The organism is Variovorax soli NBRC 106424 (assembly GCF_001591385.1).
In the GTDB taxonomy this organism is placed as follows: Bacteria; Pseudomonadota; Gammaproteobacteria; order Burkholderiales; family Burkholderiaceae_C; genus Variovorax; species Variovorax soli.
In genome coordinates, this window is the sequence record NZ_BCUU01000016.1 from 1 (window position 1) to 55521 (window position 55521).

A 55521-nucleotide genomic window follows, 5' to 3' on the forward strand; every position below is an offset into this window, starting at 1 on the left:
CCGGGCCGCTGCGCCCGGGCGCGCACGCGCAGGCCCGACCACAAGGGCACTTCCAGCGCCACGTCTTCGCGCCGCGCGGCGTCGAAAAGCATCGACAGCGGCAGGGCGAACAGGTCGGTCGCATGCAGCCTGCCGGGGCTGCCGGCCAGCATGGGCTGGTGCAGCATCTGCCGGGCGCAGGCATTGGCGCCGGTGACGAAGCCCTCCTCGTCCAGGCCCAGCAGGCCCATCGCATCGGGGCCGACGCTGTAGCCCGGCCAGGCCAGGTGGAGCAGCAGCGCGCAAGGGTGCTGCAGCATCAGAGCGTTCTCGATGGCGCGTGCCGAGGCGGCCGCCAGGTGCTTGAGCTCGGGCCGCTCCTGCTCGTTCACGCCGGTGAGGTCGAGCATGCCCACGCAGCTGCCCTGGGGGTTGAACAGGGGCGCCCCGGCGCAGCTGTAGATGCTCGTCGCGTCGAAGAAATGCTCGCCCCGGTGCAGCCACACCGGCTCCTGCTCGGCCAGCACGGCGCCGATGGCCGTGGTGCCCACGGCCGCTTCCGAGAGGTCCACGCCGATGCGCGCCAGGTCGAGCGCGCGCTGCGCATCGCGCTCGCCCAGCCGGGGCAGCGCGCCCAGGTCGACCACGATGCCTTCGGCGTCGGTGAGGATCGGGAAGTAGCGCGTGTCGGCCAGGGTGCGCGAGAGCCGCTCGATCACCGGTCGCGCCGCGGCGGCCAGCTGCCTGTTGCGCTCGGCCACTTCGCGCGCCCGGCTGCGCGACACGGCATCGAAGCTCACAGCCTGCTGCGGCCGGTGGCCCGCCCCGAGGCAGCGCTGCCATGAGCGGGTGATCCAGGGCTCGATGCGCGGCTGCGTGCCGGTGTGGGGCACGGCGCCGTCGAACCATTCGCGGCGCGCCTGTGCAATGAGGGTGCCGCGTTCGGGCCGCGGCAGCGAAGAGGATGAGGTGAGCATTTGCTTTGGAGTGGAGCGCGGTGCGCGCGCCGGAGCGGGGCCAGCCTGTTTCATTTTGAGAATTTCATGCGCAGCGCGCAATGCGTCTAGGGTTTTGCCTAGCATGCGCCCGTAGTGCGGCGTCCAATATCCCCAACCGCCCCGTGTGCCGGCCCGCATCTGCGCGCACGGATTGTGGGACAGCACACCAGCCATCACCAAACTTTGGAGACAGCCAAATGCAGGTCAAACTCAAAGTCAACGGACAGGCCGTCACGCTCGACGCGCCGCCCAACACCCTGTTGGTCCAGGCCATCCGCGAACACCTCCGCCTCACCGGCACCCATGTGGGTTGCGACACCGCCCAGTGCGGCGCCTGCACCGTGCACGTGAACGGGCGGGCGCTCAAGTCCTGCAACGTGCTGCTGGCCCAGATGCAGGGGGCCGAGATCACCACCATCGAAGGCATCGCCCAGGCTGACGGCACCCTGCACCCCATGCAGGCGGCCTTCAAGGAATGCCACGGCCTGCAGTGCGGCTTCTGCACGCCGGGCATGGTGATGAGTGCCATCGACCTGTGCAACAACCACCCCAACGCCAGCGAGACCGAGGTGCGCGAGCTGCTCGACGGCAACCTGTGCCGCTGCACGGGCTACCAGAACATCGTCAAGGCGGTGGTCATGGGCGGCAAGGCCATGAGCGCCCCCAACACCTGAGCCCAAGGAGACGACCATGGGTGCCAACGATTTCGCGAACCTCCCGCACATCGGCGAGGCCTACAAGCGCAAGGAAGACGTGCGCTTTCTGACCGGCGCGGGGCAGTACACCTCCGACGTGTTCATGGAGCGCCAGTCGCATGCCGTGTTCGTGCGCTCGCCGCACGCGCACGCGGCCATCAGGAGCATCGACATCTCCGCCGCCAAGGACATGCCCGGCGTGATCGGCATCTTCAGCGGCAAGGACATCGACGGGAAGATGGGCGGGCTGCCCTGCGGCTGGCTCATCAACAACCCGGACGGTACGCCGATGAAGGAGCCACCGCATCCCATCCTGGCCATCGGCAAGGTGCGCTACGTGGGCGACCATGTGGCGCTGGTGGTGGCCGAGACGCTGGAGCAGGCGCGCAACGCAGCCGAAGCGGTGCAGGTCGACTACGACGTGCTGCCCGCGCTGGTGAGCGTGGCCGATGCGGCCAAGAAGAGCAGCGGCGTTTCCATCCACGAGCAGGCGCCCGACAACCAGTGCTACAAGTGGACGCTCGGCGACAAGGCGGCGGTGGATGCCGTGTTCGCCAGTGCGGCGCATGTCACCAAGCTCGACCTGGTCAACAACCGGCTGATCCCCAACGCCATCGAGCCGCGCGTGGCGGTGGCCGCCTACAACCGCGCCAGCGAGGAATACACGCTGTACGTGGCCAACCAGAACCCGCACGTGGAGCGCCTGCTGATGACGGCCTTCGTGCTGGGCCTGCCCGAGCACAAGGTGCGCGTCATCGCGCCCGACGTGGGCGGCGGCTTCGGCTCCAAGATCTTCCTGTATGCGGAAGACGTGGCGCTGACCTGGGCCAGCAAGCAGCTCAACCGCAGCATCAAGTGGGTGGCGGACCGGTCGGAGTCCTTCCTGTCGGATGCGCACGGTCGCGACCATGTGAGCCACGCCGAGATGGCCATGGACAGTCAAGGCAAGTTCCTCGCCATGCGGGTGCACACCGACGCCAACCTGGGTGCCTACCTCTCGACCTTTGCCACGGCGGTGCCCACCATCCTGTACGCGACACTGCTGGCGGGCCAGTACACCACGCCGCAGATCTACGTGGAGGTGGACGCCTGGTTCACCAACACCGCGCCGGTGGATGCCTACCGCGGGGCCGGGCGGCCCGAGGCCACCTACCTGCTCGAGCGCCTGGTCACGCGCTGCGCCTGGGACATGAAGCTGGGCCAGGACGAGATCCGCAAGCGCAACTTCATCACCCAGTTCCCCTATCAGACGCCGGTGGCGCTGCAGTACGACACGGGTGACTTCCACGCATCGATGGACAAGGCAAAGGTGCTGGCGGATGTAGACGGCTATGCGGCGCGCAAGGCGGCCACCGAGGCCAAGGGCAAGCTGCGCGGCATCGGCTACTCCAGCTACATCGAGGCCTGCGGCATCGCGCCGTCCAACATCGCGGGTGCGCTGGGCGCGCGGGCCGGCCTGTTCGAATGCGGCGAGATCCGCGTGCACCCCACCGGCAGCGTGACGGTGTTCACCGGCTCGCACAGCCACGGCCAGGGCCATGAAACCACCTTCGCGCAGGTGGTGGCGGGGCGCCTGGGCATTCCGGTGGAGAACGTGGACGTGGTGCACGGCGACACGGGCCGCGTTCCCTTCGGCATGGGCACCTACGGCTCGCGCTCCATCTCGGTGGGCGGCGCGGCCATCATGAAGGCGCTGGACAAGATCGAGGCCAAGGCCAAGAAGATCGCGGCGCACCTCATGGAAGCCAGCGATGCCGACATCGAATTCAGCAACGGCGAATTCGCGGTCAAGGGCACCGACAAGAAGATCCCCTTCGGCCAGGTGGCGCTCACGGCCTACGTGCCGCACAACTACCCGCTCGACAAGCTGGAGCCGGGCCTGAACGAAACCGCCTTCTACGACCCGACCAACTTCACCTTCCCGGGCGGCACCTACATCTGCGAGGTGGAGGTGGACAAGGGCACCGGCGAAGTCACGGTCGACCGCTTCACCGCGGTGGACGACTTCGGCACCATCATCAACCCGATGATCGTGGAAGGCCAGGTGCAGGGCGGCATCGTGCAGGGCATCGGCCAGGCGCTGCTGGAAAACTGCGTGTACGACAACGAGAGCGGCCAGCTGCTCACCGGCAGCTTCATGGACTACGCCATGCCGCGCGCGCGCAACTTCCCCAACTTCAGGCTGGACACCACCTGCACGCCCTGCACCCACAACCCGCTGGGCACCAAGGGCTGCGGCGAGGCCGGCGCCATCGGCTCGCCGCCGGCGGTGATCAATGCGGTGCTCGACGCGCTGGGTCCGCTGGGCGTGAAGGACCTCGACATGCCCGCCTCGCCCAACCGAGTCTGGGAAGCCATGCACGCTGTCAATGCGGCTTGAACGAGAACGAAGAGAAGGACACACACCATGTACGCATTCACCTTCGAACGTCCCGCCACGCTGGCCGATGCGGTGAAGCTGGCCGGTGCCGGCGGCAAGCCGCTGGCCGGCGGCCAGACCCTGCTGGCCTCGATGAAGCTGCGCCTGTCCGCGCCCGAGCAACTGGTCGACCTGGGCGGCATCGCCGAGCTGGCCGGCATCAAGAAGGACGGCAACCAGCTCGTGATCGGCGCCATGACCAAGCATGCCGACGTGGCCCGCAACGCCGACGTGAAGTCGGCCTTCCCGGCGCTGGCCTGGCTGGCCGACCACATCGGCGACCGCCAGGTGCGGGCCATGGGCACCATCGGCGGCTCGCTCGCCAACAACGACCCGGCCGCCTGCTACCCGAGCGCGGTGCTGGCCACGGGCGCCACGGTGGTCACCACGCAGCGCGAGATCGCTGCCGACGACTTCTTCCAGGGCCTCTTCGCCACGGCGCTGAAGGACGGCGAACTCATCACCGCGGTGCGCTTCCCCATCCCGAAGCGGGCGGTGTACGAGAAGCACCTGCAGCAGGCCTCGCACTTCCCGCTGGTGGGCGTGTTCCTGGCGCAGTTCGACAATGGCGTGCGCGTGGCCGTCACCGGTGCCGGCAACGGCGTGTTCCGCCATGCCGGCCTGGAGGATGCGCTGAACAAGAGCTTCACGCCGCAAGCTGCGGCTGCCGTGAAGATCGATGCCAGCGACCTCAACAGTGACCTGCACGCGTCGGCTGCCTACCGCGCCAACCTGATCAGCGTCCTGGCCCAGCGCGCCGTCGCCAAGGCCCTCGGTTAACCTCGCTCGATGACTGCCACGCCTGACACCACCGCTCCCTGGTCCTCCATCGACGCGGTGGTGCAGGCGCTGCAAGCGGCCGGCTACTACGCCGACCGGCGGCTGGCCACGGCGGTGTTCCTCGCCCTGAAGCTGCAGCGCCCGCTGCTGCTGGAAGGCGAGCCCGGCGTGGGGAAGACCGAGCTGGCCAAGGCGCTGGCGCAGGCCCTCGGCCGCGAGCTGCTGCGCCTGCAGTGCTACGACGGACTGGAGCAGCGCGAGGCGCTGTACGAATGGAACTACGCCGCGCAACTGCTGCACATGCGGGCAGCAGAAGCACAAGGCATCACCCACGACATCGAATCCGAGGTCTACCAGCCGCGCTACCTGGTGCGCCGGCCCTTGCTGCAGGCGCTCGAAACCCTGCCGCCCGGTGCGGTCTTGCTCATCGACGAGGTGGACCGGGCCGACGAGCCCTTCGAGGCCTTCCTGCTGGAGTATCTGGGCGAGTACCAGGTGAGCATTCCGGAACTGGGCACGGTGCGCGCCATCGTGCCGCCGGTGACCATCCTCACCAGCAACCGCACGCGCGACCTGAACGATGCGGTCAAGCGCCGCTGCCTCTACCACTGGCTGGACTACCCCGAGCGCGAACGCGAACTGGCCATCGTGCGCGCCCAAGTGCCGCAAGCCAGCCAGCAGCTCTCCCAGCAGGTGGCCGACTTCGTGGGGCGCCTGCGCGCCATGCCGCAGTCCACTGCGTTCCAGCGCGTGCCCGGCATCGCGGAAAGCGTGGAATGGGCGCGTGCGCTGGTGGCGCTGGACACGCTGGAGCTCGACCCCGAAGTGGTGGTGGACACGGCCGGCATCCTGTTCAAGCAGCGCGACGACGTGGCCGCACTCAACAGTGCGCTGGCCGGCGAGCTGCTCAAGCCGGTCGACGCCTGACGGACGGACACACGGCCCCAGCGGCAGCGAGCGCCCCATGACCCCGATACAGCAGCTCGGCGATTCCCGTCGCGGCAAGCTTGCGGGCAACATCGCCGCCTTCGGCCGCGCGCTGCGGCGCGCCGGCGTGCCCATCGACGCGGCGCGCATCGCCCTGGCTTCGCAGGCCGCCACGCTCGTCGGCGTTGCGGCCAAGGAAGACCTGAGCGCCGCCATGGAGTCGGTCATGGTCAGCCGCGAGCAGGACCGGATGGTGTTCCGCGAACTGTTCGAGGCCTGGTTCCAGGATCCGGAGCTGGCCAACAAGCTGCTCGCGCAGATGCTGCCGAGCGCCGAGGGCAAGGCCGAGCCGCCGCGCCGGCGCCCTCGCGTGCGCGAAGCGCTGGCCGCCCCGGGCGTGGCCAGGCCGGCGGCGCAGAACGACAAGGAAGTGCAGTTCGACGCCGCCATGACCGCCAGCGAGCGCGCCCGCCTGCACCATGCGGACTTCAATGCGCTGGGGGCGGAGGAATACCGCCTGGTCGAGCGCCTGGCCCGCGAGATCGCATTGCCGGTGCCGACGCTGCCCGCGCGGCGCCTGCGCCATGCCGGCGCGGGCCGATCGCATTCGCGCATGCACTGGCCCGGCGTGCTGCACGAGGCCGGCCGCACCGGCGGCGAGCTGGTGTGGCTGCCGCGGCTCGTGCAGCGCGAGCAGCCGTTGCCGCTGTTGGTGCTGGTGGACGTGTCGGGCTCGATGGAGCGCTATGCGCGTCTGCTGCTGGCCTTTTTGCATGCGTCCACGCGGCGGGCCGGGCGGCGCGACGTGTTCGCCTTCGGCACGCACCTCACCGACCTGACGCCGGCCTTCCGCCTGACCGACACCGACGAGATGCTGCTGGCCGCCAGCGCCGCCATCGACGACTTCGCGGGCGGCACGCGGCTGGGCGAATCGCTGGTGCAACTGCGCACCGGGCATGCGCGCCGCCTCACCGGCCGGCGCAGCCTGGTGCTGCTCATCACCGACGGGCTGGATACCGGCGAGCCGGAACTGCTCGAGGAGCAACTTCTGTGGCTCAAGCGCCATGCGCGGCGCGTGCTCTGGCTCAACCCGCTGCTGCGCTTCGAAGGCTACGCACCGCTGGCGCGCGGTGCGGCCATGTTGCACCGCCATGCGGACGCGATGCTCGCGGTCCACAATCTGAGCGCACTCGAACAACTGGCCCGCAGCCTGGCCGCCCTCATGAAGACGGGCGGCGCACGCTGATCGAGCGGGCACACACGGCCAGCACCCATTCCCCGAACGAACGAACACACACACTCACAAGGAAATACCAGCATGGACATGCAAGGCACGCGGCAATTGGCTGTCACGCAGCAGCAGGCCTGGGATGCGCTCAACGATCCCGAGATGCTCAAGAAATGCCTGCCCGGATGCGACAAGTTCGAGAGCACCGGCGACGGGCAGTACGCCGTCACCATGGCGGTGAAGGTCGGCCCGGTGTCGGCCAAGTTCAACGGCAGGGTCACGCTCAGCGATGTGCAGCCGCCGGCGAGCTACAAGCTGGCCTTCGAAGGGCAGGGCGGCGTGGCCGGCTTCGGCAAGGGCGCATCGGAAGTGAGCCTCGTGCCCAACGACGGCGGCTGCGAGCTGGGCTACACGGTGCAGGCGCAGGTGGGCGGCAAGGTGGCGCAGCTGGGCCAGCGGCTCATCGACGGTGCGGCCAAGTCGATGGCCGACGATTTCTTCAAGCGCTTCGACCAGGAGCTGCAGGCGCTGTACGCGCCGGCCCCGGCTGCCGATGCCGCCGAAGCTGCCGCCGGCGAAGAGGACGAGCCGGCCAAGCGCAGCTGGCGCGAGCGCCTGGGCCTGGGCGGCGGCAAAAAGGACTGACGGAGCACCTGCTCTTTCGCTTCGCGGGATATTCGAGCCATGGAAAACCTGGATGTGATGGTGCTGCGCACCCTGCGCGACTGGCGCCTGGCCGGCCGGCGCGCCTTGCTGACCACGGTGGTGCGTACCTGGGGTTCGTCGCCGCGCCCGGTGGGCTCGATCATGGCGCTGGCCGAAGACGGTGCGGTCGTCGGGTCGGTCTCGGGCGGCTGCATCGAGGACGACCTGATCGCCCGCTACAGCCGCGCGCATGGCGCCGACAACGCGATGCCCACTGGTGCGCCGTCGATGGTGAAGTACGGCATCACGGCGGACGAGGCGCATCGCTTCGGCCTGCCGTGCGGCGGCACGCTGGAGCTGCTGCTGGAATACGACCCCGATGCGGAATCGTTGAAGGCGCTGGTGGCCGAGCTGGAGCAGGGCCACATGATGCAGCGCACCGTTTCGCTGAAAGACGGCAGCGTGCGCCTCGCGCCCTCGCTGGCGCCGGCCGAGTTGAAGGTGACCGAGGGCGAACTGGTCAACACCTTCGGCCCCGAGTACCGCATGCTGCTGATCGGCGCCGGCCAGCTGGCCGAGTACCTCGCGACCATGGCGCGCTTCTCCGGCTTTGCCGTGACGCTGTGCGACCCGCGCACCGAGTACCGCGCCGTGTGGGACGTGCCGGGCGTGGCCATCAGCACCGAGATGCCCGACGACGCGGTGCGCGCCTTCAAGCCCGACCGCCGCAGCTGCGTGGTGGCCTTGACGCACGACCCCAAGCTGGACGACCTGGCCTTGCTCGAGGCCTTGGAGACCGATGCGTTCTACGTGGGTGCGATCGGTTCGCGCCGCAATGCGCAGGCCCGGCGCGACCGCATGATCGAGCACTTCGAGCAAACCGAAAGTTCGCTCGCGCGCCTGCGCGGGCCCATCGGCATCTACATCGGCAGCAAGACGCCGCCGGAGATCGCGGTGAGCGTGATGGCGGAAATCCTGGCGGTGAAGAACGGCGTGCCGCTGCCGCGCGAGATGGAGGTGGCGCATGCGAAATCACTACAGGCGTGAGGGCCGCGTAGCCCTTTAGCAGTAGGCGCCGCGTGCGCGCGTCTCCTGCATGCCACGAGGGTGTGTAACGCTGCCCCCTCTTGCGCATGAATCGACACCGAGTCAACGGAAAATGAAGGGCGAGGCTTGACCTCGTGTTCTTTTTCTTGTTGATGAAGCAGTTTTTCTCATTCTTCGGTGACGCGCGGGGGCGCCTGAGCAACGGCTCGGTTCGCTTCGTCACGCATCGCAGCGCAGTGGCCATGGCGGGCACTGCTGCGGTGCTCTTTTCGGTGATCGCGCTGGCGGTGGGCGTGGCCATCGGCATGCATCTGTCCTCCTCCATGCCCGGCACCACCCCCGCCGATGACCGCGGTGCACACCGCGCAACGCGCGACTACGTGGTGGGAGAAATCGGCAAGCTCAATGCGTCCGTCGCGCAGTTCGAGCCGCGCATCGCCTCGCTCGCCAGGCAGATCGGCGAGCTGCGCCATCTGCAGTCGCGGCTGGGCGAGAAGAAGGCCGCACCGCGCAAAGCTGGCGGCGAGATCGACCGCGATGGGGAAGGCGGCCCGCTGCTGCCGCCCCGCAACTGCCCGCCAGCGGCGTCGGCGCAACCTGGGCAGGCCGACGCCACGCGCATGCAGGCGCAGATCGACTGCATCGGCTCGCTGCTGACGGTGCTCGAGCGCGAGGCCGTCGCGCATGCGAATGCCTGGGCATCGATTCCGGGGCGCGCGCCGATCGATGGTGCGCGCTTCACTTCATCGTTCGGCAACCGCATGGATCCGTTCAACAGCCGGCTGGGCTTTCATTCGGGCATCGACCTGGCCGCGCCGACCGGCACGCCGATTCTTGCGACCGCGGGTGGCCGCGTGATCTACGCCGGCGAGAAAAGCGGCTACGGGCATGTGGTGGAAATCGACCACGGCAACGGACTCGTGACGCGCTACGCGCATGCGTCGCGGCTGGCGGTGCGCGAAGGCGACCTGGTGCTGCCGCGCCAGCACATCGCCGACGTCGGATCGACCGGCCGCTCGACGGGGCCGCACCTGCACATGGAGGTGCTGGAGAACGGCTCGCCCATCAATCCGGCGGCCTACATGGCGCTGTTCGCCGAGCCTGTCGATGGCTGATCGCAGCTATGGCCACTTCACGCAGCAGGCCTACACGCTGCAGCCTCGCCGCTCGCGCGTCGCGGGCTTCGGCCAATGGGTGCTGAGCTGCGCCTTGTGTCTGGCGCTGGGCGCCGCGGCGGCCATCGGCTATGCGCGAGCGCCGGTGCTGCCGAGTGCGACCACGGCGTGTGCCGCCTCGCCTGAAGACGACAAGGCCGAGCAGGAATTGACGCGCACCCGCCTGGCGCTGCAGCAGGAAGTGGCGGCGCGAGGCGCCGTGCAGGAGGCGGCGGACGCGTCGGCTGCCGAAGTCCGGCGATTGAATGAAGAACTGCGCTTCTTGCGCAGCCAGGGCCAGCCGCCGCGCCGCTGACCTTTCAGAGAACCACAGAAGAGGCCCCATGTTTGGAAGCAAGAAGAAAATCTCGGCGGATGTGCGCCGGACCCGATTCACCACCCTGATCGCACGGGACGTGGTGATCGCCGGCGACCTCGAGTTTGCCGAGGGCCTGCGCATGGATGGCCATGTCAAGGGCAACGTGACGGGCAAGGCCGACAGCCAGGCACTGCTGGTGGTGAGCGAACACGGCAAGATCACGGGCAACGTGCGCGGCTACGACCTGATCGTGAACGGCACCATCGTCGGCGACGTGATCGCCGAACATTTCGTCGACCTGCAGGCCAATGCTCATGTCACGGGCAACATCGAGTACCTGCAGCTGCGCATGGATTGCGGTGCGACGGTGGACGGCAAGCTGACGAAGCGCGACGCCACTTCGTCGGCGGCTGCTGGCAAGCCTGCCTCGGCGGCGGCTTCCACTGGATCGGCAAGAGATGGTCATCTGGTGCCGAGCCCGAGCGCCTGATTTTTCTCGATTGGCCGGCGCGCTTGCGTGGCGGGGCAGGCGAGGCGCGGCCGGGGCTGCGGGCCGGGGGCTCATCCGTGGCGGCCGGCGCTTTGCGCCGACTTCACTGCGGTGCTCGGCTTCGGGGGCTGCATCGCGGAACTCGCTCTGTTCACTTCGTTCTCGACGCTCAAACAGCCGCGATGAGTCAGAAGTTGAAGCGCGCAAGGTGCCCTTGCGCGCAGCCCCCGAAGCCTGCGCTCCTCGTCGCCCCGGAAATCGCCCCCGGCCCGCAGCCCCGCCCGCGCCTCGCCTGGGGACGTCGGTTGGAAATTCGGGGGGCGCATCAGTGCTTGTTCGCGATGCACACCTCGTGCCACACTGAACGAGCAAGGCTTTAGGTGAGGCATCTCCCGCTTGAAGCAGATGCGAAAGCCTTCGAAGCCCGCACGCCGGTCAAATGGAAAACACCATCATTTCCGAAGCCACTCCCGAAGAAGTGCGGTCCGGCGCGCTTGGCAGCAGGTTGCGCCACTTCAACTACGGCTTCGTCGGTGAGTATCCGGAGCAACAGTACATCCGCCTCAATGCCAAGAGCGCGGACGGCCGGTTGCTCGGCGGGCTGCGAGGCTTCGTGTTTCTCCATTGGCTGACCATCGACGTGCTCTTCGTCGAAGCTGACGTGCGAGGCGCGGGACTGGGTGGCCACCTGCTCGCCGAGGCCGAGCGACGCGCCGTGCAGTTGGGAGCGAGGAACGCGAAGCTTGAGACCTTCGAGTGGCAGGCGCCCAAGTTCTATCTGAAGCATGGCTACGAGGAATACGCCCGCATCGACGACTACGCGCCTGGGTTCTACTTGGCGTGCATGAGGAAGTCACTTGTCCCGTGAGGTTGCCTGCGCGCATACCTGCGCCGTCGGCCAAGAGCGGAGCTTCGTTGAGGACTTGGTATGCGCTGGATCTCTTGAACTTCGCCTTCGACCCGTTGAATCCGCCGCCCCGAAGCCGCTGTTCAGTCCGCAATCCCCACGCCGCATCCAGCCAAGGCCTGAGTGCCACTGCGCGCCGGCGCGCCTCTGGGCCGCCGAGCATCGCAGCCGCGGGCGGATCAGGGCCGCGCGCTGTTTGAGCGCAACGTAGTGGAGCGAGTTCGCGCGGACCCCGCCCGTGGCGAGAAGCGCAGGGGAGTCGGCGCAAAGCGCCGACCGGCACAGTGAAGCGCCGGTGCGCAGTGGCACTCAGGCCTTGGCCCGCGCGACACAAGCACGCAGTCCTGGTTCCGGGAGGCTCCCGATATCACATTCGACCAGGGGCCCATTCTCGAATCGCGACGACCCAAAGCCCCGCGCTCATGCAAACTTCAGCTTATTTGCCCGACGCTCGCCCGCAGGTCTGACGAAGCAGGCCCAGCGTCGTCGTCCGCCCACGCCAGGAGACAACAACCCATGACCCCCACCCGCAGAACACTGCTGCTGTGCGCAGCCGGCGCCGCATTGGCTTCTTCGCTCGCACCGGCAGCAGCCTTTGCCCAAGGCGCGGCCGCCAACTACCCCGCCAAGCCCATCCGCCTGATCGTGCCCTTCCCGCCCGGCGGCGGCACCGACATCCTCTCGCGCCTGGTGGCCACCAAGCTCACCGAATCCGCCAAGTGGACCGTGGTGGCCGACAACCGCGCCGGCGCCGGCGGCACCATCGGCATTGCCGAAGCCGCGCGCGCCGCGCCCACCGGCTATGACATCGTCATGGGCCAGAAGGACAACATGGTCGTCGCGCCCTGGCTCTACAAGAGCCTCAGCTACGACCCGGTCAAGGACTTCGTCGCCGTCGCCCACGTGGCCTACACGCCGGTGGTGATCGTCACGCGCACCGACTCCAAGTTCAAGACCCTGAAGGACGTGGTCGACGCTGCGCGCGCCCAGCCCGATGCCATCACCTTCGGCTCGCCCGGCAACGGCACCACCATCCACCTGGCCGGCGAGATCTTCAAGAGCGCGGCCAACATCAAGATCCGCCACGTGCCCTACAAGGGCTCCAACGCCGCGATGATGGACGTGCTGGCCGGCAACGTGGACCTGATGGTGTCCTCGCTGCCCTCGGCCATGGCGCAGATCAAGTCGGGCAAGCTGCGCCCGCTGGCCGTCACCTCGATCAAGCGCAGCACCACGCTGCCCGACGTGCCCACTGTGGCCGAGCAGGGCTACAAGGACTTCGACGTCAGCACCTGGTATGGCCTGTTCCTGCCGGCCGGCACCTCGCCCGAGATCGTGGCCAAGGTCAATGCGGAGGTGAACAAGCTGCTGGCCCAGCCCGACGTGAAGCAGGCCATCCACGACCAGGGCGCCGAGCCGCAGTCGATGACGCCGGAGCAATTCGGCACGCTGCTCAAGACCGACTACCAGAAGTGGAAGGGCATCGTGCAGGCCTCGGGCGCCACGATCGAATAGTCAGCAAGGAAGGCCGGCTAGGGCTTGCCGGCCTTCTTCGTCGCCGTCTTCTTGATCACGAATGCGGTGATGAAGTCGACAAAGCTCTGCGCCGCCGGCGACAGCGACCTGGCGGCGGCGTTGAAGATGCAGACCTCACGGTAGAACACCGGCTCGGCCAGCGGCCGCATCACCAGGCCATGGCCTTGCACCAGCGGGGCTGCGTACGAGGGGCAGGCCGTCACGCCCAGGCCGGCCGCCACCAGGCCCAGCGCGGTAGTCATGTAGGACACCTGGTGCACCGGCAGCAGCATGGGCGGCGCGGCCAGTCCGGCTGCCGCCAGTTCGGGCTCCAGTCGCCGCATGAAATCGTGCGTGGGCGCGATGAAGGGCAGGCCGGCCAGCTCGCGCCAGCGCACCTGCTTGCGGCGGGCCAACGGGTGGTCGGGTTTGCAGATGAAGTGATGGCGGTCGCGCAGCAGCGGCCGGCGCTCCACCTCGGGCGGCGCCGCCACGTCGGGTCCGACGGCCAGTTCCGACTGGCCCGCCAGCACCCGCTCCAGCATCTGCTCGGGCACCGTGTCCAGCAGCCGCACCTCGATGTGCGGATGGTGTTCGCGGTAGGCGGCAATCACTTGCGGCATCAGCGTGCAGGCCATCATCTGCGGCGCGGCCACGCGCAGCAGGCCCTTCTTCTTGTCCCGCAGTTCGCCCACGCTGTGCACGGCCTCCTCCAGTTCGCTCAGCATTCGCTGCGCAAAGGGGTACAGGTCGCGGCCGGCTTCGGACAGCTCCACGCGCCGCGTGTTGCGGTCGAGCAGGCGCACGCCCAGTTCGGATTCGAGCTCGCGCACCAGCACGCTCATGGCGGCCTGCGTCAGGTGCAGCTGCTTGGCCGCTTCGGTGAAGCTGGCGCAGTCGGCCACGGCGACGAATGCGCGCAGCTGGCGCAGGGTGAGATTCATGCCGCCGGCGGTTGATTGTCGCGCGGCCTGGAAGTCGAGGGCGGCGGCACCTTCTTCTGGCCGACGTCGGTGGTGCGCGCGCGGAACAGCGCGGCGCGCACCAGGAAGATGGTGGTCACCGGTGCCGTGAGCGCCACGAACACCGCGATCAGGATCGCGTGCAGGAACAGGCTGTGGCCCTGCACCGAGAAATACACGATGGTCGCGATGGTCAGGCTCCACACGCCCACCGTCGCGCCCAGCGTGGGCGCATGGATGCGCCGGAAGAAGGTGGGCAGCCGCACCAGGCCGAAGGAGCCGATGGCCGCGAAGGCCGCGCCCACCACGGCGAACACGCCGGTGACGATCTCGGCCCACAGCGGCAGGGGGCCCATGATGAAGTCTTCGGTCATTCGATGACCTCCCCGCGCAGCAGGAACTTGGCCAGCGAGGTGGAGCCCACGAAGCCGAACAGCGCGATGAGCATTGCCGCCTCGAAGTACACGTTGCTCGAATAGTTGATGCCCAGCACCAGCATCATCAGCATGCCGTTGATGTAGAGGCAGTCCAGCGCGGTGATGCGGTCCTGCGCGGCGGGGCCGGCCAGCAGGCGGTACAGGGCGCACAGCATGGCCACCGCCAGCAGCAGCAGCGCGAGCTTGAGTGACCAGAAGAGCACGGGGGTCATGACTCGAAGATCTCCATGAGGGGACGCTCGTAGCGCGTCTTGATGAGCTCGATGAAGGCCGCGTCGTCCTGCAGGTCGAACACGTGGATGATGAGCGTGGCGCGGTCCAGCGACAGTTCGGCCCAGGCGGTGCCGGGCGTCAGGCAGAAGATCATCGCCAGCACCGCCAGGCCGCTGGGGTCGCGCATGTCCAGCGGAATGTGGATGAAGTGCGAGGCAATGCCCTTCGTGCGGCGCGTGAGCAGCAGCCGGGCCACGTCCCATGCCGACTGCAGCAGGTCCTGCATGACGTGCCCCGCCAGCTTCAGCGCCACCAGCGGGCGCCGCACCGAGGCTTCCTTCGGCCGCAGGCTGCGCGTGAGCAGCGGCACGCCCACCGCCAGCACGGCGGCCAGCAGCAAGGTGGCCGGGTGCAGCGACTGGTTGAGCAGCACCCACACGGCGAACAGCGCCAGCGACAGGATGGGCGAGGGCATCCAGCGCTTCATGGCAGCGGAGCCCTCGGTACGTCGGTGGCCGTCGGCGAAGGCTTCTGCCGGGCCCTGAGCACCGCGCGCCGATAGTCCTGCGGCGAACGCAGTTCCTGTGCAGTGGCCTGCGCATGGTGCATGACGGGGCCCGCGCCGACGGTGAGCGCCAGGCTGGCCCCCAGCAGCGCGGCCACCGGCAGCACCTCCAGCGCACGCAGGCTGGGTTGCCCGCCTTCGGGCGTGGTCCAGAAATGGCGGATGCCGGCACGGCTGAAGGCCACCAGCGTGAAGAAGCCCGAGACCAGCAGCAGCGCCAGGAAGGTCCAGCCCGCGGCATTGAGCGAGGGCGCCTCCATCACGCCCGACAGCATGGCGAACTTGCCCACGAAGCCGGACAGCGGCGGCAGCCCCGCCAGCAGCAGCGTGCAGAACACGAAGGACAGCCCCAGGAAGGCGACGCCGGCCGGAATGGCGCGGCCGTACAGCGCCTGCTCGTCGTCGTCCAGGTTCACGTCGCCCAGCGGCTTGAGGTCTTCGGCCAGGAAGGGCGCGGCGCCGGCGGACTCGAAGGCGGCGATGCTGGAGCCGGCATTGCGCCAGCGCTCGATCATGTCGATGAGCAGGAAGAAGCCTGCAGCCGCCAGCGTGGAGCTCAGCATGTAGTAGAGCGCGCCGGCCCACACGCCCGGCTGTGCGAGCCCGACCGCGGCCAGCAGCGTGCCGGCCGACATGAGCACCCCGAAGCTCGCCAGGTTGGCCAGCCGCTGCGTGCCGATGGTGCCCAGCGCCGCCACGAACAGCGTGACCAGCCCGATGGCGATGAGCACGTTCTGGCCGAAGAAGCCGCCGTTGATATAGGGCGCGTCCGCCACGAAGAACAGCGTCCACAGGCGCAGCACGGTGTACACGCCCAGCTTGGTGAGCAGCGTGAACACGGCGCTCACCGGCAGCACGGCCGCGCTGTAGGCCGGCACCAGCCAGAAGTTCAGCGGCCAGGCCCCCGCCTTGGCGAAGAAGGCCACGGCCAGGATCGCGCCGGCCGCATGCACCAGGCCGCGGTCCGCCGCGGGCAGCTGGGCAATGCGCGCGCCCAGGTCCGCCATGTTCAGCGTGCCCGTGGCGCCGTACATCATCGCCGCGCCGATGAGGAAGAGGGCCGACGCGGCCAGGTTGATCGCGATGTAGTGCAGCCCGGCGCGCGCGCGCAGCTTGCCCGAGCCGTGCAGCAGCAATCCGTAGGAGGCCGCCAGCATCACCTCGAAGAACACGAAGAGGTTGAACAGGTCGCCGGTGAGGAAGGCGCCGTTCAGGCCCATCAGCTGCAATTGCAGCAGCGGATGGAAGTGCACGCCCGCCCGGTCCCAGCGCGAGGTGGAATAGATGGACGCGGCGAATGCGATCACGCCGGTGAGCGCCACCATCATGGTCGACAGCCGGTCGGCCACCAGCACGATGCCGAAGGGCGCGCGCCAGTTGCCCGGCAGGTACACGCCGATGGAGCCCGGCCCGCCGCCGGTGCCGGGCGCGTTCACCCAGCGCAGCAGCGCCAGCGCCACGAGCAGGCCCAGCAGCCCGGAGGCGACGGTCAGCACCGACTTGATGCGCCGGTGCCGCTCCTCGAGCGTGAGCATCAGCCCGGCGGTGAGCAGCGGCAGCAGGATCGGCACCGCCACCAGGTGCGGCATGGTGGCTTCGAGCAGGCGGTCGAGCAGGGCGAAGAAGGAGGTCATCGCTCGCCTTCCTCGCCGTCCACGTGGTCGGTCCCGTGCAGGCCGCGCGTGGCCAGCAGCACCACCAGGAACAGGGCGGTCATGGCAAAGCCGATGACGATGGCCGTGAGCACCAGGGCCTGCGGCATCGGGTCGGCCGTGTTGGCCAGGGTGGCGGTAATGCCCGGCACCAGGATGGGCTCGCTGTCCACCTTGAGCCGGCCCATGCTGAAGATGAAGAGGTTGACCGCGTACGACAGCAGCGTCAGGCCCATGATCACCTGGAAGCTGCGCGGACGCAGCAGCAGGTACACGCCCGAGGCAGTGAGAACGCCGATGGCGATGGCGAGCACGGCTTGCATCAGGCGGGCGCTCCGGTGGATGCCGCTTCGCGCGCGGCGGCTGCTTCGGCTTCTTCGGCCTTCTGCGCCTCCTCGGCCGCGCGCTCGCGCTGCTCGTCGGCCCAGCGGTGGCTGCGCACCGACTGGTGGGCCAGTGCCGTGAGGATCAGCATGGTGGAGCCCAGCACCAGGGTGAACACCCCCATGTCGAAGAACAGCGCGCTGGGCACGTGCACCTCGCCCAGCACCGGCAGGTGCAGGTGCGCGGTGTGCGTGGTCAGGAAGGGGTAGTCCAGCACCAGCGCGCCCAGGCCCGTGGCCAGTGCCAGCAGCAGGCCGGTGGCGATCCAGCGGCGCGGGTAGATGCGCAGGTGCTCTTCCACCCACTCGGTGCCCGAGACGATGTACTGCAGAAGCAGCGCCACCGACATCACCAGCCCGGCCACGAAGCCGCCGCCCGGCTGGTTGTGGCCGCGCATGAAGAAGTAGACCGACACCAGCACCGACAGCGGCAGCAGCAGCCGCACCAGCACGGCCGGCACCATCAGGTAGCCGACGGCGGTGTCGTGCGCCAGGCGCGGGTTGACCAGGTCGCTGTCGCCTTCCTGTTGCTTCACCAGCTGCTGCGGCGGCAGCGCCATCGACTCGACGGCCGGACGGAAGCGGCGCAGCAGCGCATACACCGTGAGCGCCACCGCGCCCAGCACCGTGATCTCGCCGAAGGTGTCGAAGCCGCGGAAGTCCACCAGCATCACGTTCACGACGTTGGTGCCGCCGCCTTCGCTCAGGGCATGGTCCAGGAAGAAGCCGGAGATGCTCTGCGGGAAAGGCCGCGTCATCAGCATCCAGGCCAGCGCCGCCATGCCGCAGCCGGCCGCGCCGGCAATGAAGAGGTCGCGCCCGCGGCGGCCCCAGCGGCGAATCCGGGAACCCACGGGCAGTTCGGCCTGCTTGCGCAGCGGCAGCCAGCGCAGGCCCAGCAGCATCAGCACGGTGGTGACCGTCTCGGCAATGAGCTGCGTCAGCGCCAGGTCGGGCGCGGAGAACCAGATGAAGGTGATGCAGCACACCAGGCCCGCGCCGGCGCTGAGCATGAGCGCCGCGAGCCGGTGGTACTTGGCCTGCCAGGCGGCGGTGACGGCGCAGATGCCGCCCAGCAGCCAGGTCATGGCGAACATTGGCGAGAAGGGCAGCAGCCCGGTGGGCTGGTGGCTGGCGGGCTGCAGGTAGAGCGCGGCCGTTGCGCCGCCCACCGCCAGCGCCGCCATGAAGAGCAGCTGCGTCTGCAGGCGGCGCGTGCCCAGGATGCGGCGCCCGCGCCGGCCGGCTTCGCTCAGGCGTGCCAGCGAGTTCTCGAAAACGCGCTGCCCGTCGAAGCGATGCAGCAGCGGCGTGAACGCCAGGCCGCCGCGCGCACGCCGCCAGCGGTGCACCAGGTAGATGAAGACGCCGCCGCCCATGGCCACGAAGCTCATGAGCAGGGGCAGGTTGAAGCCGTGCCACAAGGCCAGCGTGTAGTCGGGCAGCGTGCCGCCCACCACCGGTGCCGCCGCCGCGGCGAGCAGGGGGCCCACCGACCAGGCCGGCGCAATGCCCACCACCAGGCAGATCACCACCAGCACCTCGCCTGGCACCCGCATCCAGCGCGGCGGCTCGTGCGGCACCTTGGGCACGTCGTCGACGGTGCAGGGCGGGCCGAAGAACACGTCGACCACCAGGCGCAGCGAATAGGCCACGCTGAACATGCCCGCCAGCGTGGCGATGAGCGGCAGCACGGTGCTCACCCAGGGGGCGGCCTCGATGTAGACGGTCTCGGCGAAGAACATCTCCTTGGACAGGAAGCCGTTGAGCAGCGGCACGCCGGCCATGGCCGCGCTGGCGATGATGGCCAGCGTGCCCGTGATGGGCATCAGCTTGAGAAGGCCGCTGAGCTTGCGGATGTCGCGCGTGCCGCTCTCGTGGTCGATGATGCCTGCCGCCATGAAGAGCGACGCCTTGAAGGTGGCGTGGTTCATTACGTGGAAGACCGCTGCCACCGCGGCCATGGGGCTGCCCAGCCCCAGCAGCAGCACGATCAACCCGAGGTGCGAGATGGTGGAGTAGGCCAGCAGCGCCTTCAGGTCGCGCTGGAACATGGCCACGTAGCCGCCCAGCAGCAGTGTGATGGCACCGGTGAAGCTCACCAGCCAGAACCAGGTCTCGGTGCCCGAGAGCACCGGCCACAGGCGCGCAAGCAGGAACACGCCCAGCTTCACCATGGTGGCCGAGTGCAGGTAGGCCGACACCGGCGTGGGCGCCGCCATGGCGCGCGGCAACCAGAAATGGAAAGGGAACTGCGCGCTCTTGGTGAAGGCGCCCAGCAGCACCAGCAGCAGCGCCGGCAGGTACAGCGGGCTGGCGCGGACCTGGTCGCCGGCGGCCAGCACGTCGGCGAGCTCGTAGCTGCCCGTGATGCGCCCCAGCACCAGCACGCCGGCCAGCAGGCACAGCCCGCCCGCGCCGGTGATGGTGAGGGCCATGCGCGCGCCGCGCCGTGCGTCGCGCCGATGGTGCCAGTAGCCGATGAGCAGGAAGGAGAAGAGGCTGGTGAGTTCCCAGAACAGCACCAGCTGTATCAGGTTGCCCGAGAGAACCACGCCCAGCATGGCGCCCATGAAGGCGAGGAAGAAGGAGAAGAAGCGCGGCACCGGGTCCGAGGAGGACATGTAGTAGCGCGCATAGAGCACCACCAGCGCCCCGATGCCCAGCACCAGCATGGCGAAGAGCCACGAGAAGCCGTCCAGCCGCAGCACGAAGTCAAGCCCCAGCTCGGGCACCCAGCTGATGCGCTCGGTGATGATCTCGCCCCTGGCGATCCGCGGAAAGAGCCAGGCGATGGAGCCGGCGCATCCGAGCGCGACAAGGCCCGCCAGCGTCGATTCCCGGTTGCGTGCGTCAGAAGGCAACAGGGCCGCGAGGATGCTGGCGATGAAGGGCAGCGCGACAACGAGGACCAGCGACATCGCGGTCGATTCTATCGACCGGTCTTGTCTTTTCCGCGGTGGCTCAGCGCAGTGAAGGGATACCGCGCGGCTCAGGCGCTCTTCATGCGGTGAATGCGCGCACCGTCTTCACCCCGAGCCAGGTCAGCGCGAGCGACCCGCACAGGTGCAAGCAGGCCGTGAACAGGGCGGTGGCCAGCTCGCCTTCCATCAGCATGGTGACCACTTCCATCGAGAAGCTCGAGAAGGTCGTGAGGCCGCCAAGAAAGCCCGTGACCAGCGCCAGGCGCCAGACCGGAGAGATCTCGGGCATGAGGGCCAGCGACGCCACCACGACGCCGATCAGGTAGCCACCGATGAGGTTGGCGGCCAGCGTGCCCAGCGGGACCGTGCCCACGCCCAGCCACAGGGTGAGGCCCCAGCGCGCCAATGCGCCGAGGGCGGCGCCAACGCTGATGGCAACGACAGCGAACAACATGCCGCTATTTTTCCACGCCCATCATCGCGTTCGGCAGCACCGTCACGATGCCTGGAAAGATGGTGATGAGGGCGATGCAGGCCACGAGGCAGAAGAAGAACGGAATGGCCGCCCTGGCGATCACGTTGCTGTCCTTGCCCGTCATGTTCTGCAGCACGAAGAGATTGAAGCCCACAGGCGGCGTGACCTCGGCGATTTCCACCAGCAGCACCACGAAGATGCCGAACCACACCAGGTCGAAGCCGGCCTTCTGCACCATCGGCAGGACCACGGCGCTGGTGAGCACGATCATCGAGATGCCATCGAGCGCCGTGCCCAGCACCAGGTACACCACCACCAGTGCGCTGATGAGCGCGTAGGGCGACAGGTGCATGCTGTCCACCCATTCGGCCAATTCGCGCGGAATACCGGTGAAGGCCATGGTCTTGGTCAGGAACGCGGCGCCGGCCAGGATGAACATGATCATGCAGCTGGTGCGGGTGGCGCCCATCAGGGCATCCTTGAAGTTCTGCCAGGTCAGGCTCTTGCCCCACGCCGCGATGGCCAGCGAGCCCAGTACGCCGAAGGCCGCGCACTCGGTGGCGGTGGCCCAGCCGGCCACCAGCACCCACACGATGAAGACGATCAGCAGCGCGCAGGGAATCAGATTGCCCGAGAGCTTGAGCTTCTGAATGAAGCCGGTGGGCGGATCGGCCGGCGGCACCTGGTCGGGGTGGCGCAGGCTCCACCAGCCGATGTAGCCGGAAAACAGCAGCATCAGCAGCAGGCCCGGCAGGAAGCCGGCCAGGAAGATGCGGATGATGGAAGCATCGGCGGCCACGGCGTACACCACCATGGTGATCGACGGCGGAATGAGGATGCCCAGCGTGCCGGCCGTGGCCAGCGAGCCGATGGCCAGCTTCTCGTTGTAGCCGCGCCGCTTGAGCTCGGGCAGCGCCACCTTGGCAATGGTGGCGCAGGTGGCCGCCGAGGAGCCCGACACCGAGCCGAACACGCCGCAACCCAGGATGGTGGTGTGCATCAGCCGTCCGGGCACCCGGTTGAGCCAGGGGCGCAGGCCTTCGAACATCTCTTCGGACAGGCGCGTGCGAAACAGGATCTCGCCCATCCAGATGAACAGGGGCAGGGCGGCCAGTTCCCAGCTGGCGTTGCTTTCCCAGAAGGCCGAGAAGAGGTTCTTGCCGGGCAGCGTGCTGGTGAAGAAGGCCTGGCCGACCCAGCCGACGATGGCCAGCGTCATCGCGATCCATACGCCGCCGGCCAGCAGCACCAGCATGATGGCGAGCAGCAGCGCGCCCATGAGTAGGGTTTCAAGCACGTCTTGGCTTTCTTGTTGTTCTTAGATGTCGGAAGAGAAATCGCCGGCCGCGTGCCGCTCTTCCACTGCGCGCTGGTAGCTGGGCTTTTCGCCGCGCACCACGCCCACCAGTTCGTCGATCATGGCAATGAGCAGCAGCCAGCAGCCGATGACGAAGCTCGATTGCGGAATCCAGATCGGGATGACCAGCAGGCCCGTGGCCATCTCGGCGAAGGCGTAGCTCTCCCAGGTGAAGCTGGTGGCCCAGTACGTGAGGTAGGCCACCGACACCGCCGCGATCAGCAGGCAGATGGCGTCGAGCGCGCGCCGCACCTTGGACGGGACAGCGTCCAGCAGCAGCGTGACCCGCACGAAGTCGCCATGCCGGAAGGCATGCGCCATGGCGAGGAAGGCGGCGGCCGCGCACAGCCAGGCCACCGCGTCGTTCAGTCCGCTGACGTGCCAGTTCATCTGCCGGCCCACGCCGGCGACGATCATCAGCACGAAGATGAGGAACACGCAGAAGGCGCCCAGGGCGCCTGCACCGTTGTAGAGGCCGTCGAGCAGTCGGCGCACGGGTCAGGCCTTCCGCGTCATCACTTCTTCTTGTACGCGTCGACGATCGCCTGACCGTCCGAACCCGCAGCCTTGAGCCAGTCGGCCTGCATGATGCCGCCCACCTGGCGCATGTCGGCGTCGAGCTTGGGCGAGGGCTTGTGGATCTTCATGCCGCGCTCGGACAAGAGGCGCTTGTATTCGTCGTTCTTTTCCTGCGCCACCTTCCAGCCGCGCGCTTGCGCATCGGCCGCAGCCTTGGTCACCGCGGCCTTGGTGGTGGGGTCGAGCGCGTCGAAGGCCTTGACGTTCACCAGCACTGCGTTCTTCGGGATCCAGGCCTGCGTGTCGTAGAAGTTCTTGATGTGCTCGTAGGTCTTGGTGTCGTAGCCGGTGGAGCCCGAGCTCATGTAGCTCTCGATCACGCCGGTGGCCATGGCCTGGGCCAGTTCGGCCTGCTGGATCTGGACCGGCTGCGCGCCGATGAGTTCGGCGATCTTGGCCGTGGCGGGGCTGTAGGCGCGCCACTTGATGCCGCGCAGGTCGGCCACCGAGCCGATCTCCTTCTTCACGTAGATGCCCTGCGGCGCCCACGGCACCATGAAGAGCACCTTGATGCCCTGGGCGGCCAGCAGCTTGTCCATGGCCGGCTTGGAGACCTCGTAGAGCTTCTTCGCCTCCGCATAGGTGGTGGCCAGGAAGGGCACGCCGTCCAGCGCGTAGATGGGATTCTCGTTGGCGAAGTTGGCCAGCAGGATCTCGCCGGCCTGGGCCTGGCTGCTCTGCACCGCGCGCTTGATCTCGGTGGCCTTGAACAGCGACGCGTTGGCATGCACCGTGATCTTGAGCTTGCCGCCCGTGGCCGCGTCCACGTCCTTGGCGAACTGCGCGATGTTTTCGGTGTGGTAGTTGGTGGCCGGGTAGGCGGTGGGCAGGTCCCACTTGGTCTGTGCCAGGGCGCTGGTGCCGAGGCCGAGGCTCATGCCGATGCCGGCGAGTGCGGCGCGAAGCTTGTAGTTCATGTGTTCTCCAACAGACAAGGCGGAAAAAATGAAGAAGCGAGCTTACGTGCAAGTTGTGGGCCAAGAAGTGGGGCATTCCCGTGGGCGCGGCGCGCGCCCAACGCCAACGGGCCGCATGACGCGGCCCGTTGGCATGTACCGGAGCAAAAGGTTTACGGCTTGGTGCTGCCCTTGGCTGATGCTGCGGCGGGCTGGGCCGGCTTGGCCGGTGCAGCTGGTGCAGCGGCTGCGGCCTTGTACGGCTGGCCATTGACCGTCAGGCCTTCGCCCGAGAGCTTCTCGGCCGTCTTCTCCTTCACGCCCTTCACGCGGGCCATGAAGTCGTCCCAGTTCTTGAACTCACCCTGCTTGCGGGCATCGACGATGCGCTGCGACATGGCCGGGCCCACGCCCTTGAGGCCATCGAGTTCGGCGGGGGTGGCCTTGTTGGCGTCGACGGCGGCGAAGGCCGAGGCGGCAGCCAGCATGGCCAGGCCGGCCAGAAGTTTCTTCAACATTGATTTCTCCCTGATATCTTCTTGAATGGAAGCAACATTGCGTTGTTCCACCGGTCACAGGATGCGACCGGCAGTTTTCAAACGGTATCGCGGGGCGCGGCGTTGACAGCGTGCACCCTGGTCCCCGCCCGGGAATATTCACGAAGGAGAAAGAGGCGCGCGCGCCGCTCAGAGTTCTTCGACCCGGCGCGGCGGATAACTGTCCCAGGCCTGGCAGCCGGGGCAATGCCAGAAGTACTGGTGCGCCTCGAAGCCGCAGGCCGCGCAGCGATAGCGCATCAGGGGACGCACCGCCTGGTCGAGCGCGCGCTGCACGGGTGGGTGCAGGGCTTCGCGCTCGAAGCGTTCGCCGGCCAGCCAGCGGCTTGCCGCCGCCAGCGACGGCTGGTGCTGCAGGTGGGCCACATAGCTGTCGCGCGGAGTGACCGCGGCTTCGCCGTCGCCGGTGCCTGCCCCGGTATCGGTCAGCGTGGTTCCGCCCAGCGCCACGATGGCGTCCACCACGTCGATGGACGGCGCCGCGGCGTAGCGGCGCTGCAGCAGTGCGAGCGCCTCGCCCGAGCGCTGCGCTGCAGCGCCTGCCTGCTGCAGCAGCGAGGCGTAGAGCGGCAGCGCCAGCGGCGCAGTATCGGAAAGTGCGACGAGGGTGTCGAAGGCCTTGCCTGCTTCGCCGTTGCGCAACTGCAGCGCGGCCGTATCAATGGCAGGGCGCGGCGCCGTGGGCGCAATCTCGGTGGCCTGCCGAAGCAGCCGCCCGGCTTCATCGAACTCGCCGCGCGCCACATGCTCGGCCGCCTGCTCGCACAGGTAGTGCGCGCGGCGCGTGCTGTAGCTGGCCTGATCGGACTCGTCGAGCTTGCGGGCCACCTCCGCGGCCTGCGTCCATTCGCGCGAGCGCTCGTAGATGGCCAGCAGCGCCAGCCGCGCCTCGTTCTCGTAATGGGTGCCTTCTAGCTTTTGCAGGGCGGCCTCGGCGCGGTCCAGCAGGCCGGCGCGCAGGAAGTCCTGCGCCAGCGCATGCTGCGCGCGGTCGCGGTCGGCGCGGCTCAGGTCGCCGCGCGACAGCAGGTGCTCATGCACGCGCACGGCGCGCTGGTATTCGCCGCGGCGGCGAAACAGGTTGCCCAGCGCGAAGTGCAGCTCCTGCGTGTCGGGGTCGTTCTGCACCGCCTCGATGAAGGCATCGATGGCCTGGTCCTGCTGCTCGTTGAGCAGGAAGTTCAGGCCGCGGAAATACGCCTTGGGCGCCTGGCGGTTTTCCAGCCGCAGCTGGCGCAGGTCGAAGCGCGAGGCCAGCCAGCCCAGCACGAAAGCCAGGGGCAGCCCCAGCAGGAGCCAGCTGAGATCAAAGTCCATGATGGCGCGCCACCGTCAGGTCGGTGCCGCTGCTGTTGTTGTTGTTGATGAGGTTGTCGGAGGCCACGCTGGCGTTGCCGGCCGGCGCAGCGGACTGGACGATGGCCGGCGGCGCTGCCGGCCTGGCCGCATTGCTGCGATGCCGCCACCAGCCGGGCAGCATGCCCAGGGCGCCCACCACCATGCCGCCCGCGAAGGCGACCAGCACCACCAGCACCAGCGGCGCGCGCCAGTAGGTGCCGAAGAAGAAGTTGACGGTCGCATCGTGCTGGTTGTTCAGCGCGAAAGCGAAGAGGGTAAAAAAAATGGCTGCCTTGAGCAGCCACAGCAGGTATTTCATGGGCGCTTTCCGGTGACCGGAAAGATTCTACGAGCGCGAAGGCTCATTCACCCTTGCGGGCCGGCGGCTCGCCGCCCAGTTGGGCGCTGCGCTCGTCCACCGCTTCGCGCAGGGCCTTGCCCGGCTTGAAGTGGGGAACGCGCTTTTCCGGCACGGCCACGCTTTCGCCCGAGCGGGGATTGCGCCCGATGCGCGGCGGCCTGCGGCTGACCGAAAAGCTGCCGAAGCCACGGATCTCGATGCGATTGCCACGGACCAGCGCGTCGCTCATGGCGTCGAGGATGGTCTTGACGGCCGACTCCGCGTCGCGATGGGTGAGCTGCGCGAAGCGTGCGGCGAGTTCTTCTACGAGATCGGAACGGGTCATGTCGGGCGACTATAAATAAAAAAAGGACAGGGAGCCCTTTCGGGCCGACCCTGTCCCCCTGGCAGCGGCTTACTTGTCGCCGTTGTTGTCCAGCTTGGCGCGCAGCAGGGCGCCCAGGCTGGTGGTGCCGGCGTTTTCGCGAGCCGACTGCTGGGCCAGGCTGGCCATGGCGCCTTGCTCGTCGACCATGTCCTTCTGCTTGACCGACAGCTGGATGTTGCGGGTCTTGCGATCCACGTTGACCACCACGGCCGTCACTTCGTCGCCTTCCTTGAGCACGTTGCGGGCGTCTTCCACGCGGTCGCGGGAGATTTCCGAAGCGCGCAGGTAGCCGACGATGTCGTTGCCCAGGTCGATCTCAGCGCCGCGGGCGTCCACGGTCTTGACCTTGCCGGTCACGACCTGGCCCTTGTCGTTCACCGAGGTGAAGGTGGTGAAGGGGTCGCTGTCCAGCTGCTTGATGCCCAGGCTGATGCGCTCGCGGTCGACGTCGACGGCCAGCACGATCGCTTCGACTTCCTGGCCCTTCTTGTAGTTGCGCACGGCGGTTTCGCCGGGCTCGTTCCACGAGAGGTCGGACAGGTGCACCAGGCCGTCGATGCCGGCAGCCAGGCCCACGAACACGCCGAAGTCGGTGATCGACTTGATCGGGCCCTTGACGCGGTCGCCGCGCTTGGTGTTTTGCGCGAACTCTTGCCACGGGTTGGCCTTGCACTGCTTCATGCCCAGGCTGATGCGGCGCTTGTCTTCGTCGATTTCCAGGACCATGACTTCGACTTCGTCGCCCAGCGAAACGATCTTGTTCGGGGCGATGTTCTTGTTGGTCCAGTCCATTTCGGAGACGTGCACCAGGCCTTCGATGCCCGGCTCGAGCTCGACGAACGCGCCGTAGTCGGCAATGTTCGTGACCTTGCCGAACAGGCGGGTGCCTTGCGGGTAGCGGCGCGAAACGCCCATCCACGGGTCGTCGCCCATCTGCTTGAGACCCAGCGACACGCGGTTCTTCTCGGTGTCGAACTTGAGGATCTTGGCAGTGATTTCCTGACCGGCCTGAACGACTTCGCTCGGGTGGCGGACACGGCGCCAGGCCATGTCGGTGATGTGCAGCAGGCCGTCGATGCCGCCGAGGTCGACGAACGCACCGTATTCGGTGATGTTCTTGACGACGCCGCGAACCACGGCGCCTTCCTTCAGCGTTTCCATCAGCTTGGCGCGCTCTTCGCCCATGCTGGCTTCCACCACGGCACGGCGCGACAGCACGACATTGTTGCGCTTGCGGTCGAGCTTGATGACCTTGAATTCGAGGGTCTTGTTCTCGAAGGGCGTCAGGTCCTTGATCGGACGGGTGTCGATCAGCGAACCCGGCAGGAAGGCGCGGATGCCGTTGACGAGCACCGTGAGGCCGCCCTTGACCTTGCCGGAGGTGGTGCCGGTGACGAACTCGCCGGATTCCAGAGCCTTTTCCAGGCTCATCCACGAAGCGAGGCGCTTGGCGGTGTCGCGCGACAGGATGGTGTCGCCGTAGCCGTTTTCGACCGAGCCGATGGCCACGGAAACGAAATCGCCGGCCTGGACTTCGAGTTCACCCTTGTCGTTCTTGAATTCTTCGATCGGCACGTAGGCTTCGGACTTGAGGCCTGCGTTGACCACGACGTGGTTGTGTTCCACGCGCACGACTTCGGCGGTGATGACTTCGCCGGAGCGCATTTCGGAGCGCTTCAGGGATTCTTCGAATAGGGCGGCAAAAGATTCAGACATTGAGGTTCCTTCCGTCAGGCAGGTTTCCAGTCGCAAGTGCGAAATTGCGGCGACTGTTTTTATGGCTGGAGACGGCGGTTTGGGCGTGAGCCCGGTTGGTTGAACAACCCATCTGGGCCGATGCGCTGGCGCGCGGTGGGGACCCGATGGACGGTAGGCCCTCAGTGGGTGACCGAGGGCCAGCTTCTCAAGATGGCTCGGCGGCCCGGCTGTTCAATGCCTGGGTGCCGATGCCGCCCCGAAAGGCTGCACTTGCTGCCACCAGTCCAGCACCTGATCGACCGATTGAGAAACCGTTTGATCGGAGTTGTCCAGGAGGCGAGCATCCTGCGCCGGCTTGAGAGGGGCGGTGCTGCGGGAGGTGTCCCGGGCATCACGCGCCTCCAGATCCTGGCGAAGACTGTCGAGTGTAACGGAAATTCCCTTTGAAATCAATTGCTTATACCGCCGCTCGGCCCGGTGGCTGGCGCTGGCGGTCAGGAAGACCTTGAGTTGCGCGTCTGGGAAGATGACGGTGCCCATGTCCCGGCCGTCCGCCACCAGCCCCGGCAGGCGGCGCAGGCGCTTTTGCAGGTCGACCAGGGCCTGGCGCACGGCGGGCAGGGCGGACACGCGCGAGGCATCCATGCCGGCGGCTTCGGTGCGGATGGCTTCGGTCACGTCCTCGTCGCCCAGCATCACCCGGCCGGTGGAAAAGTCCAGGGGCAGGCTGCGCGCGATCTCGGCGATGCGCGGCTCGTCGGCCGGCGTGGCCGCCAGGCCGGCACGGCTCATGGCCAGGCCGGTGACGCGGTACAGCGCACCCGAATCCAGGTAGTGGTAGCCCAGTTCGTTGGCCACCTCGAGCGCCAGGGTGCCCTTGCCCGAGGCCGTCGGGCCGTCGATGCAGATCACGGGCACGGTCACCGGCTCGCTCACCGAGAACAGGGTCTCGAAGTAGTCGGGGAAGGTCTTGGCCACGCACTTGGGGTCGAGGATGCGCACCGGCAGGCGGTCGGGGTTGAAGGCCGCCAGCGAGAAGCACATGGCCACGCGGTGGTCGTCGTAGGTGTGAATGCTCGCTGCCCGCCATTGGCCCGCGGCCAGCGGCTGGATGCGGATGAAGTCGGTGCCCGTCTCCACCTGCGCGCCGAGCTTGCGCAGCTCGTTGGCCATGGCGTCGATGCGGTCGGTTTCCTTCACGCGCCAGCTGGCGATGTTGCGCAGGACGCTGGGGCCGTCGGCGTAGAGCGCCATCACGGCCAGCGTCATCGCGGCGTCCGGAATGTGGTTGGCGTCCAGGTCGATGGCCTTCAGTGGCCAGGCGCCGCGCGAGATGCGCAGCCAGTTGGGGCCGCTGTCGACCTGGGCGCCCATGCTCCGCGCGGCCTCGACGAAGCGGATGTCGCCCTGGATGGAGTCGGCCCCCACGCCCTCGATGCGGATGCCGTCCTGCCCGGCGACCGGCGCCGCAACCGGCGCGGCAATGGCACCCAGCGCGATGAAGTAGCTGGCCGAAGAGGCATCCGACTCGATGTGGATGCTGCCCGGCGTGCGGTACTGGCTGCCGGCCGGGATCACGAAGCGGCTCCACCCGTCGCGCCGCACCTGGATGCCGAAGCGCGCCAGCAGGTTGAGCGTGATTTCGATGTAGGGCTTGGAGATCAGCTCCCCGATTACGTCGATGGTGATCGTGCGCCCCGCCGCCGGGCCGCCCCAAGGCGGGGCAGCCCCCTCGGGGGGCGGCGAACCACGCGAAGCGGGGAGCGTGGGGGCCACAGACGCCAGCGGCAGGGCCAGCAGCAGCGCGGTGAGGAACTGGCTGGACACGTCGCCCCGCACCCGGATCGGCTGCGACAGGTTCAGCTCGTCCAGCGGCACGGGGTGGATCTGCAGCGGCGGAAAACCGGGGTTGCCCAGGTAGTCGATGCGGCAGCCCAGGCCGATGAGCGCGTCGACCAGGTCGCCGATGGGCCGCTCGTGCATGCGCGGCACGCCGCTGAGCTTGAATTCGCCGCCCAGCAGGGCGAGGGCCGCGGTGAGCGGACGCATGGCGGTGCCCGCATTGCCGAGGAACAGCTCGGCCTGCCGGGCGCCTTCCTTCAGCTGCCCGCCCAGGCCGGTGATGCGGGTGATGCCCGAACGCTGCTCGACGCCGCAGCCCAGCTGCGCGAGCGCGGCCAGCATCACGCGGGTGTCGTCCGAATCCAGGAGGTCGTGCACCTCGGTCGTGCCTTGCGCCAGGGCCGCCAGCAGCAGCACGCGGTTGGAGATGCTCTTGGAGCCGGGCAACTGCACGGTTCCGCCGGCGGCGCGCAGCGCGGGAAGGTCGAGGAAAGCGATGTCGTACATGGAGGGAGTGCCTCGTGAAGGCGAGGGCTTCGTTCAGCGCCTTCGTGGGGATTCTTCGTTCAAGCGTCGGGCGATTCGGTGCTGCTGCCCAGGCGCCACTCGCCGCGCACCTGGCTGGCCGCGGTGATGGCCTGCTCCAGGTCGGTGACGTTGTCGGTGCGCATCATGGTCTCGAGTTCGTCCAGCGCCTGACGGAAGAACTGCGACTGGCGCAGCACCTGCTCGCGGTTGGCCAGCAGCACGTCGCGCCACAGCGTGGGCTCGCCGGCGGCGATCCGGGTGAAGTCGCGGAACCCGGGGCCAGCCAGTTCGAGGAAGGTGTCGCCCTCCGGCTGGGAGGCAATGCCGTTCATGAAGGCGAAGGCCAGCAGGTGCGGCAGATGGCTCACGGCGGCAAAGGCGCTGTCGTGCGCCTGGTGCGTCATCTGGCTCACGTGGGCGCCGACGCTGGTCCAGACTTGCGCGGCGCGCTGCACGTTGGAGCGCAGGGTGGCCTTGATGGGCGTGAGCACCACTTGGCGGCCAATGAAGAGATCGGCCTCGGCATGCTCGATGCCCGCCACTTCCTTGCCAGCGATGGGATGCGCTGGCACGAAGCATTTCAGCTTGCCTTCCAGGCTTTGCTGCGCGGCCTCGATGACGTCGCTCTTGGTCGATCCCACGTCCATTACCAGCGTCTCGGCGCCGATGCCGTGGCGGATGGCCCTGAAGGTGGCTTCGGTCGCGGCCACCGGCACCGCCAGCAGCACCAGGTCGGCGCCCGACACCGCCATCAGCGCCGAGGGCGCGGCCACGTCGATCACCCCCAGCTGCTTGGCCCGTTCGGTGGTGGAGGGCGACTTGCTGTAGCCCACCACGCGCTTGACCAGCCCGGCGCGCTTGAGCGCCAGGGCGAACGAGCCGCCCATCAGGCCGCAGCCGATCAGTCCCAGTTGCTCGAACATTGCGCTGTCGCCTTCAAGCCTTGACCGGATAGGCGCCCAGGACCTTGTAGAAGGCGCAGAGCTGCTTCAGTTCGGCCAGCGCGGCAGCCACATGGGGCTGCGACGGGTGGCCGTCGAGGTCGATGTAGAAGTAGTACTCCCACTGGCCCGTGCGTGCCGGGCGCGACTCGAAGCGCGTCATGGAGACGTTGTTCGTCTTCAGCGGCACCAGCAGGTCGTGCACCGCGCCGGGCTTGTTGGGCACCGACACCACCAGGCTGGTGCAGTCGTGGCCCGAGGCCGGCGGCATGGCCAGCGTGCTCGGCAGCGTGATGATGGAGAAGCGGGTGCGGTTGTACGCATCGTCCTGGATGGCGTGCGCCACGATGTGCAGGCCGTACTGGGTGGCCGCGCGTTCGCTGGCCAGGCCCGCCCAGGCGGGGTTGGTGGCGGCCAGCCGCGCACCTTCGGCATTGCTGGAGACGGCGCGCCGTTCCGCATGGGGCAGGTGCTTGGCCAGCCAGGCCTGGCACTGCGCCAGGGCCTGGGGGTGCGCCAGCACGGCCTCGATGCCTTCCAGCGAGTTCTCCTTGCGCAGCAGGTTGTGCCGGATCAGCAGGCTGACCTCGCCCACCACGTGGGTCGGCGAGTGCAGGAACATGTCGAGCGAGCGCGTGACCACGCCTTCGTTGGAGTTCTCGACGCCCACCACGCCGTACTGGGCGCTGCCGCTGGTGGTGGCATGGAACACCTCGTCGAAGCTGGCGCAATAGATGAGGTCGGCCGCGCCGCCGAAGTACTCGATGGCCGCCTGTTCGCAGAAGGTGCCTTCGGGGCCGAGCACCGCCACGCGCTGGGGCGATTCGAGGGCCAGGCAGGCCGACATGATCTCGCGCCAGATGGCCGCGACATGGGAGCCCTTGAGCGGGCCCTGGTTGCTCCTGGTCATCTTCTCGATGACCTGCGCCACCCGGTCCGGGCGGAAGTAGGGCGTGCCTTCGCGTTTCTTGACTTCGCCCACCTGTTCGGCGACGTGCGCGCGCTGGTTCAGCAGCGTGAGCAGCTGCTGGTCCAGCGAGTCGATCTGCACGCGCAGATCGGCCAGGCTGGAGGAAGGGTCGGAAGGAGGGGTAGGCGCGGCGGGGGAGGTCATGCGATTCAAGCGTGGAGTCGCTCGAATTCTCGCATGTACCCCACAAGCGCTTGCACGCCGGCCAGCGGCATGGCGTTGTAGATGCTCGCGCGCATGCCGCCCACGGACTTGTGGCCCTTGAGCTGCAGCAGCCCGGCTTCACGTGCGCCCGCCAGGAAAGCCTCGTTGCGGCCGTCATCGGCCAGGAAGAAGGGCACGTTCATGCGCGAACGGCACGCTGTCGCCACCTTGTTCGAATAGAAGGCCGAGCCGTCGATGAAGTCGTACAGCAGCTTCGCCTTGGCGACGTTGCGCGCCTCCATGGCGGCCACGCCGGTGAGCTCGCCTTCCGTCTGCTCGAGCAGCCACTGGAAGGTGAGACCGGCCATGTAGATGCCCCAGGTGGGCGGGGTGTTGTACATGGACTGGTTGTCGGCCACGGTGCGGTAGTTGAACGCGCTCGGGCAGATCTCCAGGGCATGGCCCAGCAGGTCGTCGCGCACCACCACGATCGTGAGGCCCGCGGGGCCGATGTTCTTCTGGGCACCGCCAAAAGCCAGGCCGACACGGCGCCAGTCGACGCTGCGCGAGGCCACGTGCGACGAGAAGTCGATGACCAGCGGTGCCGAACTGCCCAGCGCGGCCAGGTCGGGCAACTGCTGGAATTCGACGCCGTGGATGGTCTCGTTGGAGCAAAGATGCACGTACGAGGCACCGTCGCTCAGCTGCCAGCCGGCCGGATCGGGCAGCTGCGTGTGGCCGTTGTCGGCGTTGCTGGCCGCCACATGCGCGGTGCAGTAGCGCTGCGCTTCCTTGGCCGACTTCTGGCTCCAGGAGCCGGTGACCACGAAGTCGACGGTCTTGCCGCGCGACAGGTTGAGCGGAACGATGGCGTTCTCGCCCAGTCCGCCGCCCTGCATGAACAGCACGTGAAAGTGCTGCGGAATGGCCAGCAGCGTGCGCAGGTCGGCCTCGGCCCGGGCCAGGATGGCGCCGAACTCCTTGCCGCGATGGCTCATTTCCATCACGCCCATGCCGCTGCCCTGCCAGTCGAGCATTTCGGCGGCGGCGCGCTCGAGCACCGCCTCCGGCATGGCCGCCGGCCCTGCCGAGAAGTTGTAGGGGCGCGGGCCCTTGGCCGCGCTCACTTCTTCGCCGGCGCCTTGGCCGGGGCCTTGCCGCCGTCGGTGGGGGCGCCCAGGGCCTTGGCCACGCTGGTGTCCAGCGCGCGGATCTTGGGCTCGATGGTGGCGCGGGTGTCCTCGACCACCTTCTTGGTCAGGGCGGTCTGCATCTGCGGGTTCAGGTCCTGGTACTTCTTGGCCAGGGGCGAGCTGATCCAGGCGACCAGCTGCTTGAGTTCTTCTTCGGAGAAGTTCTGCTCCAGGATCGGGCCCAGCGTGGTGGGCGCAGCCTGCAGGGCCTTGTCGCGCACGATCGGGTAGGACTCGTCGAAGTACTTCTTCAGTTCGGCATCGGCGGCCTTGGCGGCGGCTTCACGCTTCTCGGCGGGAACCTGCGTTTGCAGATAGCCGGAGCCTGCCTGAGCGATCGGGTCGCTTGCCTGCTGCACCAGGGCGCGCGACAGCGCCTCGATGCCGGGCTTTTGCAGGTCGAGGAACTGCTTGATCAGCGCGGCCTTGCCGTCCTGTGCCCAGCTGAAGGAAGAAGCGGTGAGGGCAGCAGCCAGCACGGCAAGTTTGATCTTGTTCACTGAGGGTTCTCCGTAGAAGTTGAAGTGTCGTCGGCACCCGTTTCGGTGTCGCCGTTGGCGTCGTTCTCGACGATGCGTTGCAGACCACTGAGCTTGGAGCCTTCGTCCAGGCCGATCAGCGTCACACCTTGGGTGGCTCGTCCGAGTTCGCGGATTTCCGCGACGCGTGTACGCACGAGCACGCCCTTGTCGGTGATCAGCATGATCTCGTCGTCCGCGTGCACCAGGGTGGCGGCAACGACCTTGCCGTTGCGCTCACTCTGCTGAATCGCAATCATGCCCTTGGTTCCGCGGCCATGACGGGTGTACTCGGTAATATTTGTACGTTTTCCGAATCCGTTTTCGGTGGCCGTGAGCACGCTCTGCTGCTCGTCCTCGGCCACCAGCATGGCGATCACGCGCTGGCTTTCCTCCAGCGTCATGCCCTTCACGCCTCGCGCGTTGCGGCCCATGGGCCGCACGTCGTTCTCGTCGAAGCGCACGGCCTTGCCGCCGTCCGAGAACAGCATCACGTCGTGCTTGCCGTCGGTGAGCGCCGCGCCGATGAGGAAGTCGCCGTCGTCCAGGTCCACGGCAATGATGCCGGCCTTGCGCGGGTTGCTGAATTCGTCCAGCGCCGTCTTCTTCACCGTGCCCATCGAGGTCGCCATGAAGACGAACTGGTCGGCCGGGAAGGTGCGCTTGTCGCCCGTGAGCGGCAGCACCACGTTGATCTTCTCGCCTTCCTGCAGCGGGAACATGTTGACGATGGGGCGCCCGCGCGAGCCGCGCGAGCCGGCCGGCACTTCCCACACCTTGAGCCAGTACAGGCGCCCGCGGTTGGAGAAGCACAGGATGTAGTCGTGCGTGTTGGCGATGAAGAGCTGGTCGATCCAGTCGTCTTCCTTCGTGGCCGTGGCCTGCTTGCCGCGCCCGCCGCGCTTTTGCGCGCGGTATTCGCCCAGCGGCTGGCTCTTGATGTAGCCGCTGTGCGAGAGCGTCACCACCATGTCGGTGGGCGTGATCAGGTCTTCGGTGGACAGGTCGTAGGCGCTGTGCTCGATCTGGCTGCGGCGCGCGCCCAGCTTGGTGTTGCCGAACTCCTGCTTCACCGCGGTGAGTTCCTCGCCGATGATGATGGACACGCGCGCGGGCTTGGCCAGGATGTCGAGCAGGTCCTCGATCTCCGCCATGACTTCCTTGTACTCGGCCACGATCTTGTCCTGCTCCAGGCCCGTGAGGCGCTGCAGGCGCATCTGCAGGATTTCCTGGGCCTGGGTGTCCGAAAGGCGGTACAGGCCGTCGCCGCCCATGCCGAACTCCTTTTCCAGGCCTTCGGGGCGGTAGTCGTCGGCATTGATGGTGCCGCCGTCGGCCCGGCTGCGGGTGAGCATCTCGCGCACCAGCTTGCTGTCCCAGCTGCGGGCCATCAGCTCGGCCTTGGCCACTGGCGGGGTGGGGGCGTTGCGGATGATCGCGATGAAGTCGTCGATGTTGGCCAGCGCCACCGCCAGGCCCTCCAGCACATGGCCGCGGTCGCGCGCCTTGCGCAGGTTGAACACCGTGCGGCGGGTGACCACTTCGCGGCGGTGCTGCAGGAAGACCTCGACCAGGTCCTTCAGGTTGCACAGCTTCGGCTGGCCGTCCACCAGGGCGACCATGTTGATGCCGAAGGTGTCCTGCATCTGCGTCTGCTTGTACAGGTTGTTGAGCACCACCTCGGGCACTTCGCCGCGCTTGAGCTCGATCACCAGGCGCATGCCCGACTTGTCGGATTCGTCCTGGATGTGGCTGATGCCCTCGAGCTTCTTCTCGCGCCACAGCTCGGCCATGCGCTCCTGCAGCGTCTTCTTGTTGACCTGGTAGGGCAGCTCGTCGACCACGATGGCCTGACGCTGGCCGCGGTCGATGTCCTCGAAGTGCACCTTGGCGCGCATGACCACCTTGCCGCGGCCGGTGCGGTAGCCGTCCTTGATGCCGTTGATGCCGTAGATGATGCCGGCGGTGGGGAAATCGGGCGCGGGCACGATTTCCATCAGCTCGTCGATGGTGGCTTGCGGATTGGCCAGCAAATGCAGGCATGCATCCACCACTTCGCCCAGGTTGTGCGGCGGAATATTGGTGGCCATGCCCACCGCAATACCGCCCGAGCCATTGACCAGCAGATTGGGCAGGCGACTCGGCAATACCAGCGGTTCTTTTTCGCTGCCGTCGTAATTCGGCCCGAAATCGACGGTTTCCTTGTCGATATCGGCCAGCATTTCATGCGCAATCTTCGCCAGGCGGATTTCCGTGTAGCGCATTGCCGCGGCGTTGTCGCCGTCGACTGAGCCGAAATTGCCCTGGCCGTCAACCAGCATATGCCGCATGGAGAAATCCTGCGCCATGCGCACGATCGTGTCGTATACGGACTGGTCGCCGTGCGGGTGGTACTTACCGATGACGTCGCCCACGATACGCGCCGACTTCTTATAGGGGCGGTTCCAGTCGTTGTTGAGCTCGTGCATGGCGTACAGCACGCGCCGGTGCACCGGCTTGAGGCCGTCGCGGGCGTCGGGAAGCGCGCGCCCGACGATCACGCTCATCGCGTAATCGAGATAGCTGCGGCGCATCTCCTCTTCGAGGCTGATGGGTAGAGTTTCTTTGGCGAACGAGGTCATGAAGGGGAGGGCCAGCAGGCAAGGACCCGAAATTTTACGCCCTCGCAGGTGTAGCAGCGCAGCAACAGATGGGGCCGTATTCGGCCTTTGAGGGGCGATTGGCCCCCCGTATCCGACCTGTTTGCTAAAGACCCTATGGCACAATCGTTCCAGCGTTTTGGGTGGTGGTCACTTAAAGCGTCCTTGTTTCGCAGCGCGGCTGCGGCTTTTTCCCCAAGAGGAGAACCATGAAGAAACTGAATAAAGTGGCGATGATGTTTGCAGTCGCTGCGCTCGCCACTGCCGCCGGCGCGCAGACCCGTGTCACCGCCGCGAACGGCGGTCCCGCCATCGACAACTGGCAGAACGGTACGGGCGAACTGGTCTGGAAGAACGGCACCAACGAACTGTGCTGGCGCGATGCGAACTGGACGCCCGCAACGGCTGCTGTGGGTTGCGACGGCGCTCTGGTTCCCGCCGCTGCTCCCGCTCCGGCTCCCGCACCCGCTCCGGTTGCACCTCCCGCTCCCGTGGCTTCGAAGGTGACCTTCGCTGCTGACGCCTTCTTCGACTTCGACAAGGCTGTGCTCAAGCCCGAAGGCCGCGCCAAGCTGGACGACCTGGTCAACAAGATCCGTGGCGTGAACCTGGAAGTGATCATCGCCGTGGGCCACACCGACTCGATCGGTACGGACGCCTACAACCAGAAGCTGTCGGTTCGCCGTGCTGAAGCCGTCAAGTCCTACCTGGTCAGCAAGGGCATCGAACGCAACCGCGTCTACACCGAAGGCAAGGGCGAGAAGCAGCCTGTTGCGGACAACCGCACCAAGGAAGGCCGCGCCAAGAACCGTCGCGTGGAAATCGAAGTGGTTGGCACGCAAGCCACCAAGTAATCCGAAAGGATTTACAACTAACCCCGCTCCGGCGGGGTTTTTTGCTTCAGGGGCCCCGCTCGTGCGGGGCTTTTTCATTGTTTTCCCGCGATGGGCCCCCATTCATAATCCGAAGAATGAGCAGCAGCAATAACGTGAACGCCGATCCGGCCGAATTGGCGAAATTTTCCGAGCTTGCCCATCGCTGGTGGGATATGGAAAGCGAGTTTCGGCCTTTGCACGAAATCAATCCGTTGCGCCTGGAATGGATTGACGGCATGGCGCCGCTGGCCGGCCAGCGCGCCCTCGACGTGGGCTGCGGCGGCGGCATCCTGGCGGATTCCATGGCGCGAAAAGGCGCCCAGGTGCTGGGCATCGACCTGGCCGACAAGGCCTTGAAGGTGGCGCAGCTTCATGCGCTGGAGGCCGGCACCCAGAACATCAAGTACCGCCATGTGGCCGTGGAAGCACTGGCGGCGGAGCAGCCCGCCAGCTTCGACGTCGTCACCTGCATGGAAATGCTGGAGCACGTGCCGGAGCCGGCGTCCGTGGTCAAGGCCTGCGCCGAACTGGTCAAGCCGGGCGGCTGGGTGTTCTTCTCGACCATCCACCGCAACTTCAAGTCCTTTCTCTTTGCCATCGTCGGTGCGGAGTACGTGCTGGGCATGCTCCCCAAGGGCACCCATGAATACAGGAAACTGATCCGCCCGAGCGAGCTCGCGTCGTACTGCCGCGCCGCCGGCCTGGACCTGCGGCACACGCGTGGCATGGAATACAACCCGCTCACGCGGCGCTACTGGCTCAGCGACAACACGAGCGTCAACTACATGTTCGCCACGCAGCGGCCGCAGGCGGTGGGCGCATGAGCGAACGATCCTTCGATGCGGTGCTGTTCGACCTCGACGGGACGCTCATCGACAGCGCGCCCGACCTGGGTGCAGCCGCCGACAAGATGCGCACCGACCGCGGCATGGCATCCCTGCCCTTGGATCGCTACCGCCCCATGGCCGGCTCGGGCGCGCGGGGCATGCTGGGCGTGGCCTTCGGTATCACGCCTGAGCATCCGGACTTTCCGGAACTGCGCGAAGAGTTCTTCGTCAACTACGAGCGGGCCATGACCGTACGCACGCGGGCCTTCGACGGGGTCGTGGAGCTGATCGACCAACTGTCGCAGCAAGGCCTGCGCTGGGGGGTGGTGACCAACAAGTCGGTGCGTTTCGCCGTGCCGCTGACTGCCGCGATGCCGATGTTCGCTACCTCGGGGGCGCTCGTGTGCGGCGACACCACGCCCTTCGCCAAGCCCCATCCCGAGCCCTTGTTCGAGGCTGCGCGGCGTCTAGGCGTCCTGCCGGAACGCTGCTTCTTCGTGGGCGATGACGAGCGCGACGTCATGGCGGGCCGGGCTGCCGGCATGCGCACCGTGGCGGCGACCTACGGCTACCTGGGCGATCGGGCGGACACCGAGTTGTGGCAGGCCGATGCCAGCATTTCCAGTCCCGGCGCGCTCTTAACCCTGATCGCGTCGGCAAATTCAGGCGAGCTGCTCTTTAAATAGTGCGCCAAGCCCTAAAATAGACAGTTCCTGGGGCTGCATTGGTTTCGACGTGGGTTCGGAATCGCAGCGGGGCATGTCGAGCTGAATGCGCTCGTAAAACAGATTCAAACAAACTAACTGCAAACGACGAACGTTTCGCACTCGCTGCTTAATAACCAGTGAGCCTTGCAACAGTTGGCCTATGGGCTGGGCAAGGGGGCGCTAGAGCAATCCGGCGCCTCCCGGCTGCAAGGTTATTCACATAGGCTGGCTTCGATCCGGGTGCCTTGGGTCGGGGCAAGACAATAGGGCACTGGCGGCCGGTGTAGCGTGCGACTGCGCGACGCCGGTGGCGAGATCCAAATCAGATCGCTAAACATGTAGAACTGCGCGAGGAAGGCTTGCGGACGGGGGTTCGAATCCCCCCAGCTCCACCAGCACACAAGATCCCGGCCGCTTTCGGCGGCCGGGATTTTTTCTTTGCTTCAGCACCGCGTGCGCATGGGTCCGCACACCTTGCGCTGCACGACTCACGATCCCGAGTCAGGTGCGGGCTCGAACAACTCGACAAGATTTCCTGACGGATCCTGCAGCAGGATCTGCCGGCCGCCTGGACCTGAAACGATCTCGTTGCGAAACGAGACGCCGGCCTTCTCGAGGGCGTTCACTTCCCCATCGAGGTCGCTGGTTCGCACGATGATCCGGTTCCACCCGCCGGGCTCGGGCTTGCTGCCGTCGGGCATGGGCTGTGAGCCACCGCCCGGGCCTTTGGGCGGGCTGAGCACGAGTTGCATGTTCTCGCGCGAGAGGATCGCGAAGTACGGGCCCGACTGGGCCGTGACCTCGAACCTCAGGTTCCTCGTGTAGAACGCGATGGCCGCGTCGACATCGTCCACGATGTAGCGGACCATGAGTGCGTTGAGCTTCATAGTGAGATCTCCTTGGGGACTGCAGACCACTCTAGACCTTGCCAGAGCATCTACTGCCGGCAGGGTTGAGCCGTTCATCTGCCCCTCCCAGGTCCGTGTGGCACTCGGCGTGGGATAGCATGGCCCCTCTCTCTCGCACCGATCGGAGGCGTCTCGTGAAGGTGGTCATGCTCTACGAAGTCGCGGCGGACCATGACTGACCGACGCCACGGCTGAACGTCCGAGCCCCTCGATGCTCGCCGACAACCCCTGGCAACTCGCGCTGGCTTGCGCCGTCGCGCTGGCCGCATCGACGCTGGGAGGACTCTCCGGCTTCGGAACGGGCCTTGTGCTTCCGGTCTTCCTGGTTCCGCTGGTCGGCGTCGTCAACGTCGTTCCCGTGATGGCGGTTGCCATGCTTCTGAACAACGGCAGCCGCGTACTGGCGTTCTGGCAGGACATTCAGTGGGCGCATGCACGCCGCATCCTCGTGCTCGGCTTGCCCGCATGCCTGGCCGGGGCTTACGGCTACACGCTGCTGAGTTCGAAGTGGGTCGCGGTGCTGCTGGGTTCATTCCTTCTGGCCAGCGTGCCGCTTCGCCGCCTTCTTCACCGGTCCCGCCGCCGGTTTCCGCCGGCGGTGGAAGTCGGCGCGGGCGCAGGCTTCGGCTTCGTCAACGGCGGCGTGACCGGTGCCGGCGTCCTTCTCATCTCCATCCTCATGTCCGCCGGACTGTCCGGCAGCGCGCTCGTCGCGACGGACGCTGTCGTCTCCGTGATCATGGGCGCTGCCAAGGTCGTGCTCTTCGGCCGGCTCTCCGCACTCGATCTGGAACTGGCCGTCCTCGGCCTGCTGGTCGGCCTGTTCACGGCCCCTGGCGCCTTCCTCGCGCGGGCCTTGCTGCGCCGCATTCCGGCAGGGGTTCACGCGTGGTTCATGGAACTGATCGTCGTCGTCGGGGCCCTTGCATTGCTGTGGCGGGCAAGAGGCTGAGCAAAGGCCGCCTTATAGTTGCGAACCCCTCCAGCGCCTGAGATCACCATGCCGGATTCAGTCACCAGCCAGCTCAGCAACTACTACGACGAGGTGCCCTACGAATCGCACCCGTTTCCGCAGACGGCGGCAGAGCACCTGGAGGCGATCGCCTTTCTGTTCGGACTGGATGTTCCGCCGCCTGCCAGGGCCCGTGTGCTGGAACTCGGCTGCGCCTCCGGCGGCAACCTGATTCCGCTGGCTGCACGATTTCCCGAAGCCACTGTGGTGGGCGTGGACCTGTCCGCGGTGCAGACGCGCCAGGGCCAGGCGGCGGTGGACCGCGCAGGACTGTCGAACCTGCGGCTGCGCCAGTTCGACATCGCCGCAATCGACGAGGCCTTCGGCCAGTTCGACTACATCATCTGCCACGGCGTCTACAGCTGGGTGCCGGCTGCCGTGCAGGAGGCCATCCTGCGCGTGTGCTCGCGCAACCTGGCGCCCCAGGGTGTGGCCTACATCAGCTACAACGTTCACCCGGGCTGGAAGTCGCGCGAGATCGTGCGCGACGCGATGATCCTGCGCGGCGGGCCGCGCGACGAGCCCGGCGAGAAGCTTTCCTATGCGCGCGGCATGCTCGAGTTCCTGGACCAGTCCGCCCGCCCGGGCAGCGTGCTCAAGGCCACGCTCGAGGAGATGATGCCGGTCGTGCGCAGTGCCAGCCCCTCCTACCTCATGCACGAGTTCCTCGAGCCGTGCAATTCGCCCTGCTATTTCAAGGAGTTCGTGGCGCGCGCCAACCAGGCGGGCCTGGCCTATTTCGCCGATGCGGAGCCGGCCACCATGTTCGTGCAGAACTACGGCGAGCAGGTACGGGCACCGCTGCTTCGCGAATGCGGTGGCAGCCAGGTGATGATGGAGCAGTACCTGGACTTCCTGGTCAACCGGTCCTTCCGCCAGAGCCTGCTGGTGCGGCAGGAGCGCGCCAGCCAGATCCGCTACCGGCTCGACCCCGATCGCCTGCGCCAGCTCGAATATGCCGGCGTCTTCTTCGCCGAAGACGGCGGCGCGCTCACGCTGGACGCGCGTGAGCAACCGTGCCATGCGCTGCGCAACCTCAAGGTCACGCTGCGTCTGCCCGTGCACAAGGCGGTGGCACTGGTGCTGGACGAGCGCTATCCGGCCTCGGTGGGCGTCGATGCGTTGATCACCTCGGTGGCCGAGCGCACCGGCGAGCCCCGCGCGCAGGTCGACGCCTTCGTGATGGCCATGCTGGAAGAACTGCTGATCCTGGGCGCGGTGCGGATTCGCCGCGCGCCGGTGGATGCGGCGGTGCACGTGGCGGAATTTCCGCGTGCCCTGGCCAGCGTGCGCAGCGCGCCCGATCTGGCGCTGGCATCGGGGCCGCAGGCGCAGGCCTGCAACCAGTGGCACGAGCAGGTCCCGCTGTCGGTGATCGAGCGCTGCCTGCTGCCCTTGCTCGACGGCGGCCATTCGCACCAGGCGCTGGCCGACTTCCTGGCCGACGAGGCGCGCGCCGAGCGCCTGCGCTTCATCAAGGACGACCAGCCCCTCACCGACGACGAGGCGCTGCGCGACTTCACCCGACAACAGGTGGCCCTGGCCCTCAAGGACTTGAGGCGAAAGGGCTTGTTGACCGCCGCCTGATCTCCATTCGGGCGGTACTTCCCAACCTCAAGAACGACATCCAGGAGAGTGATGATGAAAGTGATGCAACCCCGACTGCGCGCCGTGCTGGGCGCTGTACTGGCCCTGGGCGCCCTGGGCGCCGCGCAGGCCGCTTCCAAGGCGCCGGTCGCCGCCGAGAACGGCATGGTGGTCACTGCGCAGCACCTGGCCAGCCAGGTGGGCGTCGATGTACTCAAGCGTGGTGGCAACGCAGTGGATGCGGCGGTGGCCGTGGGCTATGCGCTGGCGGTGGTGTATCCGGCGGCTGGCAACCTGGGCGGCGGCGGCTTCATGACCATCCAGCTGGCGGACGGCCGCAAGACCTTCCTTGACTTCCGCGAGAAGGCGCCGCTGGCGGCCACGGCCGACATGTACCTCGATAAGGACGGCAACGTCATCAAGGGACTGTCCACCAAGGGGCACCTGGCGGTGGGCGTGCCGGGCAGCGTCTCGGGCATGGAGTACGCGCGCGAGAAGTACGGCACCATGAAGCGCGCCCAGCTGATCGCGCCGTCCGTGCAACTGGCCGACAAGGGCTTCGTGCTGGAACAGGGCGACGTCGACCTGCTGCTGACCGCCACCAAGGACTTCGCCGAAGACCCGGCCACCGCGGCCATCTTCCTGAACAAGTCGGGCCAGCCCTACAAGGCGGGCGACCGCCTGGTGCAGAAGGACCTGGCGCGCACGCTGCGCGAAGTCAGCACCAAGGGCACCGACGGCTTCTACAAGGGCTGGGTGGCCCAGGCCATTGCTGATTCGAGCAAGGCCGGCAAGGGCATCATCACCTTGGAAGACCTGGCGCAGTACAAGACGCGCGAAATGGCGCCGGTGGAATGCGACTACCGCGGCTACCGCGTGGTGTCGGCGCCGCCGCCGAGCTCGGGCGGCGTGATCATCTGCGAGATGCTCAACATCCTGGAGGGCTACCCGCTCAAGGACCTGGGCTGGAACTCGGCCCAGAGCGCGCACTACATGATCGAAGCCATGCGCCACGCCTACGTGGACCGCAACAGCTACCTGGGCGATCCCGACTTCGTGAAGAACCCGATGGAGCGCCTGCTCGACAAGGGCTACGCCGAGAAGATCCGCGCCGTGATCGATCCGAAGAAAGCCGGCGTCTCGAAGGACATCAAGCCGGGCGTGGCGCCGCACGAAGGCAGCAACACGACCCACTACTCCATTGCCGACAAGTGGGGCAATGCGGTGTCGGTCACCTACACGCTCAACGACTGGTTCGGCGCCAAGGTCACGGCCGCCAAGACCGGCGTGCTGCTCAACGACGAGATGGACGACTTCACCGCCAAGGTGGGCGTGCCCAACCTGTACGGCCTGGTGCAGGGCGAAGCCAACAAGATCGAGCCGGGCAAGCGCCCGCTGTCGTCGATGAGCCCGACCATCGTCTCCAAGGACGGCAAGCCGGTGATGGTGGTGGGCACGCCGGGCGGCAGCCGCATCATCACCGCGGTGCTGCAGACCATGATCAACGCCATCGACCACGGCATGACGGTGCAGGAAGCGGTGGACGCTCCGCGCTTCCACCAGCAGTGGCTGCCCGACGTGACCAACGTCGAGACCTTCGCCTTCTCGGCCGACACCCGCAAGATCCTGACCGACATGGGCCACAACCTGGGCGTGCCGCAGCCGGCCAACCACCTGGCGGCCATCATCGTGGGCGCGCCTTCGCTGGGCGGCAAGCCGGTGGCCGCCAACCGCTTCTACGGCGCCAACGACCCGCGCCGCAACACGGGGCTGGCGCTGGGCTACTGATCGATGCAGCTTCAGGAGATTCTGTATTCGCAGGGCTTCGGCACCCGGCGCGTGTGCGCCGGGCTGGTCCAGCAGGGCTATGTGACGGTGCAGGGCCGGGCGCAGGACGACGCCTTCGCCGACTTCGAGGCGGTGGACGGCCTGGCTTTCACCGTGCAGGGCACGCCGTGGATCTACCAGGCCAAGGCCTACGTGATGCTGCACAAGCCGGCCGGTACTGAGTGCTCGCAAAAGCCCTCGACCTACCCGAGCATCTACACGCTGCTGCCCGCGCCCCTGCGCCAGCGCCCCAACAAGGGCGCGGTGCAGGGGGTGCAGGCCATCGGCCGGCTGGACCAGGACACCACCGGCCTGCTGCTGCTCACCGACGACGGCCAGTTCATCCACCGCATGGGCTCGCCCAAGCACCATGTTCCCAAGGTGTACGAGGTCACGGCCAAGCACCCGGTGGATGCCGGCCAGGTGAGCAAGCTGCTGGCCGGCGTGGTGCTGGACGACGACCCCAAGCCGGTGCGGGCGGCTGCCTGCGAGGCCACCGGCGAGCACACGCTGCGCCTGACCCTCACCGAAGGCAAGTACCACCAGGTCAAGCGCATGCTGGCGGCGGTGGGCAACCGGGTGGAGGCGCTGCACCGCTCCCGCATCGGCGAGCTGGCCCTGCCGGCCGACCTGGCTCCCGGCCAGTGGCGCTGGCTGGCGCCGGCCGAAGTGCAGGCGTTGCGTACTGGCAAATAGCGCAGAAACAGGCACGGGAAGCGGGTGCCGGCGTCATCGGAAGCCAAGTCTCGAACGTTAGACTTCTCGCCATCCTTTTCGGAACCTCCCGTGCGCTTTCCCGCTAACCTGAAAGGCCGCCTTGCGGCCTTTTTCCTGTCCGCTGCAGCCGCCGCCAGCGCCCTGGCCGCCGTGCCGTCCGACCAGCCGCCGGCGCCCATCTTCGTCCTGAACTCGCTGGACGCCTCGGTCAGCGTCATCGACCCCATCCGCTGGAGCGAAACCCAGCGCATCGGCACCGGCAAGGAGCCGCACCACCTCTACCTCACGCCGGACGAGCGCTCGGTGATCGTGGCCAACTCCGCCAGCGACTCGCTCACCTTCTTCAACCCCCGCACGGCCGAGGTCCAGCGCGTGGTGACGGGCATCATCGACCCCTACCACCTGCGCTTTTCACCGGACATGAAGTGGTTCGTCACCGCCGGCAACCGCCTCAACCATGTGGACGTCTACAGCTGGGACGGCAAGGATGTGAAGCTGGTCAAGCGCATTCCCACCGGCAAGACGCCCAGCCACATCTGGATCGACAGCAAGAGCACCACCGCCTACGTCACCATGCAGGACAGCGACGAGCTCGTCGCCGTCGACCTGGCCACCCAGTTCATCCGCTGGCGCGTGCCCACCGGCCCGATGCCCGCCGACATCTTCGGCGTCCACCAGGACAAGACCCTGCTGGTGGGCCTGACCGGCGGCGATGGCGTGCAGGTGTTCGACGTGGCGGGCCCCGTGCCCAAGGCCGTGGGCATCATCCCCACCGGCAAGGGGGCGCATGCCTTTCGCTCCATGGGCGATGGCAAGAGCGTGCTGGTGAGCAACCGGGTGGCCAATTCCATCAGCCGCATCGACATCGCCACCCTGAAGGTGGCCGACACCTTCAAGGTGCCGGGCGGGCCCGACTGCATGGATGTGTCGGCCGACGGCAAGACCCTCTATGTCACCTCGCGCTGGGCCAAGAAGCTCAGCGTGGTCGACCTGAACAGCCGCGAGGTTGTCCGGCAGATCAATGTGGGCCGCTCGCCGCACGGCGTCTGGACGCTGGACCATGCAAGACGCTAAGAAGAAACTGAAGAAGATCGTTGTGGCCGCGGCCCTGTTCGGGCTGGGCGCCGTGCTGGCGCATGCCCAGGCACCTGCTGCGGCGCCGGCCCCCGCAACGGCGAGTTGCGCCAAGCCCGTCTACCTGACCTTCGACACCGGCCACATGGGCGTGGCGCCGCTGGTCGCCGAGGTGCTCAAGCGCCAGGACGTCAAGGTGACCTTCTTCGGCGCCGCCGAACGCACCACCACCGGCGGCGACAGCCTGGACAACAGCTGGAAGCCCTGGTGGGCCGCCCGCGCGGCCGAGGGCCACGAATTCGCCTCCCACACCTACGACCACGTCTACTGGCGCGGCGACGTCAAGGGCCTGGAGCCGCGCTTTCGCGTGCGGCCCACGGCCGGCGGGCTGGCCAACCGCGAGTTCACCTGGACGGCGGCCCAGTACTGCGAAGACATCGCCAAGGCCGCGGACCGGCTCGAGTACGTCACCGGCAAGAAGCCGCTGCCGCTGTTCCGCGCCCCCGGCGGCAAGACCTCGCCGCGCTTCCTGGCGGAAATGCGCAAGTGCGGCTTCGAGCACGTCGGCTGGTCGCCGGCCGGTTTCCTGGGCGACGAACTGCCCAGCGAAACGTACAGCAACGAAAAGCTGCTGCTGCAGGCACTGCAGAACATCCGCAGCGGCGACATTCTCATGGCGCACCTGGGCATCTGGTCGCGCCAGGATCCGTGGGCGCCGGCGGTGCTGGAGCCGCTCATCGTGGGCCTGAAGCAGGAAGGCTTCTGCTTCCAGACCCTGCGCCAGCACCCGGCCTACAAGGACTGGATCGCGGCGCACACGACGCACTGAGGGGCGCCAAGGGTAGGGGGAAGAAAAAATGCTGCTGGAATCCTTGACCGACGAGTTTTCCGCCGTGCAGGGCTGGCTGTTCGAACAGGTGGTGGAACCCGCCGTGTTTCACCTCGGCTTGAGCGGCTATCTCGAAGACGCTTTCGACGCCACCGGCTGGCTGCTGGTCGGCCTGATCCAGGTCGCGATCCTGCTGGCCATCATCGGGCCGCTGGAGCGCTGGCGGCCGGTCGACCCGGTCACCGACCGGGCGGCCGTGCGGACCGACATTCTCTACACGCTGCTGCACCGCCTGGGGCTCTTCCCCCTGGCCATGTTCTTCGCGCTGCAGCCCTTCTTCGACGGCGTCGTGGGGCCGCTGCGCACGGCGGGCTGGAGCGGCTGGCAGCTCGACGCCATCTGGCCCGGCGTGACCGACATTCCCCTGGTGTCCTTCCTGCTCTACCTGGTGGTGCTGGACTTCCTCGATTACTGGATCCACCGGGGCCAGCACACCTTCCAGTGGTGGTGGAGCCTGCATGCGCTGCACCATTCGCAGCGGCAGATGACCATGTGGTCGGACAACCGCAACCACCTGCTGGACGATGCGCTGCGGGACTGCATCATCGTGCTGGTGGCCCAGCTCATCGGCGTGGCGCCGGGCCAGTTCATCGCACTGGTGGCCATCGCGCAGCTGTCCGAGAGCCTGCAGCATGCCAATCTGCGGCTGTCCTTCGGCGCTTTCGGCAATCGCCTTTGGGTGAGCCCTCGCTTCCATCGCCTGCACCATAGCATCGGGCTGGGCCATGAAGCATCCGGCGGACGGCAGGGCGAAGCGGTTCGCCTGGGTGGCCACAATTTCGGCGTGCTGCTGCCGTGGTGGGACATGCTCTTCGGCACTGCCAACTTCGAGAATCGCTACGACCCCACCGGCATCCGCGACCAGGTCGAGCCCGATGCGCACGGCCGCCTGCGCGACTACGGGCGCGGCTTCTGGTCGCAGCAATGGCTGGGCCTGCTGCGCCTGGCAGGCCGGGCCTGACTTTTCGCAGCCCGGCAACGGCACGCGCTATCCTCGGCGCCGATGCGTCTTCTTCTCGACTCCTTCTGGCGAGCCGTCGCCTACTGCCTGCATCCGCGCGTGATCGTGCTGTCGGTCGCACCGCTGATCCTCATGGCGGTGCTGGCGGCAGGACTGGGCTATTTCTACTGGGACCCGGCCGTGGCCTGGATGCGCGAGGCGCTCGACGCCTGGCCGATTCTTTCCAGCCTGTGGGGCTGGATCGAGCGGGCCGGTGCCAGCGACGTGAAGGCGGTGTTGGCGCCGCTGGCCGTGGTGTTTGCGGCCACGCCGGTGATCGTGGTGCTGTCGCTGCTGATCGTCTCGGGCCTGATGGCGCCGGCCCTGACCCGCCTGGTGGGGCAGCGGCGCTTTCCGTCGCTGGAGGAAAAAAAGGGCGCATCCTTCATCCTGAGCGTGTTCCGTTCGCTGGGCATGACGGTGCTGGCCTTGCTGGCGCTGATCGTTTCCGTGCCGCTGTGGCTGGTGCCGCCCCTGGTGCTGGTGCTGCCGCCGCTCATCTGGGGCTGGCTGACCTACCAGGTGATGAGCTTCGATGCGCTGGCCGAGCATGCCAGCGCCGAGGAGCGCAAGACCCTGCTGCGCGCCCATCGCTGGCCGCTGTTCGGCATCGGCATCCTGTGCGGCCTGCTGGGCGCCGCGCCCAGCGTGGTGTGGGCCTCGGGGCTGCTGTTCGCGGCGGCCTTCTTCGTGCTGGTGCCGCTGGCCATCTGGATCTACACCCTGGTGTTCGCCTTCTCGGCCCTGTGGTTCGCCCACTATTGCCTGGACGCCCTGGCGCAGCTGCGCGCGGCCCGTGCCGCCGCGCAGCCGCCGGCCGGCAGCCTGCCCGCCATCGAGATCGATCCGGCTGCCGCCGCCCAATGGGGAGCCCCCTGATGAATCAACAGAACAAATCCAATCCGCAGCGCTTCGGCCTGATCGTCATTGGCGACGAGATCCTCTCGGGCAAGCGCATCGACAAGCACATGCCCAAGGTGATCGGGCTGCTGGCCGCGCGCGGCCTGGCGCTCAGCTGGGCCGAATACGTGGGCGACGACCCGCAGCGCATCACCGCCGCGCTGGTGCGGGCCTTTGCATCGGGCGATGTGGTGTTTTCCACCGGGGGCATCGGCGCCACGCCCGACGATCACACCCGCCAATGCGCGGCGGCGGCATTGGGCGTGCCGCTGGCGCTGCACCCGCAGGCCGAGGCGCTGATCCGCGAGCGCATGCAGGACACGGCCCGCGAGCAGGGCGTGCCCTACGAGCCCGACCGGCCCGACAACATCCACCGCCTGAACATGGGCGTGTTTCCGCAGGGCGCCGAAATCATCCGCAACCCCTACAACAAGATCCCCGGCTTCAGCGTCAACAAGGTGCATTTCGTGCCGGGCTTTCCGGTGATGGCCTGGCCGATGATCGAATCGGTCCTCGAAGAGCGCTATGCGCACCTTTTTGCGGCGGTCGGCACCAGCGAGAAATCGGTCATCGTGTTCGGCGCCATGGAAGCCACCCTGACCCCGCTGATGCTGTCCATCGAAGAGCGCTTTGCCGGCATCAAGGTGTTCAGCCTCCCCAGCGTGGACCACCCGGTTTACGGCCGGCACATCGAACTGGGCGTCAAAGGTGATCCGCAGCAGATCGAAGCGGCCTACACTCTGCTGCTCGAAGGTTTGCACGGCTTTAAAGCGAAGCTGGGTCCCGAATTGGTGCGTTAAGTCTGTTGGCACCAAACAAGGGCTCGATGGCACTTCATTGGTGCATGACGCTGCGCAACACGCCCGGCAAGCCTCCCGATCCAGTGGCACAGAACCTGCATTCTTTGCCCCAACGTTTCCTCACCACCCATCCAACCAGGAGAATTTGATGGCCAAGACCGTCGCCGATGTACTCAAACTCGTCAAGGAAAACGAGGTCAAGTTCGTCGACTTCCGTTTCACCGACACCCGCGGCAAGGAGCAGCACGTCACCGTGCCGGTGTCGCACTTTGACGAAGACAAGTTCTCGGCCGGCCACGCTTTCGACGGTTCGTCCATTGCCGGCTGGAAGGGCATCGAAGCCTCCGACATGCTGCTGATGCCCGATCCGAACACGGCCGTCATCGACCCCTTCTTCGAGGAAACCACCCTCAACCTGACCTGCGACGTGCTGGAGCCGGCCGACGGCAAGCCCTACGACCGCGACCCCCGCTCCATCGCCAAGAAGGCCGAGGCCTACCTGAAGGCATCCGGCCTGGGCGACACCGCCTTCTTCGGTCCGGAACCTGAATTCTTCATCTTCGACGACGTGCGCTGGAAGGCCGACATGTCGGGCTCCTTCGTCGAAATCGACGTCGACGAAGCCCCCTGGAACACCGGCAAGAAGTACGAAAGCGGCAACTCCGGCCACCGTCCCACCGTCAAGGGCGGCTACTTCCCGGTTCCCCCGGTCGACAGCACGCAGGACATCCGTGCCGAGATCTCGCTGGTGCTCGAATCGCTGGGCATCCCGGTCGAAGTGTTCCACCACGAAGTGGCTGGCGCCGGCCAGAACGAAATCGGCACCAAGTTCTCGACCCTGGTCGAGCGTGCCGACTGGACGCAAAAGCTCAAGTACGTGATCTGGAACGTCTGCCACGCCTACGGGAAGACCGCCACCTTCATGCCCAAGCCCATCCAGGGCGACAACGGCTCGGGCATGCACGTGCACCAGTCGATCTGGAAGGACGGCAAGAACCTGTTCGCCGGCGACGGCTATGCCGGCCTGTCGGACACGGCCCTGTACTACATCGGCGGCATCATCAAGCACGCCCGCGCCCTGAACGCCATCACCAACCCCGGCACCAACAGCTACAAGCGCCTGGTGCCCGGCTTCGAAGCGCCGGTGAAGCTGGCCTACTCGGCCAAGAACCGCTCGGCCTCGATCCGCATCCCGTTCGTGAGCAACCCCAAGGCACGCCGCATCGAAGCCCGCTTCCCCGATCCGCTGGCCAACCCCTACCTGTGCTTCTCGGCCCTGCTGATGGCGGGCCTGGACGGCATCGAGAACAAGATCCACCCGGGCGAAGCCGCCACCAAGGACCTGTACCACCTGCCGCCGGAAGAAGACGCACTGGTGCCCACCGTGTGCCACAGCCTCGACCAGGCGCTGGAGTACCTCGACAAGGGCCGTTCGTTCCTGACCAAGGGCGGCGTGTTCACCGATGCCTTCATCGATGCCTACATCGACCTGAAGATGCAGGAAGTCACGCGTTTCCGCATGGCGCCGCACCCGGTCGAGTTCGACATGTACTACTCGCTGTAATCAGCGCGCCATCTTCGTAAGAAGAAAGAAGGACGGCCTCGGCCGTCCTTTGTTTTTTATGGGGGCATTGCCTCTGGCGCGGGAACCGAATTGCATCAAAATGCGTCGATTGCCGTACGCTCGACCCAAGATCATGAAGACACGTCACTCCACGCTCCTGCTGGCTGCCTCGCTGGCCGCACTGGCTGCTGCGCCCGTTCATGCGCAAAGCGGCAAGGTCTGGCGCTGCGGCAACGAATACACCAACAACGCCACGGTCGCGCAGCAGCGCGGCTGCAAGGTGATGGAAGGCGGCAACGTCACGGTGGTGCAGTCGTCGCGTCCGTACGTGGCGTCCAACAACACCAGCAGTGGCAGCAGCAGCGGTGCGCGCTCACCGGCCGGCAGCCCGCGCGTGGAAAGCGCCGACCAGCGCGCCCGCGACAACGATGCACGTGCGGTGCTCGAGTCGGAGCTGCGCAAGGCCGAGTCCAAGCAGACGGAACTGCTCAAGGAATACAACAACGGCCAGCCCGAGAAGCAGGGCAGCGAAGCCAGGAACTACCAGAAGTACCTCGATCGCGTGGCCGAGATGAAGGCGCAGATCGACCGCAACGAAAGCGACATCGCCGGCATTCGCCGCGAGTTGGGTCGCATGGCGCCGCCGGCGGCGCCCACGCAGAACTGATGGCGCTGGCGTTTCGCCGCCGCAAGCCGGCGCCCTGACATGGCATTCGGCAAGCCTTCCGCGCCGGCACGGCGCTTTCAGGCCTTCGACCTGCTCGCCACGCTGATTGCGGTGGTCAAGAGCGACGGCTCGGTGCTGTTCGCCAACGCCGCCCTCGAAGACGCGCTGGGCACTTCGCGCCGCACGCTGGAAGGCTCGCAGTTCGGCGCCTGCTTCAGCGAGCCCAACGTGCTGCGCACCGCCATCGAGGGCGCCCGCGCCCACGACTTCGCCACCCTGCGCTACGAAGCCTTCCTGCGCCGGGTCAACCATGAACTGCTGCCGGTGCTGGTGACGCTGGCCCAGTCCGACAAGGCCGGCGAGCTGGTCGTGGAGATGTCGGTGCTGGAGCAGCAGGTGCGCCAGGACCGGGAGGAGCGCCTGCTCGACCAGGCCAAGGCCAACAAGGAGCTGATCCGCAACCTGGCCCACGAGATCAAGAATCCGCTGGGCGGCATCCGCGGCGCCGCCCAGCTGCTGCAGATGGAGGTCGAGTCGCGCGACCTGGTGGAGTACACCCAGGTCATCATCCACGAGGCGGACCGGCTGCAGACTCTGGTCGACCGCCTGCTGGCGCCGCATCGCAAGCCGCACGTGGTGGGCGACGTGAACATCCATGAGGTCATCGAGCGGGTGCGCTCGGTGATCCTCGCGGAGTTTCCGCGCGACCTGGAGATCGAGCGCGACTTCGATCCCTCCATTCCGGAGTTCCGGGGCGACCGCGAGCAGCTCATCCAGGCCACGCTCAACATCGCGCACAACGCGGCGCAGGCCCTGGCCGAGCGCCGCGCCGCCGGCGACGCGCAGATCACTTTCAAGACCCGGGTGGCGCGGCAGGTGATCTTCAACAAGCAGTGGTATCGATTGGCATTGGAATTGCATGTCATCGACAATGGACCGGGTGTGCCGGATGCCATCAAGGACCGGATCTTTCTTCCGCTCGTTTCCGGGCGCGACGGTGGAACCGGGCTTGGACTGACACTGGCACAGACTTTCGTGCAGCAGCATCACGGTGTGATCGAGTGCGACAGCGTTCCGGGCCGAACCGATTTCAAGATATTGATACCGCTGCCTTGACCCTGTGCTGGCAGCAAGCCAACAAGGAACTAAATGAAGCCGATCTGGATAGTTGACGACGACCAATCGATCCGCTTCGTTCTGGAGAAGGCGCTGCTGCGCGAAGAGCTGCCCACCCGCAGCTTCACCAACACGCGCGAAGTGCTGGCCGCGCTCGAAGCCGCCGCCGAAGACGACAGCCAGGGGCCGCAGGTCCTGGTGAGCGACATCCGCATGCCTGGCGGCTCAGGGCTGGACCTGCTGGAGAAGATCAAGCAGAAGCACCCGGGCCTGCCGGTCATCATCATGACCGCCTACTCGGACCTGGACAGCGCGGTGTCCGCCTTCCAGGGCGGTGCCTTCGAGTACCTGCCCAAGCCCTTCGACCTGCCGCGCGCCGTCGAACTCATCCGCCGCGCGGTGGACGAGAGCCAGCGGGAGGAAGTGTCGGAAGAGCGCATGGTCGACGCGCCCGAGATGCTGGGCCAGGCCCCGGCCATGCAGGACGTGTTCCGTGCCATCGGCCGGCTGTCGCAGAGCAATGTCACGGTGCTCATCACCGGCGAATCGGGCTCGGGCAAGGAACTGGTGGCACGTGCGCTGCACAAGCATTCGCCGCGTGCCAGCGGGCCGTTCGTGGCCATCAACACCGCGGCCATTCCGAAGGACCTGCTGGAGTCGGAGCTGTTCGGCCATGAGCGCGGCGCCTTCACCGGCGCGCAGACCATGCGGCGCGGCCGTTTCGAGCAGGCCGAAGGCGGCACGCTGTTCCTCGACGAAATCGGCGATATGCCCTTCGACCTGCAGACGCGCCTGCTGCGCGTGCTGTCGGACGGGCACTTCTACCGCGTGGGTGGGCACAACGCCGTCAAGGCCAATGTGCGCGTGATCGCCGCCACCCACCAGGACCTGGAGCAGCGCGTCAAGGTCGGCGGCTTTCGCGAAGACCTGTTCCATCGCCTGAACGTCATCCGCCTGCGCCTGCCGGCGCTGCGCGAACGGCGCGAAGACGTGCCCGCGCTCACGCGCCACTTCCTGCAGCAAAGCGCCAAGCAGCTGGGCGTGGAGCCCAAGCGCATTTCCGATGCTGCGCTGGCGCAGCTGTCGGCGTTCGGCTTCCCCGGCAACGTGCGGCAGCTGGAAAACATCTGCCATTGGCTCACGGTGATGGCGCCCGCGCAGCTGATCGAGCCCAAGGACCTGCCGCCGGAAGTGCTGATCGGCAGTGCCGGCGAAGCACCGGTGCCGGCAACGGACCCGGCCGCCCACGGCCTTGCGCCCACCGCCGGCGAGCGCGAAGGCGGTGGCGTTGCGCTGCCGGCGTCTGCCGCGGCGCCCGTGGCGGCGCCCATCGGTGCCAGCCCATCACTGCCTTCGTCGTCGTCTTCCACGTCATGGGAAAGCGGCCTGGAGCAGGAGGCGCAGGCCCTTCTGGCCGCCGGACGTCATGACGTGTGGGATGCGCTCACGCGCCGCTTCGAGTCGCGCCTGATCCTGACTGCGCTGGCCAATACCCGGGGCCGCCGGATCGAGGCGGCGCAAAAGCTGGGCATCGGCCGCAACACCATCACCCGCAAGATCGCGGAGCTGCACCTCGATCGCGACGCGACCGATTGAGGCTTGAAGAAAGGGCCGCTCAGCGGCTGCGCTGGCCCTTGGTCAGCGTGTCCAGCTGAAAGCGGCCGCTGCGGTCCCACAGCCACGTGTCGATGTAGGTGTGCGCGCCCACGCCGGTGGGCGGCGCCGGCAGCGGCGACGCATCCATGACGAGCTGCGCGATCATCGGCGGCACCTCGGGCGCATGCGAGGGCGTGCGGCTGAAGGTCACCTTCTTCACCGTGCCGTCGCTGTTCACATGCGTCTCGACGACCACCACCGCGTACACCAGCGGCGGGATCTTGCCGGGGTAGATGCGCGAGGGATACTTCTTGTAGATCGCATTCGCGCCCGCCTTGCGGTAGGCCTTGACCGCCGGTGTCTGGAAGCTGATGGTCTCCGCGGCGGGCGGGACTTCATCGGCCCGGCCGGCCTCCGAGCCGGCGCCTTCGGTGCCAGGTTTGAGCGCGGTGCAGGCCGCAAGGCCGATGGCCAGCGGCATGACGGTGGACAGGAGAAGGTGGCGGTGGTCAATGCGCATCATCGTGCGCGGCATTGTGCGCCGACCGCGGCGGCTTGAACATCAGGCGGCATCTTCTGCGCGCCGCCCTGCCTACCTCATCCAAGCTCGAGGATCACGGGCGCATGGTCGCTCGGCTTGGCCCACTTGCGCGGCACGCGATCGATCACGCAACCCTTGACCTCCGGCACCAGCGCCTGGCTCACCAGGATGTGGTCGATGCGAAGGCCGCGATTCTTCTGGTAGCCCAGCATGCGGTAGTCCCACCACGAATAGCTTTTCTCGGGCTGCTCGAAGAGGCGAAAGCTGTCCAC

The 55521-nt window shown here is 67.2% G+C and carries 54 protein-coding genes and 1 other RNA gene (1 of these 55 only partly in view); 29 read left to right on the forward strand and 26 right to left on the reverse strand.

Annotated elements, in window-relative coordinates; genetic code table 11:
* A partial coding sequence (locus VSO01S_RS07245; RefSeq protein WP_068641136.1) for a GAF domain-containing protein occupies positions 1 to 956 on the reverse strand: 956 nt, incomplete at its 3' end.
* Positions 957 to 1174: 218 nt separating this feature from the next.
* On the opposite strand from VSO01S_RS07245, the gene VSO01S_RS07250 reads away from it, so the two are divergent.
* From VSO01S_RS07250 to VSO01S_RS07305, 12 genes are all read left to right on the forward strand, one after another.
* Complete coding sequence (locus tag VSO01S_RS07250) at positions 1175 to 1651, forward strand: (2Fe-2S)-binding protein (RefSeq protein ID WP_068641137.1); 477 nt, start codon at positions 1175 to 1177, stop codon at positions 1649 to 1651.
* A gap of 16 nt (positions 1652 to 1667) precedes the next feature.
* On the forward strand, positions 1668 to 4052 hold the full coding sequence (locus VSO01S_RS07255; RefSeq protein ID WP_068641138.1) for a xanthine dehydrogenase family protein molybdopterin-binding subunit: 2385 nt from the start codon (positions 1668 to 1670) through the stop codon (positions 4050 to 4052).
* A gap of 27 nt (positions 4053 to 4079) precedes the next feature.
* Positions 4080 to 4871 carry an FAD binding domain-containing protein gene (locus VSO01S_RS07260; RefSeq protein ID WP_068641139.1) on the forward strand — a complete coding sequence of 264 codons (792 nt, stop codon included), beginning with the start codon at positions 4080 to 4082 and terminating at the stop codon, positions 4869 to 4871.
* Positions 4872 to 4880: 9 nt separating this feature from the next.
* Complete coding sequence (locus tag VSO01S_RS07265; protein WP_068641140.1) at positions 4881 to 5798, forward strand: AAA family ATPase; 918 nt, start codon at positions 4881 to 4883, stop codon at positions 5796 to 5798.
* A gap of 37 nt (positions 5799 to 5835) precedes the next feature.
* Entirely contained in the window at positions 5836 to 7044 is a 1209-nt protein-coding gene (locus tag VSO01S_RS07270; protein ID WP_068641141.1) for a vWA domain-containing protein, read from the forward strand.
* A gap of 72 nt (positions 7045 to 7116) precedes the next feature.
* A complete protein-coding gene (locus VSO01S_RS07275) occupies positions 7117 to 7671 on the forward strand; it encodes an SRPBCC family protein (RefSeq protein WP_068641142.1) in 555 nt (184 codons plus the stop codon).
* Between the two features lie 39 nt (positions 7672 to 7710).
* On the forward strand, positions 7711 to 8718 hold the full coding sequence (locus VSO01S_RS07280; RefSeq protein ID WP_068641143.1) for an XdhC family protein: 1008 nt from the start codon (positions 7711 to 7713) through the stop codon (positions 8716 to 8718).
* A 134-nt stretch (positions 8719 to 8852) separates the two neighbouring features.
* Positions 8853 to 9833 carry a M23 family metallopeptidase gene (locus VSO01S_RS07285; RefSeq protein WP_306301704.1) on the forward strand — a complete coding sequence of 327 codons (981 nt, stop codon included), beginning with the start codon at positions 8853 to 8855 and terminating at the stop codon, positions 9831 to 9833.
* On the forward strand, positions 9826 to 10188 hold the full coding sequence (locus VSO01S_RS07290; RefSeq protein WP_068641144.1) for a hypothetical protein: 363 nt from the start codon (positions 9826 to 9828) through the stop codon (positions 10186 to 10188). The genes VSO01S_RS07285 and VSO01S_RS07290 overlap by 8 nt, the downstream gene beginning before the upstream one ends.
* Positions 10189 to 10216: 28 nt before the next feature.
* Complete coding sequence (locus VSO01S_RS07295; RefSeq protein ID WP_068641145.1) at positions 10217 to 10681, forward strand: bactofilin family protein; 465 nt, start codon at positions 10217 to 10219, stop codon at positions 10679 to 10681.
* 439 nt (positions 10682 to 11120) lie between these two features.
* Positions 11121 to 11549: a GNAT family N-acetyltransferase gene (locus VSO01S_RS07300; RefSeq protein ID WP_068641146.1), complete on the forward strand. Its 429-nt coding sequence runs from the start codon at positions 11121 to 11123 to the stop codon at positions 11547 to 11549.
* Between the two features lie 555 nt (positions 11550 to 12104).
* Complete coding sequence (locus VSO01S_RS07305) at positions 12105 to 13103, forward strand: Bug family tripartite tricarboxylate transporter substrate binding protein (RefSeq protein ID WP_068641147.1); 999 nt, start codon at positions 12105 to 12107, stop codon at positions 13101 to 13103.
* Positions 13104 to 13120: 17 nt separating this feature from the next.
* Here the strand turns inward: VSO01S_RS07305 and VSO01S_RS07310 are convergent, their stop codons facing one another.
* The 22 genes from VSO01S_RS07310 to gyrA all read right to left on the reverse strand — a co-directional run bounded on the left by VSO01S_RS07310 (position 13121) and on the right by gyrA (position 36624).
* Positions 13121 to 14047 carry a LysR family transcriptional regulator gene (locus VSO01S_RS07310; protein ID WP_068641148.1) on the reverse strand — a complete coding sequence of 309 codons (927 nt, stop codon included), beginning with the start codon at positions 14045 to 14047 and terminating at the stop codon, positions 13121 to 13123.
* On the reverse strand, positions 14044 to 14439 hold the full coding sequence (gene mnhG, locus VSO01S_RS07315; protein WP_068641149.1) for a monovalent cation/H(+) antiporter subunit G: 396 nt from the start codon (positions 14437 to 14439) through the stop codon (positions 14044 to 14046). The genes VSO01S_RS07310 and mnhG overlap by 4 nt, the downstream gene beginning before the upstream one ends.
* Positions 14436 to 14714: a K+/H+ antiporter subunit F gene (locus VSO01S_RS07320; RefSeq protein WP_068641150.1), complete on the reverse strand. Its 279-nt coding sequence runs from the start codon at positions 14712 to 14714 to the stop codon at positions 14436 to 14438. Before VSO01S_RS07320 ends, mnhG begins: the two co-directional genes overlap by 4 nt.
* Positions 14711 to 15202 (reverse strand): Na+/H+ antiporter subunit E, encoded by a 492-nt coding sequence (locus tag VSO01S_RS07325; protein WP_068641151.1) that lies wholly within the window; start codon positions 15200 to 15202, stop codon positions 14711 to 14713. The genes VSO01S_RS07320 and VSO01S_RS07325 overlap by 4 nt, the downstream gene beginning before the upstream one ends.
* Entirely contained in the window at positions 15199 to 16914 is a 1716-nt protein-coding gene (locus VSO01S_RS07330; RefSeq protein ID WP_068641152.1) for a monovalent cation/H+ antiporter subunit D, read from the reverse strand. Before VSO01S_RS07330 ends, VSO01S_RS07325 begins: the two co-directional genes overlap by 4 nt.
* A complete protein-coding gene (locus VSO01S_RS07335) occupies positions 16911 to 17255 on the reverse strand; it encodes a Na+/H+ antiporter subunit C (RefSeq protein ID WP_068641153.1) in 345 nt (114 codons plus the stop codon). The genes VSO01S_RS07330 and VSO01S_RS07335 overlap by 4 nt, the downstream gene beginning before the upstream one ends.
* Entirely contained in the window at positions 17255 to 20236 is a 2982-nt protein-coding gene (locus tag VSO01S_RS07340) for a monovalent cation/H+ antiporter subunit A (protein ID WP_068641154.1), read from the reverse strand. Before VSO01S_RS07340 ends, VSO01S_RS07335 begins: the two co-directional genes overlap by 1 nt.
* A gap of 82 nt (positions 20237 to 20318) precedes the next feature.
* Positions 20319 to 20693 carry a fluoride efflux transporter CrcB gene (crcB, locus tag VSO01S_RS07345; RefSeq protein ID WP_068641155.1) on the reverse strand — a complete coding sequence of 125 codons (375 nt, stop codon included), beginning with the start codon at positions 20691 to 20693 and terminating at the stop codon, positions 20319 to 20321.
* 4 nt (positions 20694 to 20697) lie between these two features.
* Positions 20698 to 21993 (reverse strand): TRAP transporter large permease, encoded by a 1296-nt coding sequence (locus VSO01S_RS07350; protein ID WP_068641156.1) that lies wholly within the window; start codon positions 21991 to 21993, stop codon positions 20698 to 20700.
* 39 nt (positions 21994 to 22032) lie between these two features.
* Positions 22033 to 22566, reverse strand: a complete 534-nt coding sequence (locus VSO01S_RS07355) for a TRAP transporter small permease (protein WP_068641157.1) — start codon at positions 22564 to 22566, stop codon at positions 22033 to 22035.
* 20 nt (positions 22567 to 22586) lie between these two features.
* Positions 22587 to 23567, reverse strand: a complete 981-nt coding sequence (locus VSO01S_RS07360; RefSeq protein WP_068641158.1) for a TRAP transporter substrate-binding protein — start codon at positions 23565 to 23567, stop codon at positions 22587 to 22589.
* Between the two features lie 152 nt (positions 23568 to 23719).
* Positions 23720 to 24064 (reverse strand): ComEA family DNA-binding protein, encoded by a 345-nt coding sequence (locus VSO01S_RS07365; protein ID WP_068641159.1) that lies wholly within the window; start codon positions 24062 to 24064, stop codon positions 23720 to 23722.
* Between the two features lie 168 nt (positions 24065 to 24232).
* Entirely contained in the window at positions 24233 to 25420 is a 1188-nt protein-coding gene (gene lapB / locus VSO01S_RS07370) for a lipopolysaccharide assembly protein LapB (RefSeq protein WP_068641160.1), read from the reverse strand.
* Positions 25410 to 25760, reverse strand: coding sequence for a LapA family protein (locus VSO01S_RS07375; RefSeq protein WP_068641161.1), 351 nt, complete (start codon positions 25758 to 25760; stop codon positions 25410 to 25412). Before VSO01S_RS07375 ends, lapB begins: the two co-directional genes overlap by 11 nt.
* A 43-nt stretch (positions 25761 to 25803) precedes the next feature.
* Complete coding sequence (locus VSO01S_RS07380; RefSeq protein WP_068641162.1) at positions 25804 to 26127, reverse strand: integration host factor subunit beta; 324 nt, start codon at positions 26125 to 26127, stop codon at positions 25804 to 25806.
* A gap of 69 nt (positions 26128 to 26196) precedes the next feature.
* Complete coding sequence (gene rpsA, locus VSO01S_RS07385) at positions 26197 to 27885, reverse strand: 30S ribosomal protein S1 (protein ID WP_068641163.1); 1689 nt, start codon at positions 27883 to 27885, stop codon at positions 26197 to 26199.
* A gap of 213 nt (positions 27886 to 28098) precedes the next feature.
* On the reverse strand, positions 28099 to 30216 hold the full coding sequence (locus VSO01S_RS07390; RefSeq protein ID WP_068641164.1) for a bifunctional 3-phosphoshikimate 1-carboxyvinyltransferase/cytidylate kinase: 2118 nt from the start codon (positions 30214 to 30216) through the stop codon (positions 28099 to 28101).
* Between the two features lie 59 nt (positions 30217 to 30275).
* Entirely contained in the window at positions 30276 to 31160 is an 885-nt protein-coding gene (locus VSO01S_RS07395) for a prephenate dehydrogenase (protein ID WP_068641165.1), read from the reverse strand.
* 13 nt (positions 31161 to 31173) lie between these two features.
* Entirely contained in the window at positions 31174 to 32292 is a 1119-nt protein-coding gene (pheA, locus tag VSO01S_RS07400) for a prephenate dehydratase (RefSeq protein ID WP_068641166.1), read from the reverse strand.
* Positions 32293 to 32297: 5 nt separating this feature from the next.
* Positions 32298 to 33365 (reverse strand): 3-phosphoserine/phosphohydroxythreonine transaminase, encoded by a 1068-nt coding sequence (serC, locus tag VSO01S_RS07405; RefSeq protein ID WP_068641203.1) that lies wholly within the window; start codon positions 33363 to 33365, stop codon positions 32298 to 32300.
* 50 nt (positions 33366 to 33415) lie between these two features.
* A complete protein-coding gene (locus VSO01S_RS07410; protein ID WP_068641167.1) occupies positions 33416 to 33985 on the reverse strand; it encodes a DUF2059 domain-containing protein in 570 nt (189 codons plus the stop codon).
* On the reverse strand, positions 33982 to 36624 hold the full coding sequence (gyrA, locus tag VSO01S_RS07415) for a DNA gyrase subunit A (RefSeq protein WP_068641168.1): 2643 nt from the start codon (positions 36622 to 36624) through the stop codon (positions 33982 to 33984). Before gyrA ends, VSO01S_RS07410 begins: the two co-directional genes overlap by 4 nt.
* 227 nt (positions 36625 to 36851) lie before the next feature.
* Between gyrA and ompA the strand changes: the two genes are divergently transcribed.
* From ompA to ssrA, 4 genes are all read left to right on the forward strand, one after another.
* Positions 36852 to 37496 carry an outer membrane protein OmpA gene (gene ompA, locus VSO01S_RS07420; RefSeq protein ID WP_068641169.1) on the forward strand — a complete coding sequence of 215 codons (645 nt, stop codon included), beginning with the start codon at positions 36852 to 36854 and terminating at the stop codon, positions 37494 to 37496.
* Positions 37497 to 37612: 116 nt separating this feature from the next.
* The gene (gene ubiG, locus VSO01S_RS07425) at positions 37613 to 38341 is read left to right on the forward strand and encodes a bifunctional 2-polyprenyl-6-hydroxyphenol methylase/3-demethylubiquinol 3-O-methyltransferase UbiG (RefSeq protein WP_068641170.1); all 729 of its coding nucleotides are present in this window, start codon (positions 37613 to 37615) and stop codon (positions 38339 to 38341) included.
* Positions 38338 to 39030 carry an HAD-IA family hydrolase gene (locus VSO01S_RS07430; protein WP_068641171.1) on the forward strand — a complete coding sequence of 231 codons (693 nt, stop codon included), beginning with the start codon at positions 38338 to 38340 and terminating at the stop codon, positions 39028 to 39030. Before ubiG ends, VSO01S_RS07430 begins: the two co-directional genes overlap by 4 nt.
* 29 nt (positions 39031 to 39059) lie before the next feature.
* Positions 39060 to 39446: a transfer-messenger RNA gene (ssrA, locus tag VSO01S_RS07435) on the forward strand.
* A 93-nt stretch (positions 39447 to 39539) separates the two neighbouring features.
* On the opposite strand, the gene VSO01S_RS07440 is transcribed toward ssrA, so the two are convergent.
* The gene (locus VSO01S_RS07440; RefSeq protein WP_068641172.1) at positions 39540 to 39938 is read right to left on the reverse strand and encodes a VOC family protein; all 399 of its coding nucleotides are present in this window, start codon (positions 39936 to 39938) and stop codon (positions 39540 to 39542) included.
* A gap of 232 nt (positions 39939 to 40170) precedes the next feature.
* On the opposite strand from VSO01S_RS07440, the gene VSO01S_RS07445 reads away from it, so the two are divergent.
* From VSO01S_RS07445 to ntrC, 13 genes are all read left to right on the forward strand, one after another.
* A complete protein-coding gene (locus VSO01S_RS07445; RefSeq protein WP_068641173.1) occupies positions 40171 to 40911 on the forward strand; it encodes a sulfite exporter TauE/SafE family protein in 741 nt (246 codons plus the stop codon).
* 48 nt (positions 40912 to 40959) lie between these two features.
* Positions 40960 to 42558, forward strand: coding sequence for a methyltransferase regulatory domain-containing protein (locus VSO01S_RS07450; RefSeq protein WP_068641174.1), 1599 nt, complete (start codon positions 40960 to 40962; stop codon positions 42556 to 42558).
* Between the two features lie 63 nt (positions 42559 to 42621).
* Positions 42622 to 44346, forward strand: a complete 1725-nt coding sequence (gene ggt / locus VSO01S_RS07455; RefSeq protein ID WP_245684139.1) for a gamma-glutamyltransferase — start codon at positions 42622 to 42624, stop codon at positions 44344 to 44346.
* A gap of 3 nt (positions 44347 to 44349) precedes the next feature.
* Entirely contained in the window at positions 44350 to 45081 is a 732-nt protein-coding gene (locus VSO01S_RS07460; RefSeq protein WP_068641175.1) for a 16S rRNA pseudouridine(516) synthase, read from the forward strand.
* A gap of 90 nt (positions 45082 to 45171) precedes the next feature.
* The gene (locus VSO01S_RS07465; protein WP_068641176.1) at positions 45172 to 46176 is read left to right on the forward strand and encodes a YncE family protein; all 1005 of its coding nucleotides are present in this window, start codon (positions 45172 to 45174) and stop codon (positions 46174 to 46176) included.
* A complete protein-coding gene (locus VSO01S_RS07470) occupies positions 46163 to 47005 on the forward strand; it encodes a polysaccharide deacetylase family protein (RefSeq protein WP_068641177.1) in 843 nt (280 codons plus the stop codon). The genes VSO01S_RS07465 and VSO01S_RS07470 overlap by 14 nt, the downstream gene beginning before the upstream one ends.
* 28 nt (positions 47006 to 47033) lie before the next feature.
* The gene (locus tag VSO01S_RS07475; RefSeq protein WP_174544712.1) at positions 47034 to 48026 is read left to right on the forward strand and encodes a sterol desaturase family protein; all 993 of its coding nucleotides are present in this window, start codon (positions 47034 to 47036) and stop codon (positions 48024 to 48026) included.
* 42 nt (positions 48027 to 48068) lie between these two features.
* Positions 48069 to 48944, forward strand: coding sequence for an EI24 domain-containing protein (locus VSO01S_RS07480; protein WP_068641178.1), 876 nt, complete (start codon positions 48069 to 48071; stop codon positions 48942 to 48944).
* Positions 48944 to 49765, forward strand: a complete 822-nt coding sequence (locus VSO01S_RS07485) for a competence/damage-inducible protein A (protein WP_068641206.1) — start codon at positions 48944 to 48946, stop codon at positions 49763 to 49765. The genes VSO01S_RS07480 and VSO01S_RS07485 overlap by 1 nt, the downstream gene beginning before the upstream one ends.
* A 148-nt stretch (positions 49766 to 49913) precedes the next feature.
* A complete protein-coding gene (gene glnA / locus VSO01S_RS07490; RefSeq protein ID WP_068641179.1) occupies positions 49914 to 51329 on the forward strand; it encodes a type I glutamate--ammonia ligase in 1416 nt (471 codons plus the stop codon).
* 133 nt (positions 51330 to 51462) lie between these two features.
* Positions 51463 to 51996, forward strand: a complete 534-nt coding sequence (locus tag VSO01S_RS07495) for a hypothetical protein (RefSeq protein ID WP_068641180.1) — start codon at positions 51463 to 51465, stop codon at positions 51994 to 51996.
* Positions 51997 to 52035: 39 nt separating this feature from the next.
* A complete protein-coding gene (gene glnL / locus VSO01S_RS07500) occupies positions 52036 to 53112 on the forward strand; it encodes a nitrogen regulation protein NR(II) (protein ID WP_068641181.1) in 1077 nt (358 codons plus the stop codon).
* Between the two features lie 33 nt (positions 53113 to 53145).
* Complete coding sequence (ntrC, locus tag VSO01S_RS07505) at positions 53146 to 54708, forward strand: nitrogen regulation protein NR(I) (protein ID WP_068641182.1); 1563 nt, start codon at positions 53146 to 53148, stop codon at positions 54706 to 54708.
* Positions 54709 to 54727: 19 nt separating this feature from the next.
* On the opposite strand, the gene VSO01S_RS07510 is transcribed toward ntrC, so the two are convergent.
* Together VSO01S_RS07510 and xth are read right to left on the reverse strand one after the other, a co-directional pair.
* Entirely contained in the window at positions 54728 to 55231 is a 504-nt protein-coding gene (locus VSO01S_RS07510) for a hypothetical protein (protein WP_245684137.1), read from the reverse strand.
* A gap of 74 nt (positions 55232 to 55305) precedes the next feature.
* A protein-coding gene (gene xth / locus VSO01S_RS07515; RefSeq protein WP_068641183.1) for an exodeoxyribonuclease III crosses the window boundary here: on the reverse strand, positions 55306 to 55521 show its 3' end. Its footprint extends 561 nt past the window's final position; 216 of the gene's 777 nt are visible here — the last part of the coding sequence; the start codon falls outside the window, past its right edge; its stop codon occupies positions 55306 to 55308.

Excerpts from the sequence above, each read along its gene's own strand:
- ubiG (WP_068641170.1), top strand. The coding sequence starts at position 37,613 with ATGAGCAGCAGCAATAACGTGAACGCCGATCCGGCCGAATTGGCGAAA.
- VSO01S_RS07260 (WP_068641139.1), top strand. The coding sequence starts at position 4,080 with ATGTACGCATTCACCTTCGAACGTCCCGCCACGCTGGCCGATGCGGTG.
- VSO01S_RS07305 (WP_068641147.1), top strand. The coding sequence starts at position 12,105 with ATGACCCCCACCCGCAGAACACTGCTGCTGTGCGCAGCCGGCGCCGCA.
- VSO01S_RS07250 (WP_068641137.1), top strand. The coding sequence starts at position 1,175 with ATGCAGGTCAAACTCAAAGTCAACGGACAGGCCGTCACGCTCGACGCG.
- VSO01S_RS07480 (WP_068641178.1), top strand. The coding sequence starts at position 48,069 with ATGCGTCTTCTTCTCGACTCCTTCTGGCGAGCCGTCGCCTACTGCCTG.
- rpsA (WP_068641163.1), bottom strand. The coding sequence starts at position 27,885 with ATGTCTGAATCTTTTGCCGCCCTATTCGAAGAATCCCTGAAGCGCTCC.
- VSO01S_RS07460 (WP_068641175.1), top strand. The coding sequence starts at position 44,350 with ATGCAGCTTCAGGAGATTCTGTATTCGCAGGGCTTCGGCACCCGGCGC.
- VSO01S_RS07255 (WP_068641138.1), top strand. The coding sequence starts at position 1,668 with ATGGGTGCCAACGATTTCGCGAACCTCCCGCACATCGGCGAGGCCTAC.
- VSO01S_RS07365 (WP_068641159.1), bottom strand. The coding sequence starts at position 24,064 with ATGTTGAAGAAACTTCTGGCCGGCCTGGCCATGCTGGCTGCCGCCTCG.
- VSO01S_RS07375 (WP_068641161.1), bottom strand. The coding sequence starts at position 25,760 with ATGAAATACCTGCTGTGGCTGCTCAAGGCAGCCATTTTTTTTACCCTC.
- VSO01S_RS07275 (WP_068641142.1), top strand. The coding sequence starts at position 7,117 with ATGGACATGCAAGGCACGCGGCAATTGGCTGTCACGCAGCAGCAGGCC.
- VSO01S_RS07485 (WP_068641206.1), top strand. The coding sequence starts at position 48,944 with ATGAATCAACAGAACAAATCCAATCCGCAGCGCTTCGGCCTGATCGTC.
- VSO01S_RS07390 (WP_068641164.1), bottom strand. The coding sequence starts at position 30,216 with ATGTACGACATCGCTTTCCTCGACCTTCCCGCGCTGCGCGCCGCCGGC.
- VSO01S_RS07445 (WP_068641173.1), top strand. The coding sequence starts at position 40,171 with ATGCTCGCCGACAACCCCTGGCAACTCGCGCTGGCTTGCGCCGTCGCG.
- ompA (WP_068641169.1), top strand. The coding sequence starts at position 36,852 with ATGAAGAAACTGAATAAAGTGGCGATGATGTTTGCAGTCGCTGCGCTC.
- VSO01S_RS07295 (WP_068641145.1), top strand. The coding sequence starts at position 10,217 with ATGTTTGGAAGCAAGAAGAAAATCTCGGCGGATGTGCGCCGGACCCGA.
- VSO01S_RS07325 (WP_068641151.1), bottom strand. The coding sequence starts at position 15,202 with ATGAAGCGCTGGATGCCCTCGCCCATCCTGTCGCTGGCGCTGTTCGCC.
- ntrC (WP_068641182.1), top strand. The coding sequence starts at position 53,146 with ATGAAGCCGATCTGGATAGTTGACGACGACCAATCGATCCGCTTCGTT.
- lapB (WP_068641160.1), bottom strand. The coding sequence starts at position 25,420 with ATGGACTTTGATCTCAGCTGGCTCCTGCTGGGGCTGCCCCTGGCTTTC.
- VSO01S_RS07265 (WP_068641140.1), top strand. The coding sequence starts at position 4,881 with ATGACTGCCACGCCTGACACCACCGCTCCCTGGTCCTCCATCGACGCG.
- VSO01S_RS07350 (WP_068641156.1), bottom strand. The coding sequence starts at position 21,993 with ATGGGCGCGCTGCTGCTCGCCATCATGCTGGTGCTGCTGGCCGGCGGC.
- VSO01S_RS07330 (WP_068641152.1), bottom strand. The coding sequence starts at position 16,914 with ATGACCTCCTTCTTCGCCCTGCTCGACCGCCTGCTCGAAGCCACCATG.
- VSO01S_RS07430 (WP_068641171.1), top strand. The coding sequence starts at position 38,338 with ATGAGCGAACGATCCTTCGATGCGGTGCTGTTCGACCTCGACGGGACG.
- VSO01S_RS07495 (WP_068641180.1), top strand. The coding sequence starts at position 51,463 with ATGAAGACACGTCACTCCACGCTCCTGCTGGCTGCCTCGCTGGCCGCA.
- crcB (WP_068641155.1), bottom strand. The coding sequence starts at position 20,693 with ATGTTGTTCGCTGTCGTTGCCATCAGCGTTGGCGCCGCCCTCGGCGCA.
- VSO01S_RS07470 (WP_068641177.1), top strand. The coding sequence starts at position 46,163 with ATGCAAGACGCTAAGAAGAAACTGAAGAAGATCGTTGTGGCCGCGGCC.
- VSO01S_RS07360 (WP_068641158.1), bottom strand. The coding sequence starts at position 23,567 with ATGAACTACAAGCTTCGCGCCGCACTCGCCGGCATCGGCATGAGCCTC.
- VSO01S_RS07510 (WP_245684137.1), bottom strand. The coding sequence starts at position 55,231 with ATGATGCGCATTGACCACCGCCACCTTCTCCTGTCCACCGTCATGCCG.
- serC (WP_068641203.1), bottom strand. The coding sequence starts at position 33,365 with ATGCCGGAGGCGGTGCTCGAGCGCGCCGCCGCCGAAATGCTCGACTGG.
- VSO01S_RS07270 (WP_068641141.1), top strand. The coding sequence starts at position 5,836 with ATGACCCCGATACAGCAGCTCGGCGATTCCCGTCGCGGCAAGCTTGCG.
- VSO01S_RS07475 (WP_174544712.1), top strand. The coding sequence starts at position 47,034 with ATGCTGCTGGAATCCTTGACCGACGAGTTTTCCGCCGTGCAGGGCTGG.
- VSO01S_RS07450 (WP_068641174.1), top strand. The coding sequence starts at position 40,960 with ATGCCGGATTCAGTCACCAGCCAGCTCAGCAACTACTACGACGAGGTG.
- VSO01S_RS07320 (WP_068641150.1), bottom strand. The coding sequence starts at position 14,714 with ATGACCCCCGTGCTCTTCTGGTCACTCAAGCTCGCGCTGCTGCTGCTG.
- glnA (WP_068641179.1), top strand. The coding sequence starts at position 49,914 with ATGGCCAAGACCGTCGCCGATGTACTCAAACTCGTCAAGGAAAACGAG.
- gyrA (WP_068641168.1), bottom strand. The coding sequence starts at position 36,624 with ATGACCTCGTTCGCCAAAGAAACTCTACCCATCAGCCTCGAAGAGGAG.
- mnhG (WP_068641149.1), bottom strand. The coding sequence starts at position 14,439 with ATGACCGAAGACTTCATCATGGGCCCCCTGCCGCTGTGGGCCGAGATC.
- VSO01S_RS07335 (WP_068641153.1), bottom strand. The coding sequence starts at position 17,255 with ATGCAAGCCGTGCTCGCCATCGCCATCGGCGTTCTCACTGCCTCGGGC.
- VSO01S_RS07340 (WP_068641154.1), bottom strand. The coding sequence starts at position 20,236 with ATGTCGCTGGTCCTCGTTGTCGCGCTGCCCTTCATCGCCAGCATCCTC.
- VSO01S_RS07440 (WP_068641172.1), bottom strand. The coding sequence starts at position 39,938 with ATGAAGCTCAACGCACTCATGGTCCGCTACATCGTGGACGATGTCGAC.
- glnL (WP_068641181.1), top strand. The coding sequence starts at position 52,036 with ATGGCATTCGGCAAGCCTTCCGCGCCGGCACGGCGCTTTCAGGCCTTC.
- ggt (WP_245684139.1), top strand. The coding sequence starts at position 42,622 with ATGCAACCCCGACTGCGCGCCGTGCTGGGCGCTGTACTGGCCCTGGGC.
- VSO01S_RS07395 (WP_068641165.1), bottom strand. The coding sequence starts at position 31,160 with ATGTTCGAGCAACTGGGACTGATCGGCTGCGGCCTGATGGGCGGCTCG.
- VSO01S_RS07380 (WP_068641162.1), bottom strand. The coding sequence starts at position 26,127 with ATGACCCGTTCCGATCTCGTAGAAGAACTCGCCGCACGCTTCGCGCAG.
- VSO01S_RS07300 (WP_068641146.1), top strand. The coding sequence starts at position 11,121 with ATGGAAAACACCATCATTTCCGAAGCCACTCCCGAAGAAGTGCGGTCC.
- pheA (WP_068641166.1), bottom strand. The coding sequence starts at position 32,292 with ATGACCTCCCCCGCCGCGCCTACCCCTCCTTCCGACCCTTCCTCCAGC.
- VSO01S_RS07280 (WP_068641143.1), top strand. The coding sequence starts at position 7,711 with ATGGAAAACCTGGATGTGATGGTGCTGCGCACCCTGCGCGACTGGCGC.
- VSO01S_RS07310 (WP_068641148.1), bottom strand. The coding sequence starts at position 14,047 with ATGAATCTCACCCTGCGCCAGCTGCGCGCATTCGTCGCCGTGGCCGAC.
- VSO01S_RS07290 (WP_068641144.1), top strand. The coding sequence starts at position 9,826 with ATGGCTGATCGCAGCTATGGCCACTTCACGCAGCAGGCCTACACGCTG.